The sequence below is a fragment of the Type-C symbiont of Plautia stali genome (assembly GCF_059730935.1).
In genome coordinates this window covers 457,348-512,879 of sequence record NZ_AP035924.1, presented here as the reverse complement: position 1 = coordinate 512,879, position 55,532 = coordinate 457,348, and the positions used below count along the sequence as shown (strand labels likewise).

The following is a 55,532-nucleotide window of genomic DNA, read 5'->3' as shown; positions in this document are numbered from 1 at the left end:
ACGACATGCTGGCCTTTGTGCAGCAGCGCGCGCGGCCGTGGCCGGACAGCGGCGTCGAGCGAGCCTGTGACGATCCGCTGACGCTGGATCGCGCCGGGCGGCTTGCCGCACGACTCAGCGCCGGTGATGCGTTGCTGGATGTCGCCGGGGAGGCGGTCGATATCGCCCAACGCAACCCGAGCGCTGAACACGTCGCGCTGGCATCGGTTGAAGTGGCGAAAGCGCGTGCCTGGACCACTGAGGTGGCGCTGGAAGCCGGCAACCTGCTGTTTGAGCTGGGCGGATCGCGCGCCAGCCTGCGCGAGCACAATCTCGATCGCCACTGGCGCAACGCGCGCACCCACACGCTGCATGACCCGGTACGCTGGAAATATCCGGTCATCGGCAACTATCTGCTTAACGGCGTGCTGCCACCGCGACGGGGAACGCTATGAGCCGCAAACAGATTCTGCTCAATGCTTTTAACATGAACTGCGTGGGGCATATTCACCATGGCATGTGGACCCATCCACAGGACCGCTCGGTGGAGTTCAATTCGCTGGCGTACTGGCTGGATTTAGCGCGTCTGCTGGAGCGCGGCCTGTTCGACGGACTGTTCATTGCCGATATTCTCGGCGTTTACGATGTGTATCAGCAGGGTATCGGCCTGACGGCGCGCGAGTCCATTCAGCTGCCGGTGAACGATCCGCTGATGCTGATTTCCGGCATGGCCAGTGTGACGCAGCATCTGGGCTTTGGCGTGACCGCCAATCTCAGCTACGAAGCCCCTTATCCTTTTGCCCGCCGCCTGTCGACGCTCGACCATCTGACCAACGGTCGCATCGGCTGGAATATCGTGACCGGCTATCTCGACAGCGCGGCGCGCGCCATGGGTCAGCAGCAACTGCTGGCGCACGATCGGCGCTACGACCAGGCCGATGAGTTTCTTGATGTCACTTATCAGCTGTGGGAAGGCAGCTGGCAGGACGATGCGTTGCTGGCCGACAAACAGCGCCGGCTGTATGCCGACGCGCAGAAGATTCACGCGATCAATCATCAGGGTGAATTTTATCAGGTGCAGGGCTATCACCTGAGCAGCCCTTCGCCGCAGCGCACGCCGTTGCTGTTCCAGGCAGGATCATCCGCGCGCGGCGTGGCGTTTGCTGCGCGGCACGCCGAGTGCAGTTTCGTGAATGCCAGCTCGCCGGCGGCGCTGCGCGAGCAGGCGCAGCGTCTGCGCCACGCGGCGGTGGCGGCGGGTCGTCAGGCGGACGACTTACGCATCTTTATGGGCGTCAGCGTGATCGTCGCCGCCAGCGAACGCGAAGCGCAGGAGAAGCACCGCAGCTATCTGGAATACGCCAGTGCTGAAGCCGGCATTGCGCACTTCTCCAGCTCAATTGGCGTCGATCTCGCTGCGTTTGGCCTCGATGAACCGATTCACAGCGGCGACACGCGCGCCATTGAATCGGTGAGCAAAGCCTATAACGGCTGGACGCGTCGCCAGCTGCTGGAGCAGCATGCGCTCGGTAGCCGCTATCCGGTGATTGTCGGCAACCCGTCTCAGGTCGCCGACCAGTTGATCCACTGGATTGATGAAGGCGACATCGACGGCTTCAATCTGACGCGCATCCTGAATCCGCAAAGCTACCGCGATTTTATTGAGCTGGTGGTGCCGGAACTTCAGCAGCGCGGCCGCTTCAAAACCGCCTATCAGCCGGGATCGCTCCGGCAAAAAATTTTTCAGCAGCAGGATCGTCTGCCCGCGCGCCACCCGGCCGCGCGCTGGCGGCCTGCGGCTGACGTTCGTTAATTTAACCTCAGGAAATCAGGATGAAATTTGCCTCATTAGTGGCGCTGAGCGCCGCAATATTAACCGCCAGCGCGTTTGCCGCCGGTGACTACAGCGGTGCCCTCAAAGTCGGTACCACGGCGGCTTTCGCGCCGCCGCTGGAAACCGCCGTGGCTGAAGCGAAAAAGCAGGGACTGCAGGTGGAGCTGGTGGAGTTCACTGACTGGACTGCGCCGAACGTGAGCGTGGAAAATGGCGACATTGACGTCAACCTGTTCCAGCACAAGCCGTTTCTTGATAATGCCAACCGCGAGGGCGGTTTCCATCTGGTGCCGTATGCGCCCGCCATCATCAATAACATCGGGCTCTATTCGAAGAAGCACACGGCAATCGATCAGATTCCGGACGGCGGCACGGTGGCGATTGCCAATGACCCGATTAACGGTGCGCGCGGATTGCTGCTGTTGCAAAAAGCGCAGCTGATTACGTTAAAACCGGGCAGCGGGCTGAAATCCACCGTGGATGATATCGCCAGCAATCCAAAACACCTGAAAATCATCGAAGTGGAGGCGGTGCAGTTGTCGCGCTCGCTGGATGAGGTCGACCTGGCGCAGGGATATCCGCACTATCTGCGTTTGTCGAAGACCATCGACCCCAACAAGGCCCTGTTATTTGATGGCCTTGAGCATCCGGAATATGTGATTCAGTTCGTGATTCGTGACGGACATCAGGACGATCCGCGACTGAAACAGTTTGTTGATATCTATCAGCACTCGCCGGTGGTGCGCGCGAAGCTGGATGAGTTCTACGGCAAGCTGTATCAGCCGGGCTGGAGCCAGTAATCATGGTCAGCCTGACTCTTCCTGGCGAGCAGGCGGCGCTGCACACCACGACGCCGGTCGCGGGCCGTGCGCATGTGCAGATCCGCGGGCTGAGCAAACGCTATGACGGCCAGTCGCAGGATGCGCTGAAGTACATCGACCTGCAGGTTAAACGCGGCGAAATTTTTGGCATCATTGGCCGCAGCGGCGCGGGCAAATCGACGCTGATCCGCTGTCTGAACCGGCTGGAAAATCCGACGCAGGGTGCGGTGGTGATTGATGGTATCGATCTCAGTTCACTGAGCGCCAGCCAGCTGGTGCAGTGGCGGCGCCGCACCGGCATGATTTTTCAGCACTTCAATTTATTGTCCGCTAAAACGGTGCGGCAAAACATTGAGCTGCCGATGAAGGTGGCCGGCATACCGGCGGCGCAACGGCGACAAAAAGTGGATGAGCTGCTGGCGCTGGTTGGGCTGGAGGCGCGCCAGCATGCCTGGCCGGCGCAACTCTCCGGCGGGCAGAAGCAGCGCGTCGGCATTGCGCGCGCGCTGGTGCACGATCCGGAACTGCTGCTATGCGATGAGGCAACCTCGGCGCTGGATCCGGAAACCACGCGCGCCATCCTCGCGCTGCTGAAAAAAATCAATCAGCAGCGTCATATCACTATTGTGCTGATCACCCATGAGATGGACGTGGTGCACGATCTGTGTCACCAGGTGGCGGTGATCGATCAGGGTGAAATCATTGAGCGCGGTCCGGTGTGGCAGGTGTACAGCGATCCGCAGCATGAGACGACGCGGCAGTTGCTTAATCCGCAATTCGGCGCGCTGCCGGAGGCCATCCAGCCGCTGCTGACGCCGCAACGTCAGGACGTGGACTCGCGTTTGCTGGTGCGGCTGCGCTACAGCGGGCAGGGCGCGCAACCGGATCTGGCGGCGATCAGCGCACAGGTCAGCGGCGAGCTGACACTACTGTATAGTGCGGTTGAATGGGTCGATCGCAAACCCACCGGCCAGCTGTTGCTGCTGCTGGATGCCCGGCACGACGCGCCGGCAGCCCTTACCGCGCTTCATCCGCTGGCGGACCAACTGGAGGTTGCAGGTTATGTCACTGGCTATTGATCGTTTATGGCAGGGGTTGCTGGATACGCTGCTGATGGTCGGCGTGTCGTCGCTGCTGGCACTGCTGATCGGTTTACCGATGGCGGTGATTCTGGTGGTGACCGGGCGTGGTGATCTGTTCCCCAATCCGCTGCTCAACCGGCTGCTGGGCTGGCTGGTGAACCTGTTCCGCTCGATTCCGTTTTTGATTCTGATGGTGGCGCTGATCCCGTTTACCCGCTGGATTGTCGGCACTACCTACGGCGTCTGGGCGGCCGTGGTGCCGCTGACGCTGGCGGCGACGCCGTTTTTTGCTCGCATCGCGGAGGTGAGTCTGCGCGAAGTGGATAAAGGGCTGACGGAAGCGGCGCAGGCGATGGGCTTTCAGCGCTGGCATATTGTCTGGCACGTGCTGCTGCCGGAAGCGCGGCCTGGCATCGTTAGCGGTTTTACCATTACGCTGGTGACGATGATTAATGCCTCGGCGATGGCCGGTGCGATTGGCGCCGGCGGGCTGGGCGATCTGGCTTATCGTTACGGCTACCAGCGTTTCGATATGCAGGTCATGCTCACGGTGATCGTGGTGCTGGTGGCACTGGTCACGCTGCTGCAGCTGTGTGGCGACCGGCTGTCGCGCCGGCTGAACCATCGCTAAAGGCGTTTCACCTGATCAGCAGGCCGTCAAGCGCCGCCAGCAGCGCGTCGACCTTCGGCAGCAGCTGTTTGCGCCGCGGCCAAATCACCGACAGTGGCAGACCGTCCGGCTGCTGCTGCGGCACAATCACTTCCAGCGCGCCGCTCGCCAGCGCGTCACGCACCAGCCATGACGGCATCTGCGCCACCCCGAGTCCAGCGCACAGCGCCTGCATTTGTGCATCCACGTCACCCAGCGCCATGCGAGACGGCACCTGACGCCAGTGCGGATGTCCATCCTCCGTGGTAAACAGCCACGGCTTGGTACTGCCGTCAACGCGCTCATACAGAATCGCCCGATGCCGCAGCAACTCGCTCTCGCTGGTCGGTCTGCCTGCGCGCGCCAGGTAGTCCGGCGCGGCGCAAAACACCATACGCTCGCGGCCCATCGCCCGGCAGCCGAGCGAGGCGGGCAGATCCGGCGAACCGCCGATGCGCACCGCGACATCAATGCCCTCATCAAACAGATCAATAAAGCGATCCGAGAAAGTCAGGCTAAGTTCCACATCCGGATGCTGCTGACAGAACGGAATCAGCAGCGGCATCACGCCGAGCCGGCCATAGGTATTCGGCACCGCCAGCCGCAATCGCCCGGAAGGAATGGTGCGCTGCGCCGCCAGTACCGCTTCGGCTTCCGCCAGCTCCTCCATAATGCGCAGGCAGGTCTGGTAATAGGCGCTGCCGGCGTCGGTGAGCGTCAGGCTGCGGGTGGTGCGCTCCAGCAGGCGTGAGCCGAGCCGCGCTTCCAGCCGCGTCACGCTTTTGCTGATGGCGGAACCGGTCAGGTGCAGACGCTCAGCGGCAGCGGCAAAACTGCCGCTTTCGACACTGGCGACAAAAGGAACGATGTCTTTCAGACGCTGATCGTGCATGTATTAGTGAATCCAGTTCATGAATGATGTGAATTAATGCCACGGCTAAGAATTTAATTCTCTATTACGCTAAGGATAACTGCAACAGAGGAGATTCGACATGCAAAAACAGGCGTTAATCGTGGGAATCAGCGGGGTTATCGGTCGTGCGCTGGCGGAAAGGCTGCAAAGCGAGGGCTGGCAGGTAACCGGTTTGTCGCGCGGACGCGGTGCCATTCCGGAAGGCTGCCGCAGTCTGACGGCCGATCTGACCGATGCAGAAGCAGTGCGCAATGCGCTGGCGCAGGAAAAACCGGATGCGCTGTTCTTTAGCGTCTGGTCACGCCAGGCGAATGAAAAAGAGAACATTCGCGTTAACGGCGGCATGGTGCATAACGTCATTGCCGCGCTCGGCGAGCGGCTGAACGGCGCGCATGTAGCACTGGTGACCGGGCTGAAGCACTATCTTGGTCCGTTCGAAGCGTATGGCAAAGGTGCGGTGCCGGTGACGCCGTTCCGCGAAGAACAGGGACGTCAGCCAGTCGATAACTTTTACTATGCGCAGGAAGACGAAGTGTTTGCCGGCGCAGAGCAATATGGCTACAGCTGGAGCGTGCACCGTCCGCACACCATCATCGGTTATGCATTGGGTAACGCCATGAACATGGGGCAGACGCTGGCCGTTTACGCCACGCTGTGCCGTGAAAAAGGCTGGCCGTTCATCTTTCCCGGCTCGCCGCAACAGTGGAACGGTCTGGCCGATGTCACCGAAGCTGGTTTACTGGCGGAACAGTTGCTGTGGGCGACCCGTGCTGAAGGGGCTGCCAATCAGGATTTCAACGCGGTGAACGGCGATGTGTTCCGCTGGAACTGGCTGTGGCCGCGTCTGGCAGACTATTTCGGTATTGAAGCTGCAGACTATCCGGCACAGATGATGCCGCTGGAAGGACGCATGCAGGAAGCCGCAGCGGCCTGGCGTGAGATCGCTGCGCGCTATCAGCTGCGTGAAGCAGACATCGATAAACTGGCGTCGTGGTGGCACACCGATGCGGATTTGGGCCGGCCGATGGAGGCGTTTACCGATATGAGCAAGAGCCGTAAAGCCGGCTTTACCGGCTATCGCGCCACGCTGGATTCCTTCACCCAGCTGTTCGACCGGCTGCGTGCGGAGCGCATCATTCCCTGATAGCGTCACTGGCCGGCCTCGTCAGGCGATCTGCACCCAGCGCCAGCCAAGCAATACGGTCAGCACGATGATGCTTACAATGGCCGCCAGGTGCTGCAGCAAATCCAGCGCATGCAGGTGCACCGGATGACAGAACGCCAGCAGGCTCACCGCCATGCAGGCGACGCCCAGGCCCGCCATGGCCAGACTGCGGGCCGGATAGAGCGCCCGCGTCCGGCGCAGACTGATGATGGTCAGCAGCAGCATCGGCAGACTCACCACCAGCAGGAAAACAAAGCACGGCAGCGTGTCGTGCTGCTGCAGCGGCGTGGCCGTTTGCAGCAGACTGCTGGCGCTCAATCCCAGCCACAGCAGGCCCGGCGGCAACAGCAGCTTTGCGCTGATGCCGCGCCGCCCTGCAATGCTGAGTTCAAAGGCGCTGCGCATCGCCAGCAGCCCGAGGATAAACGCAAGCATCAGTTGCAGCGCGGCCTGCATCGCGCCGGCCTGCGACCAGTCGGTCAGAGTGCGCGGCACCAGCAAACTGGTCGCGATGCCGGCCGGTAGCGCCAGCGCCAGCCAGCCCAGCACGCGTTTTCCGGTCGCCGGCGGGCGTTTCACCGGGCGCAGATCGCGCCCCAGTTTTTCAATCAGCAAATGATGATCAGTCATGGTTTGCTCCAAAGCGGCGCAGATTGGTGAGCGCGCGGTGCAACAGCGATTTCACCGCCGACACGCTCAGATTATGGTGTGCCGCCGCCTCGTTCAGGCTCATTTCATGCAAATGAACATGCTCAACGATCTCACGCTGACGCAGCGGCAGCTGGCTGAGATAGCCCGCCAGCTCCTGCCGGGTGTCCAGCTGCTGCTGTTCTGCTGTGCTGGCGGGATCGGCGGCCTGAGCGTCGTCAAGCGCGCAGTGCTGCTGGCGGCTGCGGCGGCGCAGGGCATCAACGGCGCGCGCCGAGACTATTGCCGTCAGCCAGGGCAGAAAAGGGTAAGCGGGATCGTAGGTATGGCGTACGCGATGCAGCGTAAGCAGCACATCCTGAATCACATCTTCCGTTAGGGCTTCATCGCTCAGCCTGCGCCGCACCTGCGCGCGTATCACCGGCACCAGCGCCCGCAGCAGCCGGGTATAGGCACACTGATCCCCGGCCTGCGCGCGTTCCATCAGTCCGGGCCAGTTTTCACGTGCGCTATCGCCTGTGTGCATACGCTGCCTTGTTGCCGTTACGTCTTCTTCGCTGCCGCCTGGTTTAACGCATCCACTACGATGCCGGGTGTCAGCACCTGCGGCAGTACTTTCGGTGGTCCGCCATCAGCCGGATACACCAGGTACATTGGTAAACCGCCCTGACCAAACTCACTCATCACGTCATCAACGTCCGGGTTAAATTTAGTCGAGTCTGCCACCATGTACAGCGTACCGGTTTTCGCCAGTGCGGTTTTCACCGCCTGGGTCGACAGCGAGGTCTTCTCGTTCACCTGACAGGTGATGCACCATGATGCGGTAAAATCGACAAAAATCGCTTTGCCATGCCCGCGCTGAGCGGCCACCGCCTGCGGCGTCCACGTCTGTTTGCTGACCTGCGCCTGTATATCGCCTTGCAGCGCCGCGCCTGGCTTGATTAGCCCCGGCAGCGGCGCGATCACCGCAATCAGCAATATCGCCGTGACGCTGAACAGCGCTTTGTGCCCTTTTCCGGCAAAGCGGCGCTGCTGCGCCATGCCATACAGCCAGCCGGCAAACGCCAGCACTACCGAGGCGGCCAGCACAACAGCCAGCGCGCTGCTGCCCGCCTGCTGGGCCAGAATCCACACCAGCCAGGCCCAGGCACCGAGCATGGGAAAGGCCAGCCCGCGCTTAAGGATATCCATCCATACGCCAGGACGCGGTAAAAATCGTGCCAGCGGCGGGAACAGCGACAGCAGGGTAAACGGCGCGGCAAAGCCGAGCGCCAGCGCAAAGAAAATAACCAGCGCAACCGCAGGGGGCTGCACCAGCGCGTAGCCGATGGCGCTGGCCATAAAGGGCGCGGCGCAGGGTGTGGCTACGATGATCGCCAGTGCCCCGGTCAGCGCGGAACGCAAAAAAGCACCGCGCTGGATGTCGATGGCCCCGACGCGCTGCACCGTCAGCCCCACCTCAAAGACGCCAAGCAGGTTAAGCGCGGCAGCCAGGATTACCAGCGACAGCAGGGCGATCACCAGCGGTGACTGCAGCTGAAAGCCCCAGCCGACCGCGGCGCCACCCGCGCGTGCGGCCAGCAGAATGCCAGCCAGCGCCATCATGGTCACCAGCACGCCGAGCAGGAATCCCAGGCCTTCACGGCGCGCGCTGGCAGCCTGGCTTTGATGGCGCAGCAGGCCAAGCGCTTTCAGCGAAATCACCGGAAAGACGCACGGCATGAGGTTGAGGATGATGCCGCCCAAAAAGGCGGCCAGCATCGCGGTTAACATGGCTGGCCTCTCACTTACTGCGCTTGCGGATGCGCAGCGTCATACTCTTTCACCGCCGCCAGCGCTTTTTCGATGTGGGTATCCGGGTTTCTGTCGGTATAGCTCAGCAGAATATTGCCGTTGGGGGCAATCACATAAGAGGTGCGGTCAGACAGCGTTTTGCCTTTTATCTGCATCAGCGTTTTATATTCGGCGGCCACTTTGGCACCCGGATCGGCAGCCACGGCGAATTTGTCACGACACTCCAGCTTAGAAAAATCGCTGATCTGCTCGGTGTTACCGGCAGTGACGCCAATCACCGTGGCGCCCATTTTTTTGAAATCATCCGTGGCTTCGGCGAAGTCGTGCGCCTCGATGGTACAACCCGCGCTGAAGGCCGCCGGGAAGAAGTAGAGCACCACCGGCCCTTTTTGCAGCGCCTGCTGCAGCGAGAAAGTGAGCGGCTTACCGGCCAGCGCGCCCTGAAGTTCAAAGTCAGGTGCTTTGGCCCCGACGGGCAGCGCTGCGCTGGCAGCGAAGGCGGCGAGGCTCAGCGTGGTGCCGAGGGTGAGGGTAGCGATGAGATGCCTGATAGTTGTCATGATCTGCTCCTGCGGTGAAAGAGGTCCGGTTAGGGGTGTTCAGCCAGACAGTTCGCCGCAGTCGGTAAAAAGTTGCGCGGAGGGCAAAAAAAAGCAGGGCAGATCCCTTTTTCCCGTCTCGTTTATTTATTCTTTGCGTGAAATCCTTACAATAATCGCCTGATGTTTTTTTAGGTTTTGGATATGTCTTCAACGTTTTGCGATAAACAGAACAGTGAAACCCAGCAGCTGCTGGCGTCCCTTGAACAGCACATTGCCGAGCCGCCACCCCGGGTGCAGCCGGTGCCGGAAGATTTCTGGCAGCAGCTGGAGACGCTGACCCACGGCGACGACGCCTGACTCAGTTGGCCGGCTGTATACCGTGGCACACCATGCTGAGGGTGTGCTGCAGAATCATTTCGGTATCAAAGCCCGGCTCGTGGGCAAAGCGGGTAAAGGGCACCAGCACCATGCTGAGAATTGAGGTCATTAGCACATCGACATTCAGCTGGTTATTCAGTAATCCCTGCTGCTGCCACTGAATCAGCAACGCGCGAATCCGTTCGCGTCCGGCATGACCGTGACGCTGTTTCAGCGTGCCGCCCAGCCCCTGACCACTGGCGACTTCCTGCAGCCACAGCGGTGCGAACCAGTCATGACTCAGCACGATATCCGCGAACTCTTTAATAAACCCGCTGATCGCTGCGACAGGGTCACTACTCTCTTCGACAAAATGCGCTTCCAGCCGTTGCCGTAACGGCACAAAGCGTTCCGCGACCACGGTATCCAGCAGTGACTCGCGCGACTGAAAATAGTAATTCAGCATGGCCGGGCTGACGCCGGCTTTACGGGCTATGGCGTTGAGCGAGGTTTCCGCGATGCCGTTTTGCGCATACAGCGCGAGCGTGATGTCCAGCAGATGCTCGCGCTGCTGGGCATTGATTGCGCCGCCGCGTGGACGGCCCGGCCGGCGGGGTTTATCAGAAGGCGCTGTCTCGCTCTCCATCACTTTTTGTGCGGTCATCTTTACGTACTCACGGGTTTCGTGTCAGACTTCGGTTAATATTAATTGTGTATTTAATTAATTTCAAACGGTGTCGTTATGAAACCTCAATCTATCACATCGCAGCGCGACAGCGGGGCAACCCGCCCGCCTTCCATTCGCCTGCTGATGGGCGCGCTGATGCTGGTGATGCTGCTGTCCGCGCTTGATCAGACCATTGTCTCAACCGCGCTGCCGACTATCGTCGGCGAACTGGGCGGGCTGGATCGCTTGTCGTGGATCGTCACTGCTTACATGCTGGCTTCAACCCTGGTTGTGCCGCTATACGGCAAATTTGGCGATCTGTTTGGCCGCCGAACGGTGCTGCAAATCTCGGTGGTGCTGTTTTTACTGGGCTCGGCGCTGTGCGGGCTGGCGCAAAACATGCCGCAGCTGATCTTTACCCGTGCGCTGCAGGGACTGGGCGGCGGCGGATTAATGGTGGTGAGCATGGCGGCGGTCGCGGATGTCATTCCGCCCGCCGATCGCGGCCGGTACCAGGGCCTGTTTGGTGGCGTGTTTGGTCTGGCGACGGTGATTGGGCCGCTGCTGGGCGGTTTTATCGTGCAGCACATGTCCTGGCGCTGGATTTTCTACATTAACCTGCCGCTCGGCCTGCTGGCGCTGCTGATCATTAATGCAGTGTTTAAAGCGGATAGCCGACGCAAACCCCATGAAATCGATTATCCGGGAGCGGTGTTTCTCAGCCTGGCGCTGGTGGGCGTAACGCTGTTTACCAGTGAAGGCGGCACGCTGCGCGAATGGTCAGATCCCCAGCTATGGTGCATTCTGGCCATGGGGCTGGTTGGCGTGTTGGGGTTTATTTATGAGGAGCGACGCGCATGGGAACCGATCATTCCACTCGATCTGTTCCGCAATCGCAGTTTTTCCCTCGCCAGTCTGATGGCGTTTATTATCGGCATGGCGCTGTTTGGCAGCGTGACGTTTTTGCCGCTTTATCTGCAGGTGGTAAAAAACGCCACGCCCACCGAGGCCGGACTACAGCTGTTACCGCTGATGGGCGGGCTGCTGGTCACCTCGATCATTAGTGGCCGCATGATTAGCCGCAGCGGGAAATACCGTTTGTTCCCCATCGCCGGGACGCTACTGGCCACAACCGGGATGGCGCTGATGACCACGCTGACGCTGGATGCGCCGCTCTGGCACATTTATCTGTTCTCCAGCGTGCTCGGCATGGGAATGGGCATGACTATGCAGGTGCTGGTGCTGGCGGTGCAAAATGCGGTGACGCCCGATCGCATCGGCGTAGCGACCTCATCGGTTACGCTGTTTCGCTCGGTGGGTGGTTCGATCGGCGTTGCGCTGTTTGGCGCTGTGTTCAGTCACGTGCTGAAATCCGGAGCGACCCGACTGATAGAGCAGGGTAATGTGCTGCCGCCTTCGCTCGATCCGGTCGCCGTGAACCATTTGCCTGCAGCGCTGCGTCAGGCTTATTTGCTGGTGTTCAGCGATGCAGTGCATGCCGCATTTCAGATGGCCGCCGGCGTTATGCTGCTGGCGTTTATACTTTCGCTGCTGCTGCCGGAGTCGCCGCTGCGCGATAACGTGCGCAAATAAGCTTTCCGTTTATTTCGCAGCAGGTCCGTCGGTCAGGCTGCGGAATAAAATTTAAACGTAATTTGCCGGATAAATATGCGCTGTCGGCGCAAAGCAGCAAAAGATATAGATTTTTATCCTAAATACATAGCGTTACCTTTCTGTAAACTTAGGTAAAAATAGTGAAGACAGCGAGAATTCGGGCGGAGACGCTTTATTTCTGCAACTTCTTTACGGTATAAATCTGCTATCCCTGTTATCCACTGTGAAACGTCACCCTATGATTGCTACTGCGGCCCGCAACCTGATTGCCTGCCTGATGTTATTAACTCTGGCTGGCTGCTCGTCTCACTCCTCGCCAGCACCGGAGCAGGAAAGTGTTGATACCTCGCAGGACGGTGGTAAACAGCCCGATTTAATTCCGGTAATAGCCGCTTTGCACGATCAAATGCATTCGTGGGAAGGCACCAAATATCAGTGGGGCGGGACGCAATTATCCGGGGTTGACTGTTCCGGATTTGTCTGGCGCACCTTAAAAGATCGTTTCAATATTCCCATGGATCGCGTCACAACGCGTGAACTGATTGCCATGGGTAGGCCGGTCGATCAGGCGCATTTACAGCCTGGCGACTTAGTGTTCTTCCGCATTAAGCATGAGCTGCACGTCGGCTTTTACGACACCGATCGCCAGTTCCTGCATGCATCAGTCAGCCAGGGCGTGATGCGCTCGTCACTGAATAATCCGTACTGGAAATCAGTATATTTAGAAGCCAGACGACTTCCGCGCGAGCAAAATTCGCAGATCAGTTTCAATTATAAAAATAAAGTCTGAGGTCAGAAATCCCTCCTTAAAGCCGCGGCGCGACATTTTCGCGCCCATGCTCAGACCCATCCCCCCGTCAACCATTCGTCTGCTGTTTCAGTGACAATTCGCCTTCAACATGATGGCTGCTTTAACGCTCTGTGCCGCTTTATGGGTATTGAAATCCAATCAACCTATTGATTATAAATAAATAACTCAAATATCATACATTAACAATTAGTGCGATCATAGTATTCGCACTAATTATCAATTTTGTAATAGTAAACATGGTTATTATTATCCCCATCGAAGGCGCAGCGCCTTCTCATCAAACGCTAAGGAATATGACCATGAAAGCTATCAAAACACTGACCATTGCCGCCGCCGCCACGCTTTCCCTGATGTCTGCTGCCAGCTTCGCGCAAACCGTTTCAGCCACCTCCACCACACTAGATGGTGCCGAAGCGAAAATTGCCGCTCAGGCTCAGCAGCAGGGTGCGCAATATAAAATTCTGGAAGCCAGCACCAACAACCTGGTGCACATGACCGCTGAACTCTACAAATAACGGATGGTTGCACAGGGATGTGCCAGAACGGGTCGCCTGACGGGCGGCCTTTTTTGTCGTGCAGTCAGGCTCCAGCGTATCAATCATTCTGGCGATATTGCTGAATTTGCAGCGCAGACTGTCTGGCAGGAGAACGCAATATGCTGAACAACGTGGATATCAACCGGCAGGCGCTGGCATTTGCAGATGCATTGCGCACGCAACGCCACGCTCACGTTCCGGTGATTCGTTTTGCCCACTGGCCGCAATTTATCGCGACGGTGCGTGCTGAGCTGGCGCAACCGGGCAACCAGAAATAATTAGCACGATCACGATAACCGCACTAATTATCAATTGCAGTATAGTAACCTGAGTTATTATTAGTTCCATCGAAGGCACACAGCCTTCAGCCACAACCGTTAAGGAATAAGACCATGAAAACCATTAAAGCTATGTCAATCGCCGCTGTTGCCGCTCTTTCACTGATGTCAGCTGCCAGCTTTGCCCAGAGCGTAACCGTGACTTCCTCTACGCTGGACGGTGCAGAAGCTAAAATCGCAGCGCAGGCGCAAGAGCAGGGCGCTCAGTATAAAATTACTGAAGCCAACACCAACAACCGCGTGCACATGACGGCTGAACTGTATAACTAAGTTCAGACAGATGCACTGCGTTAAGGCCGCCTTCGAGCGGCTTTGCTGTTTCCGGAAGGCTTCAAACGAACAAAAGCAACAGGCTGGCGTTCGAAATTTGACCAATCCTGCTCAGCGGGCGCAACAGGCGGAGCCCAGGCGTTTATCCACAGGATAAGCCAGCCTCTTTGCACGTCAGTTGTGGATAACTGCTTTAATATCAAACCGTCAGGCGACAAACGCTGAATTGATTTCCCGACTTACACGTCGGTTATTTTGTCAGAAATGAATCCGGTTGCGGCTAAATAAACGCAAAGCGGGAGAGTTTATTTCACCATTTCAAAACACATTACGTTTGCGTAATCTGCACCGTTATTTTTTCGCGTCGTCGTCAAAATGGCGAGAGGGAATCAGATTTTTCTCTTTATTAACCGGCGTTCTTTTCGACCGGCCTTTGTCCAGCAGGCAGTCGCGGCAACAGGCTATTTGCGGATGGTGGATACGCGCTACCGTCAGCGCCTGATGCACAGTATACAAAGAGCCGATAAAGCGCTTCTCTTCCTCAAATTCCAGTACGTAACAGCCTTTTTTATGCAATACCCAGCCGGCGTCCGGATCGTGACATAAATAAAAATAGTGCGGTTCTAACATAACTTACTCTCGGGCGAGTGATAGCCATCGAATAGATAATCGGTGATGTGTCTAAATTAGAGACGCGTTCAGTCTACGCCGATGATGACCTGCGGGGCTAATTGATTTAATGACTTTCGGATTAGACCTGAAATGGCCGGACCAGCATGAATAATGTGCCGGTCCGGTTGTTGATTTATTCGCTGGCGAGCGCGGCGACCGGATCCATTCGTGCGGCTTTGCGCGCGGGCAGATAACCAAATATCATGCCGATAATGGTTGAGCAGGCAAACGCTGCGCCAGCCGATTGCCATGAGTAGATGGCGGTCAGCACGCCGCCAGCCAGCAGTGAAATGACCGGACCTATCACCAGAGACAGCGCCACACCGAGCGATCCGCCCACCAGGCACACCAGCACGGCTTCAATCATAAATTGCTGCATAATGTCGCCGCGTCGCGCACCCACCGCCATGCGCACACCAATCTCGTGGGTGCGTTCGGTCACCGACACCAGCATGATGTTCATTACGCCAATACTGCCGATCATGAGCGCAATCGAAGCCACCAGTAAAATCAGCAGCGTTAGCGTGGCCGCCGCACCTTCTATCGCTTTACGATACTTGTCCCGGTTGAACATCAGGAAATCTTTGGTGCCGTGGCGCGCCGTCAGCAGCTGGGTGAGCGATTCCACCGCCGCGCCGCTCACCACATCATCTTTGAGTTTAATACTGATACTGGTGAGCGCGGTCTGACCGCTGATGCGATACATCACCGTGCTCCACGGCAGCCAGACGCTGAGACGGTTGGGCGAAAGACCATCTTCATTGTTGGCCACGCCAATAACCCGCACCGGCACCGATCCCAGCACAATCATTTTGCCAATCGGGCTCGGGCCCTGTTCGCCAAATAATTTATTGCGCGTGTTGATATCAATGATGATTTCCTGGCGCGCGTGCCGCTCATCGCTGAAGTTGCTGCCTTCCACCAGCTTAATGCCCTGAATGCGAAAATAGTCGACGCCCACGCCGGAAACTGACGTTTTGGAGGCGTTGGCCAGGTAGCGAATGGGCTGCGTGGCGATGATTTCCGGACTGACGGCGGCGACAAACTGCTGGCGCGCAATCACATCGGCGTCGGCCATCACCAGGGTTTGTACCGGATGCGCATCGTCCTCGACATAATCGCCCCCGGCATAGATAGAAACCACATTGGTACCCAGTCCGGAAATGCTCTCCAGCGTTTTTTCCCGCGCGCCCTGGCCCAGCGCCACCACGGTGACGACGGCGGCAATGCCAAAGATAATGCCGGTCATAGTCAGTGCGGTGCGCAGGCGGTGGGCGTTCATGGCATTCAGCGCCATGCGCAATGATTCGCGCAGCCGGTCAAGCAGACCGCGGAATCTGCTTTGCCGCTTGCGTGGTGCTGGCGTAAAGCGCGTTTTTGCGGCCGTGGCAGCGCTGCCGCTGTCGGCAAAAATCTCGCCGTCCTGAATTTCAATGATGCGTTCCGCGTGCTGCGCCACTTTCATATCGTGGGTGACGATAATCACCGTGTGACCTTCGCGGTTCAGTTCGCTGAGGATGCGCAGCACTTCTTCACCGGAGTGCGAATCGAGCGCGCCGGTGGGCTCATCGGCGAGGATAATTTCGGCACCGTTGATCAGTGCACGCGCAATACTGACACGCTGCTGCTGGCCGCCCGATAGCTCGCCCGGCTTATGCTGTTCGCGCCCCTGTAATCCGAGCCGTGCCAGCAGCTGTGCGGCGCGCTGACGGCGTGCGTTGCCGGATAAGTTGGCGTAAATCGCCGGTATTTCAACGTTGCTCAGCGCGCTGAGATCCGGCATCAGGTGATAGCGCTGAAAGATGAAGCCGATGTGCTCGCGCCGCACTTGCGCCAGCGCATCGGGCGAGAGCGTGGCGGTATTTTTGCCGCCAATCAGGTAGTCACCGCTGTCCGGCGCATCAAGGCAGCCAAGAATGTTCAGCAGCGTAGATTTGCCTGAGCCCGAGGGGCCGATGATCGCCACCATTTCGCCGCTGGCAATCTGCAGATTAATGTTTTTCAGCACCTGCAGGGATTGGGAACCATTGACGTAGCTGCGCTGAATGTTGTGCAGTTCGATGATATTCACATCACCACCTTGTCCGCGCCCGGCTGCTGCGTGGCAAGGATCACTTTTTCCCCTAAGCGCAGCCCGCTCAGCACCTGAATGTCAACGCTGTCGCTGATGCCGGTGGTGATGTAGCGCTTCTCAGGCTGATTATTTTGATCCGCGATTTCGACGTAAGTACGACCATCGCTGGCCTTTTTCGTGGCCTGTACCGGCACCAGCAGCGCGTTTTTCGCCTGGTCACGCAGCAGATTAACCTGCGCCGTCATGGAGATGCGCAGCGCATTATCCGGGTTCGGCACATCAAGCAGGGCGTTGTAATACACCGCCGCGTTCGTGCTGCTCACGGTATTGCTTTCGCTGTTGCCCATCAGCGCATCATCTTTCATCACCGACTCAGGAGCCAGTTCGATGCTGCGCAGCGTGGCGTTATAACGTTTATCCGGATTGGCGAAAGTGGTAAACCACGCCTGCTGGCCGGGCTGAATATTGGTAATGTCCGCCTCGGAGATTTGCACTTTGATGGTCATGGTGCCGAGCTGCGCCAGTTTGGCGATGGTCGGGGCGCTCTGCACGGCGTTTACGGTCTGGCCCTGCTTCGTGACGATCGCCACCACCGTGCCGTCAATGGGTGCCATGATGCGCGTGTAGCCGAGATCGAGTTGCTTTTTATCCACTTCGATCTGCGCCTGAATCACCCGCGCCTGCTGCGCCGTCAGCTCTGCCTGGGCGATGCGCCACGCTTCGGCGGCGGTATCAAAATCCTGGCGGGAAACGGCATTGGTTTTAACCATCTGCTGCAGGCGCTGAAACTGTGCCTGCTGGCGTACCAGCGTAGCCTGACGGGTCTGTAAATCCGCCTGCGCCACGCTCAGCGCCGCCTGCGCATTACGCAGATCGCTGCGCTGCGGCTGATCATCGATCTCCGCGATCAGCTGGCCCTTACGCACGTTGTCGCCGGCTTTGATATACAGCTTTTTCACCTGACCGGAGACCTGCGCACCGACGTTAACGCGCTCAATCGCGTCCATTTTGCCGGTGGCGGCAATCACGTTTTCGATGTCGCCCTGGCGCACCGCGGCGGTCATCAGCGGATTGGGTTTACCGCGTGACGCCGAATACGCCCAGAGAACCAGAATCATCACCAGCGCAGTTAGCGCGGCAAACAGCCATTTTTTCGTCATTGTGTGCATCATCGTCCCTTAAATTTAGCGAGAATAATAATCACTAAGCGGGACAAACTGGAGAAAAATTCTGCGGAATTTTGTCAGCCGCAGGGGAGTGCGCCATCCCTGGCGCAGTTTATGGGTTTGCGATACCCCGACAGTCAATCCGTTCAGAGCAGATTCAGCTGTTGCTTCAGCTGCGCAATCTCCCTGCGCCACTGCTGCTGTTGCGCCGGTTTCTGATGCTTTGCCTTACGCGCTTCGTCCTGCTGCAGCTTTTCTTCCAGCACCAGCAGCGCCTGCAACAGCGCATCTTCATCGCCCGGGCGGTCATCGACGGCGGCAGCGGCAAGCGGGTGATCGACTGGCACATGAGCGGTGGCCAGCCTGGCGGTCACCTGCGGCCAGTCATGCCACTCGCTCAGCTGCTGCTGTTCAATCAGCCAGAAGCGATTGCAGCTGCTGGCGATCAGGCTGCGGTCATGAGACACCAGCAGCACCGCGCCGGCGAACTGCTGCAGCGCCTGCGCCAGCTCCTCTTTGCCTGCCATATCCAGATGGTTGGTCGGTTCATCCAGCAGCAGCAGCGAGTAGCGCGCCAGCGTCAGGCCAACAAATAGCAGGCGCGAGCGCTCACCACCGCTGAGTGAGGCAACCTTCTGCTGGTGGCGCAGCCAGGGAAAACCTGCGCTAATCAGCGCCATTTTGCACTGCTCATCGCTCAGCGCAGCGAAACCGTGCAGCGCCGCGCTTAATGTCTGGTCGTCACGCAACTGTTGCAGGCTCTGGTCGTAATAGCCGACGCGGGCGCGCGGATGAAACAGCGGGCTGTCGCCTTGCTGCCAGCTGTGCCACAGCTGGCGCAGCAGTGAGGATTTGCCGCAGCCGTTGTGGCCGACAATCGCGATGCGATCGCCACTTTTCACCTGCAGCGCCGGCAGGGAAAAAAGGGGCGGCGCCCCGGCAGCAGGCTGAATCGACATCGGCGGCAGCGCCAGCACGCGATCCGCCTGCAGCGCTTCGCCCTGTAACTGCAGCTGCCACGGACTGCCGGCGCTGAGCGTGGTCTGCGCGGCTTTCAGCCAGTCGATGCGCTTCTCCATCTGTTTTGCTTTACGCGCCAGACCTTCGTTGTCATAGGTCCGGCCCCAGATCGCCAGCCGTTTTGCGCTGCTCTCAACCCGGGCGATCTCCTGCTGCTGTGCCTGGTGGCGCTGCGCATCGGCTTCATCCTGCTGCGCCAGCGCCTCGCGGGCGGCCGTGCAGGGCAGACGGAAAACATGCAGCGTGCGATCGCGCAGGATTGCGCTGCAGTTGGTGACGCGGTCCAGCAGCGCGCTGTCGTGGGACACCAGCACAAAGCTGCCCTGCCAGCCGATCAGAAAATTCTCCAGCCACAGTAGGGTCGGCAGGTCGAGATGGTTACCCGGTTCGTCCAGCAACAGTAAATCGGGCTGCAGAATCAGCGCGCGCGCCAGCAACAGCCGCATATGCTGTCCGCCGCTCAGCGTCGCCGCGGTTTGTGACTGCTGCGCTGTGCTGAAACCCAGCGTATGCAGCAGCGCCTCGGCACGCCAGCGCTCGCTGTTGCGCTGTGCTGCGGGCAGCCGGGCGATCACGCCATCCAGCAATGAGGCCCCGAATAACGTTTCCGGCAGGTGTTGTTCGATGCGCGCCAGCAGACAGTGGCTGGCTGGTGTAACGCTGCCGTGACTGGCGGCCAGTTCACCGCTGAGAATTTTCAGCAGGGTACTTTTACCGCTGCCGTTGTCGCCAATCAGGCCGATGCGGTCGCCTTTTTTCAGGCTGAAATCCAGGGAATGGAAAAGCGGGCCAAAGGCATTGTCGAAGCCGACGGCATGTGCGGAAAGGAGTGTGCTCATCTACTTACTCTCAAGTTGCAGGCGCAAAAAAGCCTTACGTCAGAATTTCGCTGACGACAACCCGGTAAGCCGGAGAGAAGGGATTAGATTGTCAGAACTTCGCTCAGGCGGATTATCGCAGCACGAGTGCGGTAAAACCTGAGCGGGTCCAGTCACCATAGAAGTGTGAGTAAACAAACAGTTCACACGACGGCATAGAGATCCTCCTTAGTTATCAGCAGGTGAATAAGTCAGCCGATAATAGTGGCGGTGTGCGGCTTTTTCCAGCGATTTGTATCAGCGTTGGTATAGTATGGCGTCAGAGTCTGATTGATATTACAGGAGAGTGAATATGTTGATTTATGACGTTTTTGGCCGGCACATTGGCGTTCTGCGCAAGGAGGATGCCTGGCAGGTATTTCGCGCCGACGTGACAGAAAGAAAATTCTCACGAATGTTTGATATCGCTATTCCAGATGATATGTCAGAAGACGAAGTTGCAGGCTGGCTGGGTGATATCTTTCATGAAGCTGCAACTGAGCATCATCCCGATGTGAAACGCATCGAATAAGAACCTGATTGTGTTGAGATGTTTGCCTTTGGCATAAAGCGGACGGTGCACAAGTCCATGTCCGTTATGAGCGAGGAGCAGACATTTAAAAACTGATCTTTGTTAGATTGATTACAGGGAACTAAATGATTAGCATCTGCTCTTTCGGACAAAGAAAATGACTGTTAACGATTCTCTCTTCGCATTCTCTCTCGCAGCATTGTTACTTACCCTGACCCCCGGCCTTGATACGGCACTTATTTTGCGCACTGCTTGTGCAGAGGGCGGCAAAAAGGCTTTTCACGCTGCGCTTGGCATTGATGCTGGCTGTTTTTTATGGGGGGCGTTGGTCGCATTAGGCCTTGGTGCTCTTCTGGCGGTTTCAGAAATGGCTTATACGGTGCTTAAAGTTTGTGGCGCGGTCTACCTGAGCTGGCTGGGTTTACAACTGCTGATACGTCCCCGATCATCTTTGAGTGATGGCGATGATGACAATGGTTCTCAGGGGAACTGGTTTATCAGAGGAATGTTGGGGAATGTGCTAAACCCAAAAATGGGCATTTTCTATGTCTCCTTTTTGCCGCAGTTTATACCTGCCGGTCACTCTCCTTTGATATGGACTTTTATCCTGGTCAGCATCCACGTGGCGATTGGGACTATATGGTCAGTCACACTCATTTTATGCACGCATTTTGCGTCAGCCATTTTGAAGAAAAATCGCGTTGTCCAGATGATGGACAGAGCAACAGGGGGCTTATTTTTATGCTTCGCTGCTAAACTTGCTATGAGCACAAGATAGCCCGCTGGACTGGCTGAAAACGTCCGCTCCTGGCACAAAGCGGACGTTCATAGCAATTCCAGCTGTCCAGAGGCATTTGACACTGACAGGCAGTATGCAGCCAGTACATTGTGTGCCATGTATTGGAATGCGAAGGTTGAGCATACTTACCGGCGGCGGCGCAATAGAGAATAGGTTTGCTACAGGCCTTTGGCGGCGCCAGCCTGCTGCTGACGCCTGGAGAGTGACTGAAACCGTACATGACGGGGAAATAAATGACACGCTGGCCCAAACATGCATTTACCCCGGCAACACGCTAGCGAATTAAGCGCCGGTTACCGTCGGCTGATGAATCTTCATCGAATCATGCTTGCCTGGATTGCATTCCTGAGTGGTACCAGGGAGATAAAATTTGCCGTCCGCATCAGGATCGGTGCCGCCGGGACATCCTGGCCTGCCGGCAGAGCCATCAGTATTACCCCCATCGGAGCCGTTTCCACCGTCAGCGCCGGATTCTCCCGCATAGCCGCCGTTTCCTCCCTGACCTCCGGCTCCTCCCTGTCCAGCGCTGACAGAGCATGCAAACAGTGCCAAAAAGCAGGCCAGAAAATACTTACTCATTGGTTAGCCTCTCGATTCGTAACGGGCAGCTCAGGCTGCCGCGGCGGGTTATACTCACGAAGAGATACACTAACATCCGTTTTATCTCTGCTGACTTAACAGATCATCAACACCCGTTTTTCAATAAAAAGTAAGGCCGTCAATTTACGCAGTGCCTGCTACTGACCTTACTCTTATTAGTGCCAGGGTAATAACTGAAGCCCGCGCGTTAGCCACTGGCGCTGCACCCTCTTATCGTGACTGATTAACCCAAATCAGTTGATCGATTGCGAAGCCCAGTTGCTGGGCATAGGCGAGATAACGCTGTTTGACTTCAGCCGGAAGGGTGGGCTGGCGCGACAGAATCCACAGATACCCCCGGTTCGGCCCGGCGACCAGTGCATACTGATAATCTTCATCCAGCGCGATCACGTTATAACCGCCATAAAAAGGCCCGAAGAACGAGACCTTTAGCGCGGCGACGTCAGGTTTACCGGTGAAGTAAGCTTTGCCTTCGCTCTCGCTCCACGCTTTTTTCTCCGGATCGTAACCGCGATTCAGCACGCTGATACCGCCGTCGCTGCGTTTGCCGTAGGTGGCGGTAACATGATCTTTACCGCGTTCGAAACGGTGATCGAGGCGGGCAATTTCATACCAGGTGCCGAGATAGCGATCGGCATTGAAGTGGGTGATGGGCTGCACGCCTTTAGGTGGCGTCGGGGATTTACAGGCGACCAGGGTAACAGACAGCGCCGTAATGGCGACTAACGGCCAGATTTTCATCGCAACTCCTTTATATCTCTCAAAATCCTGTCTGAAGTATAGATAAGGATAGCGAAACCGGCGCGGCGCAAAACCTTACGCCGCGCCGGTCTTTATATTAACGGCGTTTCTCAACCTCATCTTCTGGCGGAATCACCGGCTCATCGATAGCGATCGATTTGCCGGATTTCAGCAGCTGAATATCCAGAATCACGTAGGTCATGGTGGTGATAAACAGTGAGATGACACTGCCAATCACGCCGCTGGTAGTAAAGGTGAAGTAGTTGTACATCACCACCCAGGTGAGGCAGATAAACATCGCCAGCGCCACGGTAATCGCCGACTGCGAGTAATGCGTGGTACGCGCCCCCATTTCATTAATCTGCAGACTCAGGTTGCAGCCGCTGTATTTTTCCAGCAGCACGATAGTGTGATCCCAGTTGTGCAGGCGGCGGGCGCTGCCGCGCGCGGCGAACAGGAACAGCAGCGACAGGAACAGACCAGAGAAGGCGATCAGGACCGGTACCGCTTCCAGCGCATAGGCAATGCTTTTATGGCTTGACGCTTGTGCGACCGCGCTCAAATCCAGCGTCAGCGAGCAGCCCAGTGCGCCATACAGGAACACAAACAGCAGCAGATAGAGCGCGTTGCGTTTCCAGTCGAGCTCTGCTTCATGATTTCTCTGTAACCGCGCATCCTGCAACGCCTGTTGCAGGCGCAGTTGTTCGTCAGACGGGGAATCGATACTGGCGATCTCTTCGCCCAGTAAGCGGTGAATAAAAGGCTGATCGGCCTGATCGAGGGTGATGCGCATAAATTTTCCGCTGGCAAAATATTCGTGGCGTCAGTGTAACGTAAAACGAAGCTCACCGGGCGTCCGGTGCAGCGGCTGCGCATTTTGCCGCCATCGACACGCACCGGGTGAAGGGAGAAAGCAGCAATCCTTCGCATCCACCGATTGGCGATATCTGATTATTCGGGTAACGTGGAATTTCATACTAATACGTCAAAATTATTCCCGTACCCTACGTAGCAGGAGAGGTCATTTATGTCCGTCCATTCGCCGCTCATCGGCATTGTCAGCGATGATGTCAGTCATCCGCACAGTATGCACATGCTCAAAGAAGTCACGCGTCAGCTCAGTGCGCGTGATCTGCTGCCGGTGCTGCTGTGCGCCGCTACGCGCGAGGATTTTCAGGCCGCGCTGCGGAACGCGGCGTCGCTGCCGCTGGGCGGACTGCTGTTCCTGAGCTCGCCGTGTCAGGATGCGCAGGAGATCGCCGCGCACCTGCTGCCATCGCTGCGCGCGGTGCATCTGTGCCCGAACGACAGCGCGGGCGCTGATGTGGTGGTTGCCGATGCGTATCACGCCGGGCAGCAGCTTGGTGCACTGCTGCTGTCGCAGGGACACCAGCGTTTGGGCGCTATGCAGGTGCAGGCAAGTGACACGCCGCCGCGCCAGGTGCAGGGGTTTATTGCCAGCCTGCAGGCGGAAGATAAGACGCTGCACGCAGCACTGCACGCCGGCGCCCTTCACCGTGAGCAGGCTTATCAGGCGATGATGGCTTATCTGAAGAAAACCCGTGCGGCAGAACGCATCAATGCATTGATGTGCGAATACGACGAGCTGGCCTTTGGCGCACTGCAGGCCGTGCGCGACTTCGGTCAGGGCGCGCATATCGCCGTAGTGGGCTTTGATGATGCTGACGAGGCGCGCGGCTCCACATGGCACCTGAGCAGCTGGGCACCGCGCCGTGATTTACTGGTGACGGAAGCCCTGAACCGGCTGCTGGATCAGCGTCCGGACCACAGCCGCGCCTGGCAGCAGGGTGAGTTGCAGGTGCGCCATTCGCATCACGGCAAATATGTGCCTGGCGAAATGTCGCAGTGCGGCTGCGCCATCCGTCACTGATCGCTGCAAGCCTTTCCCCTTTGGCGCCGGGCTGATTTCCACACACTGGCGCTGATCTTTGCCGGATTTTTATATCCGCGCAGGTTTTCTTTACGCCTTTTTTATATTGCCGGCGGTTAAATCAGCGCAGCAGGCGGCACTGTGGCGCGCCTTAACCTCAAAGGGAAATATCATGCCCGGCACTATTCTGGTCACACATAATCAGCATCAGTCTTCCACGCTGGCAGCCATTTACGATCGCCTGATGGCGCGACGCGGTGGCCTCTGGGTCTGCTGGGATGGACAACGTACCGTCGCTGCGCAGGAAGCGGCGCGCACGCTTAGCTTTCAGCAGGGTAATGAATACGACAGGCTGCAGTTTGCGCTGACGCGCGCAGAATACGAAGAGGGCTATCACGGCTACGTACATCAGGGGTTGTGGCCGGTGTTTCACCAGCGTCCGGACCTGGCACGTTTCACCAGCGCCAGCTTCCAGGCCTATCGCCAGCTGAATGCGGCTTATGCTCACGCCATCGCTGAATATGCCATGCCGGACGATGTGATCTGGCTGCAGGATTATCACTTCATCCCAACGGTGAAAATGCTGCGTGATACCGGCTTAACTAACCGCATCGGTTTGTTTTTACATCAGCCGTTTCCGTCCGGTCAGCTGTTTGAAGCGATCCCTGACTGGCGCAGCCTGGCAGAATCGCTGCTGTGCTGTGACCTGATTGGCTTCCAGACCGCGCAGGATATGAATAACTTTCTGCTGTGGCTGGAGAGCGAGTTTCGCGCTGAACGCTTAGGCAGGAACCGTCTGCGCGTGCACGGTCACATTATCACCACTGGCGTGTTTCCGGTCGGGATCGATCTGGCTGAGGTTCAGGCATTACTCGAGAGTAACAGCTGCCAGTATATGGAGCAGCAGAGCCGCGAACATTTGCCGGCCAACACGGTACTGAGCGGCGGTCATCTCGACGACAGCGCAGGTCTGCCGTATCGCATCAGCGCGCTGGAAGTGCTGCTGCGCCATCATCCCGACTATGCGGGCAACATGATGTTATTGCAGCTGGCTTCTGCTGCCAGCGGTCACCCGCACCGGCAGCAGGCAATCAGCCATAATCTGGAAAATCTGTGCGGTGAGGTTAATGGCGTGCACGGTATGCTCAACTGGTATCCGGTCAGCTATCTCAACCACGATTATCGCCGTGAAGAGCTGGCCGGGCTGTACCGCGCGGCGCGGGTGGCGCTGGTGACGCCACTGATGGCGGGCATGAGCCTGATGGCGAAAATGTATGCTGCGCTGCAGGATCCGGCGAATCCCGGCGTGCTGATTCTGTCACAGTTCGCGGGTGCGGCCGAACAGATGGATGGCGCGCTGATCGTTAATCCTTACGATCCTGATGCAATGGCGGATGCCATCCATACGGCGTTGCGGCTGCCACTCAGCGACCGTCAGAACCGTCATGCGCGATTGCTGAATAACCTGCACCGCTACGATTGTCACTGGTGGGCCGACAGCTTCCTCGCCCTGTTAATGGATGAGCCGCAGCCGGAGAGTGTGCAGCTGTGTAGCCGTCACCTATCGGGCGCAGGCATAAGCGGGCGGTTACGTTATTGATAAGCAGATAGGGGCAGAGCGGGGCTAATGTCGGGTGTTTTTGCCCGTATTATCACGGTTGCGAAAAATATGGGTCACGTTATCGCTACCTTTTAACGCCACTGCTTCGCCCTGAGGCGCACTTTTGCTGTTCTGCACTTCAGCAATCGCATAGCGAAACGCGCGCTGGCGGGCCGGATCGGTTTCTGAGGCCGCCATCGCGCGCAGTTTTTCCAGCAGCGCGAGAGTGGTTACCGGTCCGGCTTGTTTTAACAATTGCAGCACGGCATCGCCCATGACAATGTCGGCCAGTTTTTCATCTTCACTTCTATACATAAAAGCTCTCAGTATCCGCGTTGCGTTTAGCATTGCCTGGTGCAGGTAAACCAAAGCCTAATCAACGACTGATAGTGTCGCTCTTCCTCTGTCGGAAATGTGTGACCTGCTGAGCGAAATTTTTCCCCGACAGCACCCTTAAACTTATACAACAAAAGCGCTTCTGTACAGGCGGGAGTTTCATCCCTTTCACTATTTAGCGCTTTAATGCGCGCTGGCGTTGCAGGTTGCTATTGTACTTAGTAGTATAGGTGGTTCAGGCAAGGACAAGGACAGTCCTCTTCTTCATAAAGCAGGGAAACAGCATGGCCATTTATGTATTGAAGCCCTTCGACCGAAATTTCAAAGGTGACATGATTGCGGACATCAAGCTCTGTCTGGCTGCCCGCGAATTGATTGCCGGACAGTATGAGGCCAGCCTGGGGGGTGGTGTTTACAAAAAACGCATTCCGCTCGGCGCCGGCAAAAGCGGCGGAGCCAGAGCGATTGTCGCGTTCAAATCACAAAAACACCTGTTTTTTGTTAACGGTTACGCTAAATCGACCACGAAGAGTGGCATACGTGAGATTAAAGAGGATGAGCTTAATCTCTACAGGCAGGTAGCCAGTCAACTGTTTGCCATGACGACTGAGCAGGAAAGAGCAGCGATAAAGGCGAGAAAAATGCGAGAGGTAATATGCGATGGTTGATCATCTAAAAGATCTGCAGGAAATCGCGCATGATTTTAACCCGCTGGGGGTGGTTAGCGATGAGCTTACCGAAAAAATCGATTCACGTGTCAGATTACGTGAGCTGCGTACCTCTCTGCCGGTTTTACAACTGATGTCAGGCGAGGCTATTCGTGAGTTACGTGAGCGACATGGTCTGAGTCAGGCCATGTTAGCCGCCTATATTGGCCTGTCCCCGGCCACCGTGGTGAAATGGGAGCGCGAGGAGAAAAAGCCAAATGGCGCTGCGCTGCGCCTGCTTAACCTCATTGATAGAAAGGGTCTTGAGGTATTGCGTTAATCAATTTTTGTGGCCACAGGATAACGTGGCCTGACATTGCGTGACGCAACGAATTTGTCGTGACGCCGCAGCCAAAATCACGCTGTGACGCTGGGTTGAAGTGATGAAAAGCAGGCATAGATCTTATGCCTGTTAATATCTATCCCGCCGTTACCCGCCCCGGCGCTAATCGCTGCTGCCCAGAATATCCATAAACTCCTGCACTGGCCGGTCGTAGACGTTCATACTGCCGGGACGATCGCTGAGCCAGGCTACAGCCAGTTCCCAGCACACATCAACGTCGCTGATGCGGCAATAATGCAGCGTCGTGCTGCGCGCTTTCACTACCTGTTCGGGCAGCAGGGCAATCCCCATATTGCGCTCAACCAGACTCAGCAGGGTTTCCAGATCGCTCACTTCAAACGTCACTTTGCGGCTCAGCCCCTGGAGAGCAAAACTGTTGTCATTCACCTTGCGCGTGCCCTGGCCGGCTTCGAAATCGATAAACGACTGCTGCGCCAGTTGTGCCATGGTGACGTCCGGCTGCATCGCGGTGAATCCGGCATAATCGGCGGCGAACGCTACCACGATTTCATCGCAGGCGATGATGCGCGACGACAGCCGGTCGGAGACTTCCTCCACCGGCATAATCGCCAGATCGATCTGCTGATCGTGCACTTTTGCATTGAGCTTCGCCGATGATCCCTGGCACAGCTTGACGTCAAAATCCGGAAAGCGACGAATAAAGGTTTCCAGTAATTGCGGCAGATCGATAAATGGCGGCACGCTTTGCACCGTGCCAATCGACAGGGTTCCGGTCTTAAGCGCCACGATCGCCGCCACTTCCTGCGACGCTTTTTCGACAAAGGCGCCGATGGTTCTGGCGTAATCAAGAAACACTTTCCCGGCCATGGTCAGGCGCACCTGGCGAGTGGAGCGGATAAAAAGCGGCGTGCCCAGTTCCTCCTCCAGCTGTTTAATCGAGGTGGACAAGGCCGATTGCACAATATGCATACTCTGTGCGGCGCGGGTGAAATTTTCATGTTCCGCCACGGCGATAAAGTGCCGCATCTGGCGCAATTCCATCAGTTATCTCCATAAAAGATGAATTTAATCACAATAATGAATTTTACAGATTAACGATACGCGGTAAAAATTTGTCCGGCAATCGCCTGTTAGCCGCGCGGTTTTGCAGGAAGGCAGAACAATGTCTTCTGTGCACCTGTACGGCGGCATTTAATGAGAGGAATCTGTTATGAGTTATGTTGCATCGCCAGCGCGTTATCAGACCAACATGCAGTACCGTAAAACCGGCAAAAGTGGCCTGGTGCTGCCGCTGATCTCGCTGGGGCTATGGCAGAATTTTGGCGGCGTTGACGTGTTTGAGACCGGCAGAGCGATCCTGCGCCACGCGTTTGATAACGGCATTACCCATTTCGACCTGGCTAATAACTACGGTCCGCCAGCGGGATCGGCTGAAGAGAACTTTGGCCGCTGGCTGGCGCAGGATTTTGCCCCATATCGTGATGAACTGATTATCTCCAGCAAAGCGGGCTGGGATATGTGGCCGGGTCCGTATGGTGGCCCGACCGGCACTCGCAAACATCTGATTGCCAGCTGTGATAACAGCCTGCGCCGCATGGGGCTGGATTATGTCGATATCTTCTACAGCCATCGCGTTGATCCGAATACGCCGCTGGAAGAAACCATGGGCGCGCTGGTACAGCTGCATCGTCAGGGCAAGGCGCTGTATGTCGGCATCTCTTCCCATTCGCCAGAGCTGACGCGTCAGGCCGCTGCGATTCTGGCCGATGAGAAAGTGCCGCTGTTTATTCATCAGCCCAATTACTCGATGCTAAACCGCACTATTGAGCACGGGCTGCTCGATACGCTGGCGGAGCTCGGCAGCGGTTGCATCGCCTTTTCACCGCTGGCACAGGGCATGCTAACCAATAAATATCTCAACGGCGTACCGCAGGGCGCGCGCGCCGGCGGCAGCGATCCGCGTCTTTCTGCCATGCTCAGCGAAGAGAACCTGGCAAAAATTCGTGCGCTTAACGCGATTGCTGAAGCGCGCGGTCAGACGCTGGCGCAGATGGCGATCGCCTGGGCGCTGCGTGATGAGCGGGTCACTTCTGCGCTGATTGGTGCCCGCACCGTTGATCAGTTAAGCGATTCCCTGCGCGCGCTGGACAACCTGACCTTTACGGCACAGGAGCTGGCGGACATTGATCGTTACGCCACCGAAGGTGGGGTGGATATGTGGCGCGTCTCTTCCCAACTTAAATAATGCCCGGCGCCGCGCAACGCGGCGCGTTTTATCGCTGCGCCTGCTGTAACCGCACGGCGCGGCGAAATGCATTGGGTGACTGACCCGTTTCACGCTTAAAAGCATGGCTGAAGGCGCTCTCTGAGGCGTAACCCAGCGTCTGCGCTACCACGGCCACCGCCTCATTTTCCTCCTGCAACGCACGCTCCGCCAGCCGCATGCGCCACGCCGTCAGATAGGCTATCGGCGTGATGCCGACCACCTGGCGAAAATATTGGGCAAAACGGGTGCGCGACATGGCACAGGCACGCGCCAGTTCGTCCAGATGCCAGTTGCGCGCAGGATCGCCATGCAGCCGCTGTAACGCCGGTGCCAATCGCGCATCGTTCAGCGCCCGCAGCCAGCTGGCGGGCAGTGCGCTGCTGGTTTGCAAATGCGCCCGCAGAATCTGGATGAACAGCAGTTGTGCCAGCTGGGCCGTTGCCAGCTGCGATCCCGGCTGGACATGCTGGCCTTCCTGCACCAGTTGATCCAGCACCCAGCGGAATGACGCCGCCTGCGGTGACGCCGCCGGTACCTGAATCCAGGGATGTAATACGTGGGTCAGTAAACGACCACTGGCAGGATCAAGCAGTACATGGCCGCCGATATGGACAAAATCATCACCGCTGCCAATCGGCGCATGACCTTTTCCTGCGCCATAAAACACACTCATGGCGTCAACCGGCGGCTCGTCCGGATGGCTGGCCAGCACGAAGGCGCGTTTAGCGCTCAGCAAGCCGACGTCGCCGGTGGCAAAGTGGAACGGTTCAGGTTCGCCCTCCAGTATGACCCAGCAACTGCCTTTGATAATGGCGAAGAATTTAATTTTATCGGGCGCAGGGAAACGCAGCGCCCAGCGTCCGCCTGCGGTAAAACCGCCGGTCAGCAATGATTCAGCGCGAACGAAACGCAGAATGTCGGAAAAGGGATCAAGGCTCATTTCTGTACTATCACGCAAGTAAAGTGCATTTACAAGCATTCAAAATCCGCCATCCGCCGCTTAACGTAGAGCGCGTCGAATGAACGATGATTGTGATGAGGAAGAAAAATGAGTAATGAAAAGGTTCTGGTTACCGGCGGCAGCGGGTTTATCGCTCAGTACTGCATTATTGCGCTGCTGCAGCAGGGCTATCGGGTGCGAACCACCTTACGTGATGCCGAACGTGAAGCTGAAGTCAGGGCGCATCTGTTGCAGGCCGGGGTGGACGCAGGCGAGGCGCTGCAATTTGTCGTTGCCGATTTAACGGCAGACGCCGGCTGGGAAGACGCGGTGGCAGGCTGTCGCTTCGTGCTGCATGGCGCTTCACCCACCCCGACCGGCAGCCAGGTAAGCGAAGCTGACTGGGTGAATCCGGCGATTGAAGGAAATCTGCGCGTATTGCGCGCTGCGCGCGATGCAGGCGTTAAACGTGTGGTGCTGACCTCGGCGTTTGGCGCGGTCGGTATCGGACATCCAGCGGACTATCCGCGCCCCTTTACCGAGCGCGACTGGAGCGATGTCAGCGGCGATGTGTGGCCGTATCAGAAATCGAAAACCCTGGCGGAACGCGCCGCCTGGCAGTTTATCGCTGAGCAGGGTAACGGTCTGGAACTGGCCACGGTGAACCCGGTGTCGGTGCTGGGACCGGTGCTGGGTGCCGACTATTCACATTCGATTCGCATTGTGAAGGAGCTACTGGAGGGGCAGCCAGGCTGTCCTGACATCAACTCATGTTTTGTTGATGTGCGTGACGTGGCCAGTCTGCACGTGCTGGCGATGACCCACGCCGCCGCTCAGGGGCAGCGCTTCCTCGCCAGTTCGGGGCACAGCCTGCCGCTTATTGAGGTGGCGCGCACGCTCAAAACCCATCTGGCAGCAGAAGCAGAGAAAGTTTCGCTGCAGCCAATGAGTGACGCCATGGTGCGGGCGGCGGCAGCGCAAAATCCGCTGATGACGGGAATGGTAAAACTGCTGGGCGTTGATATGAACGTCAGCGCCGCTAAAGCTGGCTGGCTGCTGAACTGGCACCCGCGCAGTCCGCAGGAGGCCATTCTTGCCACCGCGCGCAGCCTGATTGCGCTGGGGCTGGTAGCAAACCACTAGTCTGACTGCGGCATTTATCATCACCCTGGTGACGCGCAGATGCTATATAAATGATAACAATTATCATATATAGCGATTGATGAGGATATCATGCCGTCTCCACAGGTAATAAACGCCGACTGCTGTATCGTCGGCGGCGGTCCGGCCGGCTTAATGCTGGCCTATTTACTGACGCGCGCCGGCCTGCGCGCGGTCGTGATTGAGAAACACGCCGATTTTCTGCGCGATTTTCGCGGCGACACCATTCATCCCTCAACCCTGGAGATCATGCACCAGCTGGGTCTGCTCGACGCGCTGCTGGCGCTGCCGCATCAGCGCGCGGAAAAGTTACAGGCGGAAGTGGGCGGGCAGGAGATCACCATGGCCGATTTCTCCCGTCTGCCGTTGCGCTGCCGTTTTATCGCCTTCATGCCGCAGTGGGATTTCCTCACTTTCCTCGCCGCCCAGGCGGCGCACTATCCCGGTTTCACGCTGCTGCAATCCACCGGTTTTGACGATTTTCTTTATCAGGATGGCGTAATCGCAGGCGTGAAAACGTTACAAGGTCACGAAATTCACGCGCCGCTGGTGATAGGCGCTGATGGCCGTCGCTCGGCGGTGCGGCAGAAAGCCGGGCTGGTGGGTAAAAGCTTTGGTGCTCCACGCGATGTGGTGTGGTTCCGGCTGGATAAACAGCCGGACGACCCTGAACTCGGGATGGGCCACAAGGGGCCGAAGCAAAACTTCATTGTCATTGACCGCGGCGAATTCTGGCAGTGTGGATTCACCATTCAGAAAGGCGAATTCGAGGCGCTGAAGCAGGCCGGGCTCGACGCGCTGAAAAACCGCATGGCAGAGGTTGCGCCGTTCAGCGTGGCGCGCATGGCGCAGCTGCAGGAGTGGCAGCAGCTGAGTCTGTTATCCATCCGTATCGATCGGCTGGACAAATGGATGAAGCCCGGCGTGCTGTGCATTGGCGATGCCGCACATGCGATGTCACCGATTGGCGGCGTGGGTGTGAACCTGGCGATTCAGGACGCGGTGGCCAGCGCCAATTATCTGACGCGGCCGTTGCAAAACGGCACGCTCACGCTGCGCGATTTGGAGAACGTGCAGCGGCGGCGGCAGTTTCCGACGGTGGCGACGCAATTCCTGCAGATCAAAATGAGCAGCGGCAAGCGCCCGCGTACCACGCCCAGTAAGGTTCCGCAGCTCATCAGCCGCTATCCGTTTTTACGCCATCTGTTTGGCCGATTGATTGGCATGGGTTTCCGCCCGGAACGGCCACGTCTCGCCGGAGAAAAAACGTAGCCGGGTAATTATTGCAATTGCGATGCTTTTGTAACATTAAATTAACTTTTTTGGCGGGCTATCATTAAAAAAATTGCTTAATCAGGGAGGGGATTTAATCACTTTGTGCCTTATTTGTCGGCTGATATAACCTGAACGTCAACGCGATCTCAACGAAGCGTAAATGGCGTGAGGCTGGCGAATAGCGGGATTACGAGATGATAAAGGTTTTCTATTGATTTCAGCGGTGACACAAGGTTGGCGAAAGCCACAGTTTGATTATGGTTAAGGGGCATGACACAAACCATAAGAAACTGAGGAAAACAGCAGGTATGAAACTGGAAAACTTATCTCGCAGAAGCTTTATGGCCTTCGCGGCTGGTGGCACCGTGGCGCTGGCCGCCGGCAAGGTCCATGCCCACGACGGCAAGGTGGCGACTTATCCGGCGAATGATCCCAACCATCCGCGCGACCCTGGCCCGCACGATCCGGTGCGCGAAGCGCTGAATCCGGATCTGGTCGATCCGCCAGCAACCGACAGCGGCACATTACCCAACCTGCGCTTTTCGTTTAGCGATGCGCACGTGCGCAAGGGCAGCGGCGGCTGGACGCGCCAGGTGACGCAGCGCGAACTGGGCATTTCCACCACCATTGCTGGCGTCGATATGCGGCTGGATAAAGGGGGCATCCGCGAACTGCACTGGCACAAAGAGGGCGAGTGGGCCTACATGCTGTACGGCAATGCGCGCATCACCGCGCTGGATACCGCAGGTGGCTGGTTTGTCGATGACGTTGGCGTGGGCGATTTATGGTATTTCCCGCCGGGCGTGCCGCACTCGATTCAGGGGCTCGGACCGGACGGCTGCGAATTCCTGCTGGCCTTCGACAACGGCAATTTCGATGAAGACAGTACCTTTCTGCTCAGCGACTGGTTCAAACATATCCCGCCCGAAGTGCTGGCAAAAAACTTTGGCGTGCCGGCTGAGGTGTTTAACACGCTGCCCTCGCCGGAAGAGGAGTACATCTTTGCCGGACAGGCACCGGACGGCGCGGCGGCTTCGGCGGTGAGCGGCGGGGTGAAATCGAAGCAGGTCTTCTCGCATAAAATGCTGGCGCAGAAGCCGTTGACGCTGCCGGGCGGCACGGTACGCATTACTGATTCCAGTAATTTTACGGTATCGAAAACCATCGCCGCCGCGCTGGTGGAACTGGCTCCCGGCGCGATGCGCGAACTGCACTGGCATCCCAATAACGACGAATGGCAATACTATCTGGAAGGTCAGGGGCGGATGGGCGTGTTTGCCTCGTCGGGTCAGGCGCGTACGTTTGACTTCCGCGCCGGTGATGTCGGCTATGTGCCCTTTGCCATGGGTCACTATATCGAAAACACGGGTGACAAGCCGCTGCGCTTTCTGGAACTGTTTAAAAGCGATTATTACGCGGATATTTCGCTTAACCAGTGGCTGGCCAGCACGCCGCCAGCGCTGGTGCGCCAGCATCTGCATCTCAGCGACACCTTTATGAATGCGCTGCAGCAGGAGAAGCATCCGGTAGTGAAATAGCCCGTGGCCACGCGCAGCCGGTGCTGCGCGTTCTCTCCTGATACTGTCCACATCTGGCGTGCATATCCCGCCCGGAACCCTGTGGATAAACCTTTCGTTGCCCCGTGCCAGCAGGGCTGATCAGCAGGCGGTTATTTTCTGAACGGCCGCCAGCGCAGCGATTTCAGTTTGTCCCGACGGGCTGCTGCCTGCATCACCAGACTCATCGCCGCGGGTAAGACCGTGAGCGTCACCAGCGTCGCCACTAACAGCCCACCGATAATCGCCAGCGCCATCGGTCCCCAGAAAACCTGACGCGAGATCGGGATCATACCGAGAATCGCGGCGCTGGCGGTGAGCACGATCGGCCGGGCGCGGTGTTCTGCCGCAGCCGCAATGGCGGCATCTGGCGGCATACCTGCATCAACGTTGTTATCTGCCTCGCTGATCAGGATCACCGCGTTGCGGATGATCATGCCAGCCAGGGCAATAACACCCAGCAGCGCCACAAACCCCATCGGCGTGCCGGTCGGCAGCATGGCCAGCACAATGCCCGGCAGACCAAAGGGCGCCATCAGCAGGGCCAGCAGCAGGCGGGAAATCCGCCGCAGTTGTAACATCAGCAATACCAGCATGCAGAGCAGCGTGACCGGCAGGATAGCGATCACCGACTGGTTGCCCTTGTCAGACTCTGCTACCGCCCCGTCCTCGCTCAGGCGGTAACCGGCCGGCAAGCTGGCCCTGAAGGTGGCAATCAGCGGCGTGAGGGCGGCGGAGACGGCTTCCGCGCGCAAACCCGGCGCCGTATCGGTCTGAACGGTGATAAACGGCAGGCGCTGGCGTCGCCAGATAACGGGATCCTCCAGCCCCCACTGCGGTGTTGCGACCTGCGTCAGCGGAATTTTTGCGCCCGACGGCGCGGTTAGCAGCAGTCCGGACAGGCTGCTCAGGTCATGGCGCGCCGCAGCGTTGCCCTGTAGCACCACATCAATCAGCCGGTTGCGATCGCGTACCGTGGTGATCAGCGTTCCTGACCAGAGCGTATGCAGATACTGAGCAATCAGGTCAGAAGAGAGGCCGGCTGCGCGCGCTGCCGTCTGATTCACCTGCAAAGTGATAACGCGTTCGGGCTCACCGGCGGTTTGATTGACGTCACGCGTCAGCGCTGAGCTGCCGAGCGCGGCGGCCAGCCGCTCTGCCAGCTGCTGCACCTGGCGATAATCCGGACCGCTGATGCGATAACGAATCGGCCAGCCTACCGGCGGACCGAGCTCGAGCGGCGCGACGCGCGTGGTGATGTCGCTGAAATCCCGGGCAAGCACCGCATCCAGCGAGCGCTGCAGTCGTTCACGGGCGGCCAGGCTTTTGGCCACGACCACCAGCTGAGCGCTGTTTTCATCGTCCAGCAGCACATCCATGGGCAGGTAGAAGCGTATCGCACCGGTGCCGACGTAAGACGAATAGTGGTCAACATCCCGGCTGGCGGAGACAATCCGCTCAAGGCGTTGCACCTGACGCAGGGTGGCCTGCTGCGACGCACTGGCCGGCAGCGCCAGGCTCACCAGCAGCTCCGGCCGATCGGAGGCCGGGAAAAACTCGCCCTGCATATACGTGGTGCCGACGCCGGCCAGCAACAGCGCCAGCATCGCCATCGCCAGCGTCAGCATGCGGTGGCGCAGCACGCTGCTCAGCAGGCGGCGATAGAACTGGCTGAGGCGCCCGTTTCCGGCGCGGTGCTGCTTTAGCGTGGCCGGCAACAGCCAGCTGCCGGTCAGCGGTGAAAACAGCACCGCCACCAGCCATGAGCTGATGAGCGCCATCAGCACCACCGCAAACAGGGTATAGCAATATTCTCCCGCGCTGGAGGCGGCAAAGCCGACCGGAATAAAACCGGCAATCATCACCAGCGTACCGGTCAGCATCGGGAAGGCGGTGGTACTGAACGCCCAGGTCGCTGCGCCGGTGCGGGAATCGCCGGCCTCCAGCCGCGCCACCATGGTTTCCACCGTGATCATTGCATCGTCCACCAGCAGGCCCAGCGCCACGATCAGTGCGCCCAGCGAGATGCGCTGCAGGCCGATACCGGCCAGATGCATGCCGATAAACGTCATGGCGAGCACCAGCGGGATCGCCGCCGCGACCACCAGGCCGGCGCGCAGTCCCAGCGAGACAAACGAAACCGCCAGCACGATGATTACCGCCTCGCCCAGCACATCGACAAATCCGCTCACCGCCTGTTGCACTACCGCTGACTGATCGGCGATGCGCGTCATCTCAATGCCGTGCGGCAGCTGGCTGGCTTCGCTCTCCATGCGCGTCCGCAGTGCCTGGCCAAAATCCAGCATGTTGCCGGTGGCGGCCATCGACACCGCCAGTCCAATGGCCGGCTGGCCGTTGACGCGGAACAGCGGGGCGGGCGGTTCGGCGGGGCGGCGCGTGATGGTGGCGATCGCCGTCAGCGGAACATAGCGATCGTTAACGTGCAGCGTAACCGCCCGCAGGCTCGCCTCGCTGTTGAACGCACCGCTCACGCGCAGGGCGATGTTATCGGTGGCGGTGCGCACGCTGCCCGCCGGCTCGACGACATTCTGCGCCCGTAGCGCCTCTGCTACCTGCTGCAAATCCAGTCCCATAGCGGACAGCTGGCGCGGGGAAAAGGCCACCACCAGTTGCTCTTCCTGCTCGCCCAGTAGCTGGATCTTGCCCACATCCGGCAGACTCATCAGATCGCGGCGAATGTCGTCCACCCGGTCCCGCAGCTCACGCGGAGAAAAACCGTCGGCGGTGAAGCCGTAAATCGTGCCAAAGGTATCGTCAAACTCATCGTTGACCGCCGGGCCCTGCACGCCCTGCGGCAAAGCCGGGGTCACATCCTGCATTTTTTTACGCACCTGATACCAGATGCCGGCCACCTGCGCGGGTGGGGTGTCGTCACGCAGATTGACGAAAATGACCGTGCGGCCAGCGTGCGTTTCACTCTGCACATAATCCAGCCAGGGAATTTCCTGCAGCTTTTTCTCCAGCGGATCGGTGACCAGTCTGACCGTATCGTTGATGTCGGCACCTGGCCACTGCGCAGACACCACCGCAGTTTTGATGGTGAACGCCGGATCTTCGTTGCGCGAGAGTTTTTCATAGCTGACGATGCCTGCTGCCACGATCAGCAACATAAGAAAGGTCATCAGCTGCTGCTGCTTCAGCGCCCAGGCAGAAAGATTAAACGCCGGTTTCATGCTGATCCTCCTGGCTGCCGGCAACGCGTTCACCGTCACGCAGGCTTCTGACGCCCGCCGTGATTACCCGATCGCCCGGCATGATGCCGGCGCGAATCCATACCGCATCTGCCGTGTAGCCGGCAATCGCAACCGTGCGCCGGATAACGCAGTTTTTCACCGGGTCGAGAATAAACACCGCCGGCTGGCCTGCCTGGCGGGTGAGCGCGGTGGCCGGAATCGCCATCACCGCATCCGCCGTCGTGTCGGCCAGCGGCAGGGTGACGGCGACGCTGGCACCCAGCACCATCTCCGCGGGAAGATTGTCCAGTGTGATGCGCACCCGCCAGCTGCGTGTCTGGGCGTCGGCTTGTGGACTGACGTCACGCAGGTGCGCTTCGGCCATCACGGACGGATTCTGCAATAGCGCAACGCGGAAACGGGCACTGGCCCGGCGATCGAGGGTTTCAGGTGTGGCAACGTCAAATACCACGTCACGGCCTGTGCCGGTCGCAACCGTAAACACCGTCTGACCGGCGCTGACCACCTGACCGGCTGCGGCGCTGACGCCCGTCACCACGCCATCCTCAGGCGCGGTAAGGTGGGTCCAGCGCAGGCTATCCTGCGCATTTTTCAATGCCGCTTCACTGCTCTGCCGCCGCGCCAGCGCAGCCTGCCAGTCGGCGCTGGCGCTATCGAGCTGAGCACGGGCAATTGCCCCGGACGGCATCAGCAGGCGCATGCGGTGCAGATTGAGGGCCGCCACCTTTTCGGCCGCGCGGCTGCTGTTCAGCTCCGCCTGTGCGCTCGCCAGCTGATTCAGCGCGCCGGGACTGTCAAGCACGGCGAGCGTCTCTCCCTGCCTGAAGCGGCTGCCGACATCGGCGCTGCGCGTCAGAATCCGCCCCTCCAGCCTGAAACTGAGCGAGGTTTCATCGTGCGCGCGGATCTCGCCGGTCAGGGTTTGCTGCCCGGCGGGCGTGGGCGGGCCAACCGTGATGAACTTTACCGGACGCGGTGGCGGCGGCGTGGGTGAACGCTTGCGGTCACAGCCGGTCAGCAGCAGGGCCGTCAGCAGCAGACAGGGCAGCAGCGGCAGCAGGGAAACCAGGTGGCGCGGATTAAGCAGGTGGCGCACACCCTGTTTGATCAGGCAGGGAAGCTCGTCGGTCATGGCGCAATTCCTTTATCGGTATTTGCGCCATTACACCGTGCGATTATCAAGAATCCGGCGATGTTCCATCAAGAGCGTGTCAAGAAGGGCAACAACGTCAGGCGTTGCGCGGCAACAAAATCTGTACCTGCAAGCCTCCCGTTGCCGGCAGCGTGGCATTAATCGTGCCGCCGTGCGCCTGGCAAATCGCCCGCGCAATCGACAGGCCCAGCCCGCTGCCGCCCGAGTGGCGGGCGCGTGACGCCTCACCGCGCGCAAAGCGCTCAAACATCAACGCCAGAAACGCCGCAGGAACGCCCGGGCCGCTGTCCTGCACGATGATTTCGTAATAATCAACGGTGTTGCGCGTGCGCAGCTGCAGCTGGCTGCCGCTTCCGGCATAGCGCAGGGCGTTTTCCAGCAGGATGGTGAAAACCTGCCCGAGACGGAACGGATCGACCGGCAGCAATGTCTCTTCAGCCAGCGCTACCCCGGTGCTGATGCGCGCTTCATCCAGCTGCGGTTTGATCCACTGCAGGCGCTCGCGCAGGATATCGGCCGGGTTGCAGCGGACTTTCTCCAGTGTGAGCTGGCCGGCATCCGCCAGTGACAGCAGATGCAGCTCATCGATCAGCCGGTGCAGACAACTGAGCTGCGCCATGATCAGGGCGAGCTGACGTGAGTCAGCGCTGAATACGCCATCAAGCAGCGCCTGCAGACGCACCATGGCGGCGTTGAGCGGCGACCGCAGCTCATGCGCCATGGCGACATGCGACGTACGCAGCTCTTTGTCGTAACGCGCCAGCTGGCGCGTCATCGCGTTGAAGTTGTGCGCGAACTGCGCCAGTTCGGCGGGCGCTGCCGGCGTTAACGCCGCCTGCGCACCGAAATCGCCTGCGGTCACCTGGTCTGCCGCTCGTCTGAGCTGGCTGAACTGTGCAGAAAGCGGGCGCGCGTGACGCAGCCCGAAATAGGCAATAAACGGAATGGTCACCAGCACCAGGATGCCGACGGTGATCCAGTCCGAGGAAGCAATGGACGGATCGGAGTAGCGTATGCCCCACCAGCTATCGATGATCTGGTGAAAGCGCGCGGGATCGCGTTCAGGGTGCGCACGCAGGGCGAGAAATTCACGCAGAACCGCCGGCGGCATATGGTGCGTGATCCACAGGTACTGCACCGTGAAGCGCAGCCACATGCACAAAGCAATCAGTACCACGGTACCGATAGCCAGCGTCAGAATCCGCAGACAAAGCCAGCGCCAGAGCGTTTGTGGGGATTTTTCTGTCATGGCTGGCGGAACCGGTAGCCTACGCCGCGCACGTTGAGCAGCACGCCCGCCATACCGGCCGCTTCCAGCTTTTTGCGCAGGTTATATACGTGGGTATCAATCACCCGCTCCAGCGCGTCGCTGTCCGGCATACACTGCTCCAGCAAAAACGGGCGGCTCAGCGCGCGCACCGGTGCGCGCATCAGCGTGACCAGCAGCGTGAATTCGGTTGGCGTGGTATCAACGCAAAGCACGTTACCCGAGGCCTGCGTGACGGTAACCGTCATCGCGCCGCTGTTCACCTCCAGCCCCTGCCAGCGCAGGATCTCTTCCTGCGGCGTTTTTACCGCGCTGCGCCGCAGCACTGCCTGCACGCGTGCCACCACTTCGCCGGGATGATAAGGCTTGACCACATAATCATCCGCGCCGTAGCGCAGGGCACCGATGCGATCGGGCGTATCGCCCATGGCCGTGACCATAATCACCGGCACCTCGCTGCTGCGCCGGAGTTTTGCCAGCACCTCGGTGCCGTTCAGGCCGGGCAGCATCACATCAAGCAAAATCAGATCGGGCTGCCAGCGCAGGGCCAGCTCAAGTCCGTTCAGGCCATCAGCGGCAACACGCACCGCATAGTTTTCCCGTAGCAGATAGGCCTCCAGCACCTCAGCCGCGTCAGCATCGTCCTCAATAATCAGGATATTTTTGGTCTGCATAACTCACCTTGACAGTTTCTTCATAAATCCCTGGCTGTTTGTTGACACAGCCCCGGGATACTTCGGCTTCGCGCTGCGGCTGCCCGGGCAAGGGGCGGTAAACGGACCGATAAAGAGGTGACACGATGATAACCAGAAAAACGCTGATGTACATGACCCATCTGCTACTCATGATTTCCGCTGCCGCCAGGGCGGATGGTGACGCACAGACCAGCCTGACGCTCGGCGCGGGGGCGCAATTCGCGCCACGCTACAGCGGATCGAATAAAACACGGGTGCAGCCGGTACCGATTTTCCAGGCCAGAGATGGCGCATTTTTTGCTGATGCCCAGAAAGGCATCGGGTACGACCTGCAGAGCGACAGCGGGTTTTATCTGGAACACACGCTGGGTTACGGCCTCGGCCGAAGCGATAAAGATTCAACGTGGCGGGACGGCGCCAGCCGGCTGCAAGGTATGGGAAACATCAATGCGACGGTGAACACTGCACTGGCGCTGGGCTGGCAGCTTACGCCGTGGCTGAGTGCAGAGGGCAAAGCGGTGCTGCCGCTCAGCGATGATCAGGGCGTGAACTATCAGGCATCCGTTACGCTGGTGCCTCTCCAGCGCGACAGCGATACCATTGCACTGCAGACGGCGGCGCTGTTTGGCGATGCGCGTTATATGAATACCTGGTATGGCGTGAGCAATGTCCAGAGCAGCCGCAGCCGTTTTTCACGCTACGATGCCGGCGGCGGCTTTTATGGTGTTGCGACTACGCTCACCTGGAGCCACCAGTTTGATGCCCACTGGGGCACGCTGGTCAGCGCCGGTTACAGCTGGCTGGGCGATCGCGCCGCGGACAGCCCGATCGTGTCCCGGCGCGATCAGGTCACCGGCACGGTCGGCTTTAGCTATACCTTCTGAGAAACGTTATCGGTGGCTGCACAACGCCCGGCAGGCGCGCTGTGCAGCACGATAGCCACTACGCGGACATGCCGCCATCAATCACCAGTTCGCTGCCGGTGACATAAACGCTTTCGTCCGATGCGAGGAACAGGGCGGCCGCCGCAACTTCGTCAGGATGGCCGAGGCGTTTGGCCGGTATCTGCGCGCTGAATGTCTGTCGTACCTCGTCGCTGACCTGGTCAAACATCGGCGTGTCCGTCGGGCCAGGACTGAGCGTGTTGACGCGAATGCCGCGCGGTGCCAGTTCGCTGCTCCAGGTGCGGGCATAGGCGCGCACCGCGGCTTTGCTGGCCGAATAAGCGCCATAGCCAGGATTGGCCATGCTGCCCGCAATCGATCCCACCAGCACGATGGCACCGCCTTCCGTCATGTGCTTCACCGCATGCTGTACGGTGAATACCATGGCACGCACGTTGAGGCCGAACGTGCGGTCAAAGTGCTCTGCGCTGGTCTCTTCGAGGCTGGCGGGTTCAGCCACGCCAGAGGAGTTCACCAGAATATCGAGACGTCCGGCGCGGGCCTGCACGGTGTCAAACAGACGGGTAACATCCTCTGCGCTGGTGAGGTCGCCCGCTATTGCCTCAATGCGTCCGTCAGTCAGCGTGACAGCTTCGGCCAGCAGCGCTTCGCGTCGCCCGGTGATGAAAACGTGGGCACCTTCCTGCACAAAACGGCGCGCGATGGCGAGGCCGATACCACTGCCGCCGCCGGTCACCAGCGCGACTTTTCCTTCGAGTTTCATTATGGCTGCTCCAGAATGAGAGGGGTGGACGGCTGATGATACATTTCGTATATTTAGTGTCAATTACGCACCTTATCTACATTAGATATACATAAGGAAACCCCATGCCGACTGATATCGCGGCGCTGCTGGCAGAGATCAACAGCACCCGTCCGATCCTGGAACAGGTCGCCAATAAGTGGTCGGTATTAATTCTGACCGTGCTGTGCACTGAACCCGCGCGCTTTAACGCGATCAAGCGCCGTCTTGATCCGATTACCCACAAGGCACTGACGGAGGCGTTGCGCCGGCTGGAGCGTAACGGCCTGATTAGCCGTCGCGTGATCGCCTCGTCCCCGGTGGCGGTGGAATATGCCATTACGCCGCTGGGCCAGACGTTGCAGGATCCGTTTGTTGCGCTGGTGAAGTGGGCCAGAGAGCAGGGCGACGCGATTGAAAAGGCACAGATTGTCTATGATCAACGTCGTGCCAGCGAAGATTAAAGCGTGGCGGCCGCCGGCTATTCAGGCGGTCTGTTAATCGCATGCTCAACATGGTTTACCGTTCTTCTCCTCGCCGCTAAATTAGCCCACATAAAAACGGAATTATTAAATTCGACTCGCCGGAATTTAATTGCGTCATTTCAGTAAATTTCACGCTGCGTTATTATTTGCGTGCGGGGAAAAACGGTTAAAAATTTTGAAAGGGTAAAGCAAATGATTTCAATAACACCTCTGCAGGTTTGCGCTACAGTATTAGCACTCGATTATTTGAGGATGTTTCCATGAAATTATTGAAAAAAACGGCGCTGCTTTCTCTGGTGGCATTATATGTTCCCCTGTCACATGCCGCGGCGACGGAATATAACCTTGACCCGCAACATACTTCCGTGGTGATCGCATGGAATCACTTTGGTTTCTCTCATCCGACTGCTGATATTTCTGATGTTTCCGGTCAACTGGCTTTTGATAAAGAAAACCCGGAAAAGTCACAGGTTAATGTGACCCTGCCGTTAAAAACGATTGACACGCATGTGCCGGCGCTGACCAAAGAGTTTTTGGGTAATGAGTATTTTGACGTTAAAAAATATCCTCAGGCCACCTTCCACAGCACCCATGTGGAAAGCAAAGGCGATAATAAATATGATGTGCAGGGTAATTTAACCATCAAAGGTATCACTAAGCCGGTTGTGCTGCATGCCACGCTGAACAAGCAGGATATGCATCCTATGGTTAAAAAGCAGGCAATCGGTTTTGATGCCACCGGCGTCATCAAACGCTCGGATTTTAAAATCGATAAATATGTTCCAGCCGTGGGCGACGAAGTGACGATTACGCTCTCTACCGAGGCGTATGCCAAATAATGCATTGCGCGCTTAATCGCGCGCTTTTTCTCTGCATCAACCTGCGGCGCTATGCGCGTGTTCAGCGCGAGCTGGCGCAACAGGTTGTCTGTACTTCTTCCCTGGGTGCAGCATCACTGCCTGCCAGCGCATTTCTCGTCAGCACCCTCTGACGCTTTGCCTCATCACCTGCCTGCAATTTCAGACCTTTAGCAATAAAGCCGAAAAAAACCACCAATTCATACCCTTGCGATGACCGCCAGCACTGCACCTGATTACCTGATGGGTTTTTACCCTGCTAACAGCAGCCAGTGAACTATATTTTTACCCACTGAAGTGCGAAATCATGGGTTTAGCAGATAACCGGCACGATAACGGTTACTGATTTTGGTGACTTATCTGACAACCACGGTTGTTAGCTGAACAGAAGGGAATTTCATGCCATTACTTCCTGGTGAGTTATCTGGTGCGCCGACATGGGTGCCTGCTGTATTGCTCGTCACACTCTCGCTACTGCTGGGTTTTCTGGCCCGCTTTCTTCTTCTCAGGTTTATCCGCTACTGGCAAAGCCGCGATCGCAAGCTGTTTAAATCGCTGGAAAAGCATCTGCGGGGATCATTATTTTTATTCATTCCATTACTGCTGATCAATATGGGGATGAATTATGTGCATCTCGATCCTGGCTCACTGAGCTTTATCGCCACCACGCTTAATATCTTTATCATCTTATCGTTCTGTTCCATTTTGATTCGTCTGATTAACGTAGCGCAGGATATGTTGTTTATTCGCTACGATATCAACCTGTCGAACAACCTGCGTGCGCGTAAAATTCGTACGCAATTAATCTATGTTAAAAAAGTGGCTATCGTCATTCTGGTACTGTTTTGCCTGAGTTTAATTCTGCTCAACTTCCCTGGTGTACGTAAATTCGGCACCACCATCCTCGCGGGTGCCGGTGTCGCCGGTATCATTATTGGTTTCGCTTTGCAAAAGTCGCTGGTGAATCTGTTTGCCGGCATTCAGATTGCTTTCACCCAACCGATAAAAATTGACGATGCGGTGGTGGTCGAAAAGGAGTGGGGCTGGATTGAGGAAATCAATCTGACTTATGTTGTGGTGCGCATCTGGGATTTACGCCGTCTGGTGCTGCCCATCACCTATTTTACCGAGAACGCATTTCAGAACTGGACGCGAAATAATGCGCAAATATTGGGGTCTGTGTTTCTGTATGTTGATTACTCGATGCCGCTGGCGCCGCTGCGTGAGCATTTTGAAAAAATCCTCAATGAGACGCGGCTCTGGGATCGCGAAACTCAGGTACTGCAGGTGACCGATACCACGGAAAAAACCATGACCATCCGTTTACTGATGACCGCGCAGAACTCACCCACGGCATGGGATCTGCGCTGCTATGTACGCGAGAAAATGATTGAATTCATTCAGCAGAATTACCCGCAGAGTCTGCCGCAGGTAAGAGCCACCCTGACCGACGCCGACAAAACATAGTTAAGGCTGGCGATGGGGCATTGCGCGGTAACTGATCAGGATGCCATTGCTATCCGGCGTCATTATCAGGGCCCTTGTCGGGGCCCTGAATAGGGCGTTTTCTCCGTCCGTTTTTACTGACTCTTTTCCTTATCCGCCTCCGCTGCCTTTGGTAGATCTTTACGCAGTTTTGCCACCTGATCCGCGGTTACCGCAGGTGCCTGATTGCCCCAGCCGTTACGAATGAATGTCACCAGATCCGCCACTTATTCATACATTCACAATGACCTGACGTATCATCATCAGGTCATATCATGGCTACAAAACATTATGCAACAATCAACTCTTCGCTTTCTTTTAACGCTGTGTTGCGTTCATTTTCGATGGCTAAAGACTCTCTGTACTCTTTAGCTTCTGCAGAAATTGTCCAATGCACATCAATGCTCATTTCCTGAATCGTGGATTTGATGTCTTTAATACCTACATTAAAGAACTCTTTGCGAGAATTGACTTTGTTTACCTGTTTATCGTTAAACACTTTGTGAAGGTGGTTTTCAAGCGAAGGAGCATCATCACTGTAGATCATTGCATGTACATCGAATGAAAACGGGACGCTGGCATCGCCAAGTTCACGAACCCGGTCGAGCGGTTCGAGTCTGCGTGTCATCCCAATTTTATAAACGTTTTCTCCAAACGAGCCGATATTACTGATCACATACACATGACCTGAACGTGTTTGCTGTGCCATAGAAATGGCTCGTTGGTTTTTGGCTTCAGCTTCTTCGTATTTAATTTGTAGCTCAGCCAGTCTCTGTTCGAGGGCTATACGTTGTTCTTCGCCTGCGAGCATCAGTTCTTTAGTTGCTTTATCAATCGCCTGCTGAATTGTTTTTTCTTCTTTTTCAGCTTCTTTTATCGCTTTTTCATACTCGCGACGCGCCTTTTCTTCTTCACGCAACTGTTCTTTGATTCGTCTTTGTTCTTCTCTTTCTTCAAGCATAATTTCATTTACAGCTACTCCCCATTTAAGCTCGTTGAGTCGGGCCTGCAAGCAGATATCAGTGATCCTGGCTGACCTAAAGGCTGAACCGTTAAAATTAACAAGCTCAAAGGCATCTTTTATTTCCTGGGATAATTTGCCGTAATTGTTGTGTTTAATTTTTGAGAGGGTACTGTCGACTTTTCCATTGAAAGCATCCAGTACGAATTTGATGGCGGTGTTTCTTCTGTTTGGTTCGACGTAATCACAGCTTGCCGCTTTGTTCGTTTTGATAAGAGACTTAGTTAACTCTCTGGCTTTTTGCAGTTCTTTTCCTGCATCCGTAAATTCATAATTCTCTGCCAGTTCGTCCAAAACGCTTCGGTTTGGCACTATCCATTCATCGCCGTACCCTTCAATTTTATTTTTCATTGACCTGGCGACAGCCTGATAGGTCTCTGCAAACTCTTTCGCTTCATATGCGGAGCCAGCTATTTCCATTGCACGTATCTCTGCATCTGCGATTATTTTCATCGCATTATCATTTGCGTTGGAGATCAGCTCATCCGCTTTACTATTCGCGTTATCGAGTCGTTCTTTGGCTTTCAAGCGAGCATCACGCGCATCCTGGGTGATAGCGACAGCTTCGCTATTGGCGTTGCTTATTGTTAATGCAGCCTGATCGTGAGCTTCGTTTACCGCTCTTGCCGCTTGTTTTTGCGCGTCATCCAGCTTTTCTCTGGCAATAGCGTCAGCGGTTTTAATCTTTTTTTCCGCATCTAATACTGCATCGTGTAATTCCTGATACTGCCACAAAGGAGTGGCTTTTCCTTCAAGTTCTGCGTGGTCACGTACAGCCTGAGCTAATTTTTTCTGCGTTTCACCTAATTCTTCGCCAAGCGTATTTTTGCCGGAGATTAAAAGAGCTATTTCCTCTCGGTATTTTTTGCTTTTTTTGAAAAGTACGACAGATAAAACCGGAGCCAGAAGTGCTAATAAGAGTACTACTACTAAAAATAATTCCATTTCAAAGTCCTTTTACTCTATCAATTTGTAACAGCTGTGCTTCCTAACTATGCTATCACTTCTATATCTGAAAAAGCACATTCAAAAATATCATTTACAGTGGAAAGTTTGAACCTGCCTCTGGACGACCGGGGGATGAGTCTAATGAAATTGTAATGAAGAAATACCTATAGCATGGTCGAATTGTTATGAATTGATTGCTTTGGTTAACACCGTGTCCGTGCATGACCCTCTGTTAACTGAACGTACAAGGACGACCGCAAAGGCATTGCTGGAAGCAGGGGAATGGGGAATCAAGCCGTTTGAAACCTGCGGCGTAAGAGGTTTGGCAGCAGCGCGACGGTGCATTTTTCGGAAAAAAATGCCCGCAGAGCGGGCATAACAAAAAAACTACAGGAAAAATTCTCGTCGCAACGCTTGAGCTGTGTGTTGCGTCACTATAGTAGCAACGAAAATTCGCCCCTGCTGACAATGTTCGATGAGTTAATTTTGTTGCCGGGATTCACAGCGCACGCTTCCGTCGCCATTTCTCCCGTTCGCGATGAGCTATCTCCGCTGTCCATGTTAACCCGCCCAGCGCGACTGGCGGATAATCCGGCAAAAATTCATCGGGCGAAATGCCGGTTGCTTATCAGCGATGACGTCAGCTTTCACGTTGCCGAAAGTCGTCGCCGGTTTGTGTTGAATGCCTTCATAAAATGCCTGGATAATTTCTTCTTTAAACTGTGCCGGACGGGGATGCTGCTGCACCACGGCTTCACGTTGCTCATCGCTGAAGTGGTCATAGTCAATACCCAGCACATCCATCTCAACGCCGGCCGTCACCAGGGCGATTTCCCCGGCCATAAATTGCGGAATGCCGGGCGTCGTGTGCAGGGCAATCGCCGTCCACACTTTATCAATGTCCGCCTGGGCAACCCCGTAATGTTGCAGAAAATCGCGCGCCGCATTGGCGCCATCGACTTCAAAGCGCTTATCGCAGCTGCAATGCTGTTGCGTCAGGCCCACATCATGAAACATGCAGCCAACGTAAAGCAGCTCGGCATCCACTTTGACCCCCAGTCGCTGACCTGCCAAAGCGCCCCAGTAAAAAACGCGGCTGGAGTGATGAAATAACAGATCCGATTCGATGTCACGTACCAGCGCGGTAGCATCGCGCGCCATTTTGCTGTCCGGAATACGAATGCCGTTAAGAGTAAAACTCATGGTGATGTCTCCGCTTAGTAAAGTTGCGTTCAGCATAAAGCCGCGCGACAATGTCATGAATCTCTGTTTAACGATGATTTCAGACATTGCGATTTAAGCGGACAGCCAGACAATGACTCACCATCACATTACCCTTTTGGCCGTTCCCGGCGCCCAGTTGCTGGATATTTCCGGGCCGCTGGATGTGTTTGCCGAGGCAAATCGGCTGCTGCATCGTCAGGTGTATCAGCTCAGCGTGATGTCGCTGCAGCACACCAGCATCCGCTGCTCGTCTGGTGTCCGGCTGGAAGCCGACGTTGCGCTAACTGCGGCGACACAGCATCGCGCCGATACCTTTCTGGTTGCCGGAGCACCTGACGCCAGCCAGATGCAGCTTTCCGCCAGTGAGCGCCAGCAGATTATCGCGCTCTGTCAGCGCAGCCAGCGTTACGGCTCGGTGTGTACGGGGGCGCTGCTGCTGGCGCAAACGGGTTTGCTGAACGGCAGGAAAGTCACTACTCACTGGGCGTGTGCGGAACGGCTGGCATTACTGCTACCCGATGCGCAGGTCGAAGCCGATGCGCTGTATGTGGCGGATGGTGCATTACGCACGGCGGCGGGCGTGACGTCCGGATTGGATCTGGCGCTGCGGCTGGTGGAAGAGGATCTCGGCCGCGAGCTGGCGCAGGAGGTGGCCGCCAGCCTGGTGATGTTCTTCCAGCGCCCGGTCACACAGGGACATTTTGTGCGTAAACAGCAGGTGTCCCTGGCCGGACGCAGCGCCTTTCAGGAGATGCAGCGCTGGGCAATCGCGCATCTGGCACAGATTCGCGGGCTGGAAGACCTGGCAGCGCACATGCACCTCAGTACGCGGCATTTAGCGCGTCTGTTTCAGCAGGAGATGCAGATCCAGCCTGGCGCATGGCTGGAGCAGGCACGCATCAGCCACGCGCGGGCTTTGCTGGATGCCGGTGAGCTGCCGCTCAAAGCGATCCCGGCGGCCTGCGGTTATCACAGTGCCGATGTGATGCGCCGCGCGTTTGTCAAAGTGACCGGCATGACGCCGTCGCTGTATCGCAAAATGTTCCCGCCGCCGCGCTGAGTGTGCACCACTGTCTGCATTCTCGTCCGGCTGCGCCATTGCGCCATTTAGCCGCTTATTCCAGCGTGTTGCTTTCCAGCTTATGCGTTGCAGTCCCGCGCGTTGACCACCAGCAGAGCAGCGAACCGAGGCAAACCATCGCCGTGCCTTGCCAGAAGGAGAAGGTCAGGCTGGAGTTAAGGATAAAAGCGGCTATCAGCGATGAAATGATAGGGATAAAGTAGGATGCTGCGGCTAACAGCGTGACATTGCCGTGCAAAATGCCGACGTTCCACGCCGCATAGCCAAGCCCCATCGCCATCGCTGCCAGCGCCAGGCTGATGCACGCCTGCAGCGAAAACACCACGGGCGGCTGCGGTGATAGCAGCGATTTCAGCCACAGCGTCAGCGCAGTTAAGATGAAAAACAGCGTGATGCCGTTACTGCCTTTCGCGCTATTTTTTGTCACCACACAATAAACCGCCCAAATCATCGCACCGCCAAATGCCAGACCATAACTGAGCGGATTATCCATCACATTGTCGATCATTTCGCCCAATGAAAATCCCCGATCGCCGCTCAGTACCCGACAAATACCGGCGACGGCCAGCAGGAGGCCGGGAATAATCAACGGGCTGGTCTTTTGCCGGTTAACCATCACCGTTAAAACGATGGTCATAGCCGGCCACAGGTAATTAACCATGCCGACTTCAATCGCCTGATGGCCGCTATGAGTAAAACCCAGCGACAGCGACAGGCAGAGCTCATAGCAGACAAACAGCAGGCTGCCGATCAGCAAATAGCATCGGGGAAACTGGCGCAGGTCAGGAAAACCCACGGTGAGCAGTAACAGCAGGGCGCTGGCGCTATAAATCAGCGCGGCACCGGTTACCGGACCAAAACTTTCACTGACGCTTTTTATTAATCCTACAATCGTGCTCCACAGCAGAATGGCCAGCAGACCAGTCAGGGTAGCTTTACTCTGCGGCATTACCCGTTACCTCAATGTGTGAAAAATCGCGGCGTGCTCGCCAGTGTGGCTGCTGGCGGGGACGCAGACAAGATGAATCTGCAGGTTGCCGATGTGACTGGCCGGAAAGCGAACCCGTCTGCAGACAAAAAGTTGAAATAATATTCTGATTAAAATCAGTGCAATAGAGTAGTGATGTAAATCTACGCTAAAAAATATCTTGCTATTAAATAGCGCACTATATAAATTCAGTCTCAGTTCAGAACACGACCATCAAGTCATTATCATTTAAATAGTGCGCGATATAATCGCAAAAAATATTAAAGGAGTAACACCATGAAATTACAACACTCTCTGCTTGCCATGGCGATGGCTACTGCATCTGTAAATAGCTTTGCTGACGCACCACAACCTGAACGTCACGTGCAGCAGTTTTTACAGGCGCTGAACAGCAGCGGCGGCAAACCGATTGAGCAACTGTCACCGCAGGCGGCGCGCCAGGTGCTGATTGATGCGCAGAAGGGCGTAACGCTGCCGCCGGCCGACGTCACTGAAAAAACCATTCAGGTAAACGGCCAGCCCATTAAGCTGAATATCGTAAAACCGCAGGGCGCACAGGGTACGCTGCCGGTATTTATGTTCTTCCACGGCGGCGGCTGGATCCTCGGTGATTTCCCGACCCACGAACGTCTGGTGCGCGATCTGGTGGTGGAATCTGGCGCTGCGGCTGTGTTTGTGAACTATACGCCGTCACCCGAAGCGCATTATCCGCTGGCCATCAATCAGGCTTATGCGGCGACACGCTGGGTGGCGGAACACGGTAGTGAAATTGGTGTCGATGGCAAGCGCCTGGCGCTGGTTGGTAACAGCGTCGGCGGTAACATGGTGGCGGCGGTCGCGCTGCAGGCTAAACAGCAGCAAACGCCTGCGATTCGTTATGACATCATGCTGTGGCCGGTAACCGATGCGCGCTTTGATACCGCTTCGTATCACCAGTTTGCCAACGGATATTTCCTGTCGCGGAACATGATGAAATGGTTCTGGGACGCCTACACCACCAAACAGAGCGAGCGCGACAATATTCTCGCTTCGCCGCTGCGCGCCACAAAAGAGCAGCTGCAGGGCTTACCGCCAACGCTGATTCAGACGGCAGAACTGGATGTGCTGCGTGATGAGGGTGAAGCCTTTGGTCGCAAACTGGATGCCGCCGGTGTGGATGTCACCGTGACGCGCTATAACGGTCTGATTCATGACTACGGCCTGCTCAATCCGCTGAGCGAGGTGCCGGCAGTCCGCACCGCGATTCGCCAGGCGGCGGAAGAGCTGAAAACCCATCTGCAGTAAGCCTCAGGCCAGGCGCGGCGGCGTCTGGCCCGTTTATTTATCCTCGCGTCACTTCCACTTCATCTCACCGGTATTCACCTTCGCGCTCAGCTCCAGCGAGCTGACATCCGCTAAGGTTGGCCACGCCTGTTTCATCGCCTGAATCACCGCCGCGGAGCCTTTGTGCTGTTGCAGCGCCCGCTCAAAACTTTGCAGATAATCCAGCGTAAAGGTGACCGCCTTATCGCCCGCCGGACGCGCACCCAGATAGTGGCCGGGGATCACCACCTGCGGCTTCAACTGCTGCATTTCTCGCAATACCTGACGCCACTCTGCGCGGCTGGCTGCGGTCTGCGTGTCCGCGGTCCAGACGTGAATGCCGGAGTCCACCACTGTGCCACCGAGTATTGCCTTACTGGAGGGAATCCACACGTAGGCTGATTTTTCTGCCGCGTGGCGCAGCTCGATGCGCTCACCATCGACGCTAAACCGCGTCTGGTGGGTAATCTGCGGTACATACAGCTGGTGTGGCGCAGCGCCGTTCATCTGCGGTCCCCAGTACTGCAGCTTGGCATCTTTGGTCGCTTCGATATGTTCCACTACCAGCGGCGAGGCGACAATTTTGGCCTGCGGAAACGCCTGCACCAGCGGCTCAAGACCGAAGTAGAAATCCGGATCGCCCGAGGTGATCACGATGTGGGTCAACTGCTTGCCGCGCGCTTTAATCAGTTCCACCAGCTTCTCGCCATCCTTGGGGCTGAACTGCGCATCAAACAGAATCGCCTCATGCGGACCAGAGACCAGCGTCGACGAGACCGGAAAAATTCCCTGTTCCTGTGGGTTATACACGTCTAACTGCAACGGAGCGGCAAAAGCCGGCGCGGCGGCTAAGGTGACCAGCAGCGCGAGTGATTTCATCTTCATGGCATCTTCCTTTTTACGGCAACGTGCCGTCACTGAAAGACGCTATTGTAAGCAAATCGCCAGCTGGCAGAATTCCCGCAATCAGATATGATCAGTTGCATAAAACGATCAGATGGAGCCTGCATGGACAGAGTGACGGCAGCGCGGGTGTTTAACCGGATTTGTGAACTGGGAAGCCTGAGCGCGGCGGCGCGCGCGCTGGATATTTCGCGCCCGATGGTCAGTCGCTATCTTGATGAAATGGAGAAGTGGGCAGGCGCACGCCTGCTGCACCGTTCTTCACGGCGGCTGACCATTACCCCGGCGGGTGAGCAGATTTTGCATAAGACACGCGCACTGGCCCGGCTGGCCGACGAGATTGAGCAGCAGGGCGATGAGGGCAAACCGCAGGGCACGTTGCGCGTGGCCTGTGCACATTCAACCGCCACACACATTCTTGGACCGATGATTCCGGCGTTCCTCGCGCGTTACCCGGCGGTGCGTATTGAGCTGGAGATCAATAATCAGCCGGTCAGCCTGGTGGGTGAGCGCATTGATGTGGCTATTCGCATTACCGACGATCCGGAGCCCGGCGCGATTGCCCGCAGGCTGGGTGAATGTGCCTCGGTAGTCTGCGCCGCGCCGGCCTATTTAACGCAACGGGGCGAACCGCAGACGCCAGCGGATCTGGCACAACATAATTGCCTGCACTACAGCCGCTTTGCCGGGCAGCGCTGGCAGTTTCACGATGCGCAAGGCGAGGCGGTTTCCGTGGTGGTGAGCGGCAATTTCAGCGCTGGTATTTCATCCGTGTTATGTGATGCCGCTATCGCCGGATGTGGGGTTGCCATGGTGCCGGCAATGGAGGCACAGGCTGCACTGGCCAGCGGTCAGTTATGTTGCGTACTGCCCGGCTTTAAACCGCGCACCTTAGGCATTTATGGCCTGTATATGTCGCGCGAACGCCAGCCTGCGGTATTACGGGTATTTCTGGATGCGGTGATGCAGCAGTTGCAAAACCTCTGAATCATCACTGTGACAACGTCACTGGTGCCTGTCGCGCGCTGTATGTGTTACGTAACACCGTTTCGACATACTGAACCATGGCGTTAAGCGACAAATCCACCGCACAACTGCTACTATGCGCCGCGCCGCGGCAGTTGAGCAGCGCGCCGGGTTCCACTTTCACTCATTTTTACCTGCTTAACGGCATGGGGTAGCACCGTAATGTTTCACGATTTAGGCATCATCAATCTCTGGACTTTCCTGGCGGGCGCGCTGGTGATCATTCTATTACCCGGACCCAACAGCCTGTATGTGCTGCGCACCGGGATGAGTCGTGGGGCAAAGCCGGCCTGTCAGGCGATAGCCGGGGTGATGGCGGGCGATTTAATTTTGATTTTCCTCGCCTGGGCGGGTGTCGCGACGCTGATCCGTACCAGTCCGCATATTTTTATGGTGGTACGTTATCTTGGTGCCATGTTCCTGCTGTATCTCGGCGTGAAGATTATCATCGGCTCGCTGCGCAAACGCAGCGGCGATCAACCGGCTGAAGCGGTAAAACAGGAAAACTATTTCCTGCGTGCGCTGCTGCTTGGCGTAACCAATCCCAAGGCGATTCTGTTTTACGTTTCGTTCTTCATTCAGTTTATCGATCCGCGCGTCACCCATACCGCGCCGGCGTTTGCCACCCTGGGTGCGCTGATTCAGGTGATCAGTTTCAGCTACTATTCCCTGTTGCTGGTGGCTGGCGCGGTGATGGTGCGCTATCTGCGCAGCCGCACCCGCCTGGTCAAGCTGGCGAACATGTTGACCGGCATGCTGTTTTTTGGCTTCGCCGTGCGGTTAGTCAGCGCGCAAAGCTAACCCTTCTGACGCACGCCACGGCAGCAACGCCGCCTCCGCCGGCTGCACCCTAAAATGGCAACGCCATGATGCAGCGGTGCGCACAGTTTGTGCGTATTGCCTGCATCGGTATGGCTGCCGCATCCATAAGTATTCCATCTTGTATCCCAGACCGTATCCCATCTGGTCCGGCGCATAACGGCCGCGCACACCACACTATTCTGGCACGCAAACTGCACTCCTCCCGGTAGCCAATTAACCCGGGAGAACGATCATGTTTGATGCACTGCTGGATGAAGATGCCACCCAGCTGGCGGCGCGGGTGCGCGACGGCGAGGTTTCCGCGCGCGAGTTAACCCAGGCGACGCTGGATCGCCTGGAACAGCGGGAGCCGCTGATACAGGCGTTTTGTACGCTGACGCCGGAGCGGGCACTGGCACAGGCAGAGCAGATCGACCGCCGTCGTGCGCGCGGCGAGCCGCTGGGCGCAATGGCGGGTGTGCCGCTGGCGGTAAAAGATTTGATCTGTACCGCCGGTGTGCGAACCACGTCAGGATCGGCCGCCTACGCCGATTTTATTCCCGAAGAAGATGACATCACCGTTGAGCGCCTGCTGGCGGCGGATGCCATCCTGCTGGGCAAGACCACCGCGCCGGAATTTGGCTACAGCGGTGTCGGCCATAATCCCCTGTTTCCCTCACCGCGAAATCCCTGGGATGTGAGCAAAACGCCGGGCGGATCGAGTGCGGGATCCGGCGCGGCGCTGGCGGCGCGGCTGTGTCCGATTGCGCTCGGCAGTGATGGCGGAGGATCGGTACGAATCCCGGCAGCCCATTGCGGTGTCTATGGACTCAAGGCCTCGATGGGGCGGGTACCGCTCTGGCCGGGCTGCCGCGATG

The 55,532-nt window shown here is 57.3% G+C and carries 56 protein-coding genes (2 of these 56 only partly in view); 31 read left to right on the top strand and 25 right to left on the bottom strand.

From position 1 onward, the window contains the following. The 5 genes in view from AC6I7J_RS21515 to AC6I7J_RS21495 are tightly spaced (at most 20 nt apart) and all read left to right on the top strand, a layout consistent with a single transcriptional unit that may run on beyond the window. On the top strand, positions 1–434 hold the 3' portion of the coding sequence (locus AC6I7J_RS21515; RefSeq protein WP_498007477.1) for an SfnB family sulfur acquisition oxidoreductase. It extends 769 nt beyond the left edge of the window; only the last 434 of its 1,203 coding nucleotides appear in the window; its start codon lies off the left edge, out of view; its stop codon occupies positions 432–434. Then, positions 431–1,792 (top strand): LLM class flavin-dependent oxidoreductase, encoded by a 1,362-nt coding sequence (locus AC6I7J_RS21510; RefSeq protein WP_498007312.1) that lies wholly within the window; start codon positions 431–433, stop codon positions 1,790–1,792. Before AC6I7J_RS21515 ends, AC6I7J_RS21510 begins: the two co-directional genes overlap by 4 nt. Positions 1,793–1,812: 20 nt before the next feature. Further along, complete coding sequence (locus AC6I7J_RS21505) at positions 1,813–2,613, top strand: MetQ/NlpA family ABC transporter substrate-binding protein (RefSeq protein WP_088517370.1); 801 nt, start codon at positions 1,813–1,815, stop codon at positions 2,611–2,613. A gap of 2 nt (positions 2,614–2,615) precedes the next feature. Continuing rightward, on the top strand, positions 2,616–3,713 hold the full coding sequence (locus tag AC6I7J_RS21500; RefSeq protein WP_498007311.1) for a methionine ABC transporter ATP-binding protein: 1,098 nt from the start codon (positions 2,616–2,618) through the stop codon (positions 3,711–3,713). Further along, a complete protein-coding gene (locus AC6I7J_RS21495; RefSeq protein WP_021508962.1) occupies positions 3,697–4,347 on the top strand; it encodes a methionine ABC transporter permease in 651 nt (216 codons plus the stop codon). Before AC6I7J_RS21500 ends, AC6I7J_RS21495 begins: the two co-directional genes overlap by 17 nt. 7 nt (positions 4,348–4,354) lie before the next feature. Here the strand turns inward: AC6I7J_RS21495 and AC6I7J_RS21490 are convergent, their stop codons facing one another. Further along, positions 4,355–5,257, bottom strand: coding sequence for a LysR family transcriptional regulator (locus AC6I7J_RS21490; RefSeq protein WP_058770296.1), 903 nt, complete (start codon positions 5,255–5,257; stop codon positions 4,355–4,357). Between the two features lie 100 nt (positions 5,258–5,357). Here AC6I7J_RS21490 and AC6I7J_RS21485 point away from each other — a divergent pair, with 100 nt between their 5' ends. Then, the gene (locus tag AC6I7J_RS21485; RefSeq protein WP_058759046.1) at positions 5,358–6,422 is read left to right on the top strand and encodes an SDR family oxidoreductase; all 1,065 of its coding nucleotides are present in this window, start codon (positions 5,358–5,360) and stop codon (positions 6,420–6,422) included. A 21-nt stretch (positions 6,423–6,443) separates the two neighbouring features. On the opposite strand, the gene AC6I7J_RS21480 is transcribed toward AC6I7J_RS21485, so the two are convergent. From AC6I7J_RS21480 to AC6I7J_RS21465, 4 genes are read right to left on the bottom strand one after another with little or no spacing between them, the layout of a single operon-like run. Further along, positions 6,444–7,073: an NrsF family protein gene (locus AC6I7J_RS21480; RefSeq protein WP_498007310.1), complete on the bottom strand. Its 630-nt coding sequence runs from the start codon at positions 7,071–7,073 to the stop codon at positions 6,444–6,446. After that, entirely contained in the window at positions 7,066–7,617 is a 552-nt protein-coding gene (locus tag AC6I7J_RS21475) for a sigma-70 family RNA polymerase sigma factor (RefSeq protein WP_498007309.1), read from the bottom strand. The genes AC6I7J_RS21480 and AC6I7J_RS21475 overlap by 8 nt, the downstream gene beginning before the upstream one ends. 17 nt (positions 7,618–7,634) lie before the next feature. Continuing rightward, positions 7,635–8,864, bottom strand: a complete 1,230-nt coding sequence (locus AC6I7J_RS21470; RefSeq protein ID WP_058776050.1) for a protein-disulfide reductase DsbD family protein — start codon at positions 8,862–8,864, stop codon at positions 7,635–7,637. A gap of 14 nt (positions 8,865–8,878) precedes the next feature. Then, the gene (locus AC6I7J_RS21465) at positions 8,879–9,445 is read right to left on the bottom strand and encodes a peroxiredoxin (RefSeq protein WP_021508968.1); all 567 of its coding nucleotides are present in this window, start codon (positions 9,443–9,445) and stop codon (positions 8,879–8,881) included. A gap of 183 nt (positions 9,446–9,628) precedes the next feature. On the opposite strand from AC6I7J_RS21465, the gene AC6I7J_RS21460 reads away from it, so the two are divergent. Then, entirely contained in the window at positions 9,629–9,784 is a 156-nt protein-coding gene (locus AC6I7J_RS21460) for a hypothetical protein (protein ID WP_262258277.1), read from the top strand. A 1-nt stretch (position 9,785) separates the two neighbouring features. Here the strand turns inward: AC6I7J_RS21460 and AC6I7J_RS21455 are convergent, their stop codons facing one another. Next, complete coding sequence (locus AC6I7J_RS21455) at positions 9,786–10,448, bottom strand: TetR/AcrR family transcriptional regulator (RefSeq protein WP_215801061.1); 663 nt, start codon at positions 10,446–10,448, stop codon at positions 9,786–9,788. 78 nt (positions 10,449–10,526) lie between these two features. Between AC6I7J_RS21455 and AC6I7J_RS21450 the strand changes: the two genes are divergently transcribed. The 5 genes from AC6I7J_RS21450 to AC6I7J_RS21430 all read left to right on the top strand — a co-directional run bounded on the left by AC6I7J_RS21450 (position 10,527) and on the right by AC6I7J_RS21430 (position 14,020). Beyond that, positions 10,527–12,044: an MDR family MFS transporter gene (locus AC6I7J_RS21450; RefSeq protein WP_104093380.1), complete on the top strand. Its 1,518-nt coding sequence runs from the start codon at positions 10,527–10,529 to the stop codon at positions 12,042–12,044. A gap of 259 nt (positions 12,045–12,303) precedes the next feature. Further along, positions 12,304–12,855: a C40 family peptidase gene (locus tag AC6I7J_RS21445; RefSeq protein WP_498007308.1), complete on the top strand. Its 552-nt coding sequence runs from the start codon at positions 12,304–12,306 to the stop codon at positions 12,853–12,855. A 320-nt stretch (positions 12,856–13,175) separates the two neighbouring features. Continuing rightward, complete coding sequence (locus tag AC6I7J_RS21440; protein WP_498007307.1) at positions 13,176–13,391, top strand: YdgH/BhsA/McbA-like domain containing protein; 216 nt, start codon at positions 13,176–13,178, stop codon at positions 13,389–13,391. A 140-nt stretch (positions 13,392–13,531) separates the two neighbouring features. Next, entirely contained in the window at positions 13,532–13,690 is a 159-nt protein-coding gene (locus AC6I7J_RS21435; RefSeq protein ID WP_164861079.1) for a hypothetical protein, read from the top strand. A gap of 114 nt (positions 13,691–13,804) precedes the next feature. Further along, complete coding sequence (locus AC6I7J_RS21430) at positions 13,805–14,020, top strand: YdgH/BhsA/McbA-like domain containing protein (RefSeq protein WP_058770290.1); 216 nt, start codon at positions 13,805–13,807, stop codon at positions 14,018–14,020. Positions 14,021–14,371: 351 nt separating this feature from the next. Here AC6I7J_RS21430 and AC6I7J_RS21425 read toward each other — a convergent pair whose 3' ends face one another. From AC6I7J_RS21425 to AC6I7J_RS21410, 4 genes are all read right to left on the bottom strand, one after another. Beyond that, on the bottom strand, positions 14,372–14,650 hold the full coding sequence (locus AC6I7J_RS21425) for a hypothetical protein (protein WP_058770289.1): 279 nt from the start codon (positions 14,648–14,650) through the stop codon (positions 14,372–14,374). Between the two features lie 175 nt (positions 14,651–14,825). Continuing rightward, positions 14,826–16,763 (bottom strand): MacB family efflux pump subunit, encoded by a 1,938-nt coding sequence (locus AC6I7J_RS21420; RefSeq protein WP_498007306.1) that lies wholly within the window; start codon positions 16,761–16,763, stop codon positions 14,826–14,828. After that, positions 16,760–17,935: an efflux RND transporter periplasmic adaptor subunit gene (locus AC6I7J_RS21415; RefSeq protein ID WP_132463947.1), complete on the bottom strand. Its 1,176-nt coding sequence runs from the start codon at positions 17,933–17,935 to the stop codon at positions 16,760–16,762. The genes AC6I7J_RS21420 and AC6I7J_RS21415 overlap by 4 nt, the downstream gene beginning before the upstream one ends. A gap of 143 nt (positions 17,936–18,078) precedes the next feature. Next, a complete protein-coding gene (locus tag AC6I7J_RS21410; RefSeq protein WP_498007305.1) occupies positions 18,079–19,791 on the bottom strand; it encodes an ABC-F family ATP-binding cassette domain-containing protein in 1,713 nt (570 codons plus the stop codon). Between the two features lie 331 nt (positions 19,792–20,122). Between AC6I7J_RS21410 and AC6I7J_RS21405 the strand changes: the two genes are divergently transcribed. Then, positions 20,123–20,341 carry a DUF7661 family protein gene (locus tag AC6I7J_RS21405; protein ID WP_498007304.1) on the top strand — a complete coding sequence of 73 codons (219 nt, stop codon included), beginning with the start codon at positions 20,123–20,125 and terminating at the stop codon, positions 20,339–20,341. Positions 20,342–20,498: 157 nt separating this feature from the next. After that, positions 20,499–21,119: a LysE family translocator gene (locus AC6I7J_RS21400; RefSeq protein WP_498007303.1), complete on the top strand. Its 621-nt coding sequence runs from the start codon at positions 20,499–20,501 to the stop codon at positions 21,117–21,119. Between the two features lie 303 nt (positions 21,120–21,422). Here the strand turns inward: AC6I7J_RS21400 and AC6I7J_RS21395 are convergent, their stop codons facing one another. From AC6I7J_RS21395 to AC6I7J_RS21385, 3 genes are all read right to left on the bottom strand, one after another. Beyond that, positions 21,423–21,719: a hypothetical protein gene (locus AC6I7J_RS21395; RefSeq protein WP_072208578.1), complete on the bottom strand. Its 297-nt coding sequence runs from the start codon at positions 21,717–21,719 to the stop codon at positions 21,423–21,425. Positions 21,720–21,950: 231 nt separating this feature from the next. Next, positions 21,951–22,481, bottom strand: coding sequence for an outer membrane lipoprotein Blc (gene blc, locus AC6I7J_RS21390; protein ID WP_498007302.1), 531 nt, complete (start codon positions 22,479–22,481; stop codon positions 21,951–21,953). A gap of 97 nt (positions 22,482–22,578) precedes the next feature. After that, positions 22,579–23,274 carry a RipA family octameric membrane protein gene (locus tag AC6I7J_RS21385; protein WP_058770282.1) on the bottom strand — a complete coding sequence of 232 codons (696 nt, stop codon included), beginning with the start codon at positions 23,272–23,274 and terminating at the stop codon, positions 22,579–22,581. Positions 23,275–23,508: 234 nt separating this feature from the next. Here AC6I7J_RS21385 and AC6I7J_RS21380 point away from each other — a divergent pair, with 234 nt between their 5' ends. Together AC6I7J_RS21380 and AC6I7J_RS21375 are read left to right on the top strand one after the other, a co-directional pair. Continuing rightward, on the top strand, positions 23,509–24,372 hold the full coding sequence (locus AC6I7J_RS21380; RefSeq protein WP_059012837.1) for a substrate-binding domain-containing protein: 864 nt from the start codon (positions 23,509–23,511) through the stop codon (positions 24,370–24,372). A gap of 172 nt (positions 24,373–24,544) precedes the next feature. After that, a complete protein-coding gene (locus tag AC6I7J_RS21375; protein WP_421039559.1) occupies positions 24,545–25,972 on the top strand; it encodes an alpha,alpha-trehalose-phosphate synthase (UDP-forming) in 1,428 nt (475 codons plus the stop codon). A gap of 24 nt (positions 25,973–25,996) precedes the next feature. Here AC6I7J_RS21375 and AC6I7J_RS21370 read toward each other — a convergent pair whose 3' ends face one another. Further along, entirely contained in the window at positions 25,997–26,287 is a 291-nt protein-coding gene (locus AC6I7J_RS21370; RefSeq protein ID WP_021508990.1) for a hypothetical protein, read from the bottom strand. Between the two features lie 305 nt (positions 26,288–26,592). Here AC6I7J_RS21370 and AC6I7J_RS21365 point away from each other — a divergent pair, with 305 nt between their 5' ends. Both AC6I7J_RS21365 and AC6I7J_RS21360 read left to right on the top strand, forming a co-directional pair. Beyond that, entirely contained in the window at positions 26,593–26,976 is a 384-nt protein-coding gene (locus AC6I7J_RS21365; RefSeq protein WP_021508991.1) for a type II toxin-antitoxin system RelE/ParE family toxin, read from the top strand. After that, complete coding sequence (locus tag AC6I7J_RS21360; protein WP_211726866.1) at positions 26,969–27,295, top strand: helix-turn-helix domain-containing protein; 327 nt, start codon at positions 26,969–26,971, stop codon at positions 27,293–27,295. Before AC6I7J_RS21365 ends, AC6I7J_RS21360 begins: the two co-directional genes overlap by 8 nt. 165 nt (positions 27,296–27,460) lie before the next feature. Here AC6I7J_RS21360 and AC6I7J_RS21355 read toward each other — a convergent pair whose 3' ends face one another. After that, positions 27,461–28,360, bottom strand: a complete 900-nt coding sequence (locus AC6I7J_RS21355) for a LysR family transcriptional regulator (protein WP_125311491.1) — start codon at positions 28,358–28,360, stop codon at positions 27,461–27,463. Between the two features lie 169 nt (positions 28,361–28,529). Between AC6I7J_RS21355 and mgrA the strand changes: the two genes are divergently transcribed. Next, positions 28,530–29,564, top strand: coding sequence for an L-glyceraldehyde 3-phosphate reductase (gene mgrA, locus AC6I7J_RS21350; RefSeq protein WP_058770277.1), 1,035 nt, complete (start codon positions 28,530–28,532; stop codon positions 29,562–29,564). 28 nt (positions 29,565–29,592) lie between these two features. Here mgrA and AC6I7J_RS21345 read toward each other — a convergent pair whose 3' ends face one another. Further along, positions 29,593–30,564: an AraC family transcriptional regulator gene (locus AC6I7J_RS21345; protein WP_498007301.1), complete on the bottom strand. Its 972-nt coding sequence runs from the start codon at positions 30,562–30,564 to the stop codon at positions 29,593–29,595. Positions 30,565–30,633: 69 nt separating this feature from the next. On the opposite strand from AC6I7J_RS21345, the gene AC6I7J_RS21340 reads away from it, so the two are divergent. The 3 genes from AC6I7J_RS21340 (at position 30,634) to AC6I7J_RS21330 (ending at position 34,499) form a co-directional block, all read left to right on the top strand. Continuing rightward, entirely contained in the window at positions 30,634–31,668 is a 1,035-nt protein-coding gene (locus AC6I7J_RS21340) for an SDR family oxidoreductase (RefSeq protein WP_283342357.1), read from the top strand. 90 nt (positions 31,669–31,758) lie between these two features. Beyond that, entirely contained in the window at positions 31,759–32,958 is a 1,200-nt protein-coding gene (locus tag AC6I7J_RS21335; protein ID WP_498007300.1) for an FAD-dependent oxidoreductase, read from the top strand. A 344-nt stretch (positions 32,959–33,302) separates the two neighbouring features. Further along, entirely contained in the window at positions 33,303–34,499 is a 1,197-nt protein-coding gene (locus AC6I7J_RS21330; protein WP_222952400.1) for a cupin domain-containing protein, read from the top strand. Between the two features lie 131 nt (positions 34,500–34,630). Here the strand turns inward: AC6I7J_RS21330 and AC6I7J_RS21325 are convergent, their stop codons facing one another. The 4 genes from AC6I7J_RS21325 to AC6I7J_RS21310 all read right to left on the bottom strand — a co-directional run bounded on the left by AC6I7J_RS21325 (position 34,631) and on the right by AC6I7J_RS21310 (position 40,826). Further along, positions 34,631–37,711 (bottom strand): efflux RND transporter permease subunit, encoded by a 3,081-nt coding sequence (locus AC6I7J_RS21325; protein ID WP_498007299.1) that lies wholly within the window; start codon positions 37,709–37,711, stop codon positions 34,631–34,633. After that, complete coding sequence (locus AC6I7J_RS21320; protein WP_264251822.1) at positions 37,695–38,864, bottom strand: efflux RND transporter periplasmic adaptor subunit; 1,170 nt, start codon at positions 38,862–38,864, stop codon at positions 37,695–37,697. The genes AC6I7J_RS21325 and AC6I7J_RS21320 overlap by 17 nt, the downstream gene beginning before the upstream one ends. A 97-nt stretch (positions 38,865–38,961) precedes the next feature. After that, the gene (locus AC6I7J_RS21315) at positions 38,962–40,134 is read right to left on the bottom strand and encodes a sensor histidine kinase (RefSeq protein WP_150360045.1); all 1,173 of its coding nucleotides are present in this window, start codon (positions 40,132–40,134) and stop codon (positions 38,962–38,964) included. Then, positions 40,131–40,826 carry a response regulator transcription factor gene (locus AC6I7J_RS21310; RefSeq protein ID WP_104093364.1) on the bottom strand — a complete coding sequence of 232 codons (696 nt, stop codon included), beginning with the start codon at positions 40,824–40,826 and terminating at the stop codon, positions 40,131–40,133. Before AC6I7J_RS21310 ends, AC6I7J_RS21315 begins: the two co-directional genes overlap by 4 nt. Positions 40,827–40,951: 125 nt before the next feature. On the opposite strand from AC6I7J_RS21310, the gene AC6I7J_RS21305 reads away from it, so the two are divergent. Further along, positions 40,952–41,731, top strand: a complete 780-nt coding sequence (locus tag AC6I7J_RS21305; protein ID WP_262258260.1) for a MipA/OmpV family protein — start codon at positions 40,952–40,954, stop codon at positions 41,729–41,731. A gap of 58 nt (positions 41,732–41,789) precedes the next feature. Here the strand turns inward: AC6I7J_RS21305 and AC6I7J_RS21300 are convergent, their stop codons facing one another. After that, positions 41,790–42,518, bottom strand: a complete 729-nt coding sequence (locus tag AC6I7J_RS21300) for an SDR family NAD(P)-dependent oxidoreductase (RefSeq protein ID WP_498007476.1) — start codon at positions 42,516–42,518, stop codon at positions 41,790–41,792. 101 nt (positions 42,519–42,619) lie between these two features. On the opposite strand from AC6I7J_RS21300, the gene AC6I7J_RS21295 reads away from it, so the two are divergent. The 3 genes from AC6I7J_RS21295 to AC6I7J_RS21285 all read left to right on the top strand — a co-directional run bounded on the left by AC6I7J_RS21295 (position 42,620) and on the right by AC6I7J_RS21285 (position 45,342). Next, on the top strand, positions 42,620–42,997 hold the full coding sequence (locus AC6I7J_RS21295) for a winged helix-turn-helix transcriptional regulator (protein ID WP_238562106.1): 378 nt from the start codon (positions 42,620–42,622) through the stop codon (positions 42,995–42,997). Positions 42,998–43,278: 281 nt separating this feature from the next. Further along, positions 43,279–43,857, top strand: coding sequence for a YceI family protein (locus AC6I7J_RS21290; RefSeq protein WP_104093361.1), 579 nt, complete (start codon positions 43,279–43,281; stop codon positions 43,855–43,857). A gap of 417 nt (positions 43,858–44,274) precedes the next feature. Next, positions 44,275–45,342 (top strand): mechanosensitive ion channel family protein, encoded by a 1,068-nt coding sequence (locus AC6I7J_RS21285; RefSeq protein ID WP_278706776.1) that lies wholly within the window; start codon positions 44,275–44,277, stop codon positions 45,340–45,342. Between the two features lie 307 nt (positions 45,343–45,649). On the opposite strand, the gene AC6I7J_RS21280 is transcribed toward AC6I7J_RS21285, so the two are convergent. Together AC6I7J_RS21280 and AC6I7J_RS21275 are read right to left on the bottom strand one after the other, a co-directional pair. Next, entirely contained in the window at positions 45,650–47,326 is a 1,677-nt protein-coding gene (locus AC6I7J_RS21280) for an SNIPE associated domain-containing protein (RefSeq protein ID WP_104187470.1), read from the bottom strand. A 564-nt stretch (positions 47,327–47,890) separates the two neighbouring features. Next, positions 47,891–48,532: an HD domain-containing protein gene (locus AC6I7J_RS21275; protein ID WP_104187468.1), complete on the bottom strand. Its 642-nt coding sequence runs from the start codon at positions 48,530–48,532 to the stop codon at positions 47,891–47,893. A 112-nt stretch (positions 48,533–48,644) separates the two neighbouring features. Here AC6I7J_RS21275 and AC6I7J_RS21270 point away from each other — a divergent pair, with 112 nt between their 5' ends. Then, complete coding sequence (locus AC6I7J_RS21270) at positions 48,645–49,613, top strand: GlxA family transcriptional regulator (protein ID WP_031279996.1); 969 nt, start codon at positions 48,645–48,647, stop codon at positions 49,611–49,613. A gap of 55 nt (positions 49,614–49,668) precedes the next feature. On the opposite strand, the gene yddG is transcribed toward AC6I7J_RS21270, so the two are convergent. Next, entirely contained in the window at positions 49,669–50,583 is a 915-nt protein-coding gene (gene yddG / locus AC6I7J_RS21265) for an aromatic amino acid DMT transporter YddG (RefSeq protein WP_059012484.1), read from the bottom strand. A 342-nt stretch (positions 50,584–50,925) separates the two neighbouring features. Between yddG and AC6I7J_RS21260 the strand changes: the two genes are divergently transcribed. Beyond that, on the top strand, positions 50,926–51,906 hold the full coding sequence (locus tag AC6I7J_RS21260) for an alpha/beta hydrolase (RefSeq protein ID WP_369974302.1): 981 nt from the start codon (positions 50,926–50,928) through the stop codon (positions 51,904–51,906). Positions 51,907–51,954: 48 nt separating this feature from the next. Here the strand turns inward: AC6I7J_RS21260 and AC6I7J_RS21255 are convergent, their stop codons facing one another. Further along, the gene (locus AC6I7J_RS21255) at positions 51,955–52,809 is read right to left on the bottom strand and encodes a Vmh family MBL fold metallo-hydrolase (RefSeq protein ID WP_058759080.1); all 855 of its coding nucleotides are present in this window, start codon (positions 52,807–52,809) and stop codon (positions 51,955–51,957) included. Positions 52,810–52,932: 123 nt separating this feature from the next. On the opposite strand from AC6I7J_RS21255, the gene AC6I7J_RS21250 reads away from it, so the two are divergent. From AC6I7J_RS21250 to AC6I7J_RS21240, 3 genes are all read left to right on the top strand, one after another. Next, a complete protein-coding gene (locus AC6I7J_RS21250) occupies positions 52,933–53,814 on the top strand; it encodes a LysR family transcriptional regulator (protein ID WP_498007298.1) in 882 nt (293 codons plus the stop codon). A 201-nt stretch (positions 53,815–54,015) separates the two neighbouring features. Beyond that, a complete protein-coding gene (leuE, locus tag AC6I7J_RS21245; protein ID WP_498007297.1) occupies positions 54,016–54,654 on the top strand; it encodes a leucine efflux protein LeuE in 639 nt (212 codons plus the stop codon). A 253-nt stretch (positions 54,655–54,907) separates the two neighbouring features. Continuing rightward, positions 54,908–55,532: the 5' portion of an amidase gene (locus AC6I7J_RS21240; RefSeq protein ID WP_498007296.1), read on the top strand. The gene runs 824 nt beyond the window's last position; 625 of the gene's 1,449 nt are visible here — the first part of the coding sequence; its start codon is at positions 54,908–54,910; its stop codon lies off the right edge, out of view.

Bases quoted from the DNA above. Each gene is read 5' to 3' on its own strand.
- AC6I7J_RS21510 (WP_498007312.1), top strand. From the start codon at position 431: ATGAGCCGCAAACAGATTCTGCTCAATGCTTTTAACATGAACTGCGTG.
- AC6I7J_RS21505 (WP_088517370.1), top strand. From the start codon at position 1,813: ATGAAATTTGCCTCATTAGTGGCGCTGAGCGCCGCAATATTAACCGCC.
- AC6I7J_RS21500 (WP_498007311.1), top strand. From the start codon at position 2,616: ATGGTCAGCCTGACTCTTCCTGGCGAGCAGGCGGCGCTGCACACCACG.
- AC6I7J_RS21495 (WP_021508962.1), top strand. From the start codon at position 3,697: ATGTCACTGGCTATTGATCGTTTATGGCAGGGGTTGCTGGATACGCTG.
- AC6I7J_RS21490 (WP_058770296.1), bottom strand. From the start codon at position 5,257: ATGCACGATCAGCGTCTGAAAGACATCGTTCCTTTTGTCGCCAGTGTC.
- AC6I7J_RS21485 (WP_058759046.1), top strand. From the start codon at position 5,358: ATGCAAAAACAGGCGTTAATCGTGGGAATCAGCGGGGTTATCGGTCGT.
- AC6I7J_RS21480 (WP_498007310.1), bottom strand. From the start codon at position 7,073: ATGACTGATCATCATTTGCTGATTGAAAAACTGGGGCGCGATCTGCGC.
- AC6I7J_RS21475 (WP_498007309.1), bottom strand. From the start codon at position 7,617: ATGCACACAGGCGATAGCGCACGTGAAAACTGGCCCGGACTGATGGAA.
- AC6I7J_RS21470 (WP_058776050.1), bottom strand. From the start codon at position 8,864: ATGTTAACCGCGATGCTGGCCGCCTTTTTGGGCGGCATCATCCTCAAC.
- AC6I7J_RS21465 (WP_021508968.1), bottom strand. From the start codon at position 9,445: ATGACAACTATCAGGCATCTCATCGCTACCCTCACCCTCGGCACCACG.
- AC6I7J_RS21460 (WP_262258277.1), top strand. From the start codon at position 9,629: ATGTCTTCAACGTTTTGCGATAAACAGAACAGTGAAACCCAGCAGCTG.
- AC6I7J_RS21455 (WP_215801061.1), bottom strand. From the start codon at position 10,448: ATGACCGCACAAAAAGTGATGGAGAGCGAGACAGCGCCTTCTGATAAA.
- AC6I7J_RS21450 (WP_104093380.1), top strand. From the start codon at position 10,527: ATGAAACCTCAATCTATCACATCGCAGCGCGACAGCGGGGCAACCCGC.
- AC6I7J_RS21445 (WP_498007308.1), top strand. From the start codon at position 12,304: ATGATTGCTACTGCGGCCCGCAACCTGATTGCCTGCCTGATGTTATTA.
- AC6I7J_RS21440 (WP_498007307.1), top strand. From the start codon at position 13,176: ATGAAAGCTATCAAAACACTGACCATTGCCGCCGCCGCCACGCTTTCC.
- AC6I7J_RS21435 (WP_164861079.1), top strand. From the start codon at position 13,532: ATGCTGAACAACGTGGATATCAACCGGCAGGCGCTGGCATTTGCAGAT.
- AC6I7J_RS21430 (WP_058770290.1), top strand. From the start codon at position 13,805: ATGAAAACCATTAAAGCTATGTCAATCGCCGCTGTTGCCGCTCTTTCA.
- AC6I7J_RS21425 (WP_058770289.1), bottom strand. From the start codon at position 14,650: ATGTTAGAACCGCACTATTTTTATTTATGTCACGATCCGGACGCCGGC.
- AC6I7J_RS21415 (WP_132463947.1), bottom strand. From the start codon at position 17,935: ATGCACACAATGACGAAAAAATGGCTGTTTGCCGCGCTAACTGCGCTG.
- AC6I7J_RS21410 (WP_498007305.1), bottom strand. From the start codon at position 19,791: ATGAGCACACTCCTTTCCGCACATGCCGTCGGCTTCGACAATGCCTTT.
- AC6I7J_RS21405 (WP_498007304.1), top strand. From the start codon at position 20,123: ATGTTGATTTATGACGTTTTTGGCCGGCACATTGGCGTTCTGCGCAAG.
- AC6I7J_RS21400 (WP_498007303.1), top strand. From the start codon at position 20,499: ATGACTGTTAACGATTCTCTCTTCGCATTCTCTCTCGCAGCATTGTTA.
- AC6I7J_RS21395 (WP_072208578.1), bottom strand. From the start codon at position 21,719: ATGAGTAAGTATTTTCTGGCCTGCTTTTTGGCACTGTTTGCATGCTCT.
- blc (WP_498007302.1), bottom strand. From the start codon at position 22,481: ATGAAAATCTGGCCGTTAGTCGCCATTACGGCGCTGTCTGTTACCCTG.
- AC6I7J_RS21385 (WP_058770282.1), bottom strand. From the start codon at position 23,274: ATGCGCATCACCCTCGATCAGGCCGATCAGCCTTTTATTCACCGCTTA.
- AC6I7J_RS21380 (WP_059012837.1), top strand. From the start codon at position 23,509: ATGTCCGTCCATTCGCCGCTCATCGGCATTGTCAGCGATGATGTCAGT.
- AC6I7J_RS21375 (WP_421039559.1), top strand. From the start codon at position 24,545: ATGCCCGGCACTATTCTGGTCACACATAATCAGCATCAGTCTTCCACG.
- AC6I7J_RS21370 (WP_021508990.1), bottom strand. From the start codon at position 26,287: ATGTATAGAAGTGAAGATGAAAAACTGGCCGACATTGTCATGGGCGAT.
- AC6I7J_RS21365 (WP_021508991.1), top strand. From the start codon at position 26,593: ATGGCCATTTATGTATTGAAGCCCTTCGACCGAAATTTCAAAGGTGAC.
- AC6I7J_RS21360 (WP_211726866.1), top strand. From the start codon at position 26,969: ATGGTTGATCATCTAAAAGATCTGCAGGAAATCGCGCATGATTTTAAC.
- AC6I7J_RS21355 (WP_125311491.1), bottom strand. From the start codon at position 28,360: ATGGAATTGCGCCAGATGCGGCACTTTATCGCCGTGGCGGAACATGAA.
- mgrA (WP_058770277.1), top strand. From the start codon at position 28,530: ATGAGTTATGTTGCATCGCCAGCGCGTTATCAGACCAACATGCAGTAC.
- AC6I7J_RS21345 (WP_498007301.1), bottom strand. From the start codon at position 30,564: ATGCTTGTAAATGCACTTTACTTGCGTGATAGTACAGAAATGAGCCTT.
- AC6I7J_RS21340 (WP_283342357.1), top strand. From the start codon at position 30,634: ATGAGTAATGAAAAGGTTCTGGTTACCGGCGGCAGCGGGTTTATCGCT.
- AC6I7J_RS21335 (WP_498007300.1), top strand. From the start codon at position 31,759: ATGCCGTCTCCACAGGTAATAAACGCCGACTGCTGTATCGTCGGCGGC.
- AC6I7J_RS21330 (WP_222952400.1), top strand. From the start codon at position 33,303: ATGGCCTTCGCGGCTGGTGGCACCGTGGCGCTGGCCGCCGGCAAGGTC.
- AC6I7J_RS21325 (WP_498007299.1), bottom strand. From the start codon at position 37,711: ATGAAACCGGCGTTTAATCTTTCTGCCTGGGCGCTGAAGCAGCAGCAG.
- AC6I7J_RS21320 (WP_264251822.1), bottom strand. From the start codon at position 38,864: ATGACCGACGAGCTTCCCTGCCTGATCAAACAGGGTGTGCGCCACCTG.
- AC6I7J_RS21315 (WP_150360045.1), bottom strand. From the start codon at position 40,134: ATGACAGAAAAATCCCCACAAACGCTCTGGCGCTGGCTTTGTCTGCGG.
- AC6I7J_RS21310 (WP_104093364.1), bottom strand. From the start codon at position 40,826: ATGCAGACCAAAAATATCCTGATTATTGAGGACGATGCTGACGCGGCT.
- AC6I7J_RS21305 (WP_262258260.1), top strand. From the start codon at position 40,952: ATGATAACCAGAAAAACGCTGATGTACATGACCCATCTGCTACTCATG.
- AC6I7J_RS21295 (WP_238562106.1), top strand. From the start codon at position 42,620: ATGCCGACTGATATCGCGGCGCTGCTGGCAGAGATCAACAGCACCCGT.
- AC6I7J_RS21290 (WP_104093361.1), top strand. From the start codon at position 43,279: ATGAAATTATTGAAAAAAACGGCGCTGCTTTCTCTGGTGGCATTATAT.
- AC6I7J_RS21285 (WP_278706776.1), top strand. From the start codon at position 44,275: ATGCCATTACTTCCTGGTGAGTTATCTGGTGCGCCGACATGGGTGCCT.
- AC6I7J_RS21280 (WP_104187470.1), bottom strand. From the start codon at position 47,326: ATGGAATTATTTTTAGTAGTAGTACTCTTATTAGCACTTCTGGCTCCG.
- AC6I7J_RS21275 (WP_104187468.1), bottom strand. From the start codon at position 48,532: ATGAGTTTTACTCTTAACGGCATTCGTATTCCGGACAGCAAAATGGCG.
- AC6I7J_RS21270 (WP_031279996.1), top strand. From the start codon at position 48,645: ATGACTCACCATCACATTACCCTTTTGGCCGTTCCCGGCGCCCAGTTG.
- yddG (WP_059012484.1), bottom strand. From the start codon at position 50,583: ATGCCGCAGAGTAAAGCTACCCTGACTGGTCTGCTGGCCATTCTGCTG.
- AC6I7J_RS21260 (WP_369974302.1), top strand. From the start codon at position 50,926: ATGGCGATGGCTACTGCATCTGTAAATAGCTTTGCTGACGCACCACAA.
- AC6I7J_RS21255 (WP_058759080.1), bottom strand. From the start codon at position 52,809: ATGAAGATGAAATCACTCGCGCTGCTGGTCACCTTAGCCGCCGCGCCG.
- AC6I7J_RS21250 (WP_498007298.1), top strand. From the start codon at position 52,933: ATGGACAGAGTGACGGCAGCGCGGGTGTTTAACCGGATTTGTGAACTG.
- leuE (WP_498007297.1), top strand. From the start codon at position 54,016: ATGTTTCACGATTTAGGCATCATCAATCTCTGGACTTTCCTGGCGGGC.